This window comes from Megasphaera intestinihominis (assembly GCF_040096415.1).
Lineage (GTDB): Bacteria > Bacillota > Negativicutes > Veillonellales > Megasphaeraceae > Megasphaera > Megasphaera intestinihominis.
Map to the genome: position 1 here is coordinate 1 of NZ_JBBMEU010000009.1, position 48,562 is coordinate 48,562.

40 protein-coding genes are annotated in these 48,562 nt (G+C 55.7%); 6 read left to right on the forward strand and 34 right to left on the reverse strand.

Going from position 1 to position 48,562, the window contains the following annotated elements:
* A partial coding sequence (locus WMO23_RS02545) for a hypothetical protein (RefSeq protein WP_349173177.1) occupies positions 1-230 on the forward strand: 230 nt, incomplete at its 5' end.
* Between the two features lie 357 nt (positions 231-587).
* On the opposite strand, the gene gyrA is transcribed toward WMO23_RS02545, so the two are convergent.
* From gyrA to WMO23_RS02565, 4 genes are all read right to left on the reverse strand, one after another.
* Positions 588-3,095 carry a DNA gyrase subunit A gene (gene gyrA / locus WMO23_RS02550; protein ID WP_292108149.1) on the reverse strand — a complete coding sequence of 836 codons (2,508 nt, stop codon included), beginning with the start codon at positions 3,093-3,095 and terminating at the stop codon, positions 588-590.
* Between the two features lie 343 nt (positions 3,096-3,438).
* On the reverse strand, positions 3,439-4,764 hold the full coding sequence (locus tag WMO23_RS02555) for an acetyl-CoA hydrolase/transferase family protein (protein ID WP_239639856.1): 1,326 nt from the start codon (positions 4,762-4,764) through the stop codon (positions 3,439-3,441).
* 410 nt (positions 4,765-5,174) lie between these two features.
* Positions 5,175-7,241 carry an elongation factor G gene (gene fusA, locus WMO23_RS02560; protein WP_292260862.1) on the reverse strand — a complete coding sequence of 689 codons (2,067 nt, stop codon included), beginning with the start codon at positions 7,239-7,241 and terminating at the stop codon, positions 5,175-5,177.
* 94 nt (positions 7,242-7,335) lie between these two features.
* Positions 7,336-8,529, reverse strand: coding sequence for a M20 metallopeptidase family protein (locus WMO23_RS02565; protein ID WP_020311019.1), 1,194 nt, complete (start codon positions 8,527-8,529; stop codon positions 7,336-7,338).
* 175 nt (positions 8,530-8,704) lie between these two features.
* On the opposite strand from WMO23_RS02565, the gene WMO23_RS02570 reads away from it, so the two are divergent.
* On the forward strand, positions 8,705-10,072 hold the full coding sequence (locus WMO23_RS02570; RefSeq protein WP_020311020.1) for an aminopeptidase: 1,368 nt from the start codon (positions 8,705-8,707) through the stop codon (positions 10,070-10,072).
* A gap of 257 nt (positions 10,073-10,329) precedes the next feature.
* Here WMO23_RS02570 and rarD read toward each other — a convergent pair whose 3' ends face one another.
* The 10 genes from rarD to prdC form a co-directional block, all read right to left on the reverse strand.
* Positions 10,330-11,223, reverse strand: a complete 894-nt coding sequence (gene rarD / locus WMO23_RS02575; protein ID WP_020311021.1) for an EamA family transporter RarD — start codon at positions 11,221-11,223, stop codon at positions 10,330-10,332.
* A gap of 102 nt (positions 11,224-11,325) precedes the next feature.
* The gene (locus tag WMO23_RS02580) at positions 11,326-11,943 is read right to left on the reverse strand and encodes a cytidylate kinase-like family protein (RefSeq protein ID WP_020311022.1); all 618 of its coding nucleotides are present in this window, start codon (positions 11,941-11,943) and stop codon (positions 11,326-11,328) included.
* A 13-nt stretch (positions 11,944-11,956) separates the two neighbouring features.
* Positions 11,957-12,679: an amino acid ABC transporter ATP-binding protein gene (locus tag WMO23_RS02585; protein WP_020723895.1), complete on the reverse strand. Its 723-nt coding sequence runs from the start codon at positions 12,677-12,679 to the stop codon at positions 11,957-11,959.
* Positions 12,676-13,335: an amino acid ABC transporter permease gene (locus WMO23_RS02590; protein ID WP_020310844.1), complete on the reverse strand. Its 660-nt coding sequence runs from the start codon at positions 13,333-13,335 to the stop codon at positions 12,676-12,678. Before WMO23_RS02590 ends, WMO23_RS02585 begins: the two co-directional genes overlap by 4 nt.
* A 90-nt stretch (positions 13,336-13,425) precedes the next feature.
* The gene (locus WMO23_RS02595) at positions 13,426-14,208 is read right to left on the reverse strand and encodes an ABC transporter substrate-binding protein (protein ID WP_020310843.1); all 783 of its coding nucleotides are present in this window, start codon (positions 14,206-14,208) and stop codon (positions 13,426-13,428) included.
* Positions 14,209-14,277: 69 nt separating this feature from the next.
* A complete protein-coding gene (locus WMO23_RS02600) occupies positions 14,278-15,321 on the reverse strand; it encodes a proline racemase family protein (RefSeq protein ID WP_239639857.1) in 1,044 nt (347 codons plus the stop codon).
* A 183-nt stretch (positions 15,322-15,504) separates the two neighbouring features.
* Complete coding sequence (gene prdB, locus WMO23_RS02605) at positions 15,505-16,230, reverse strand: D-proline reductase (dithiol) protein PrdB (RefSeq protein WP_020310841.1); 726 nt, start codon at positions 16,228-16,230, stop codon at positions 15,505-15,507.
* 11 nt (positions 16,231-16,241) lie between these two features.
* Positions 16,242-16,664, reverse strand: a complete 423-nt coding sequence (locus WMO23_RS02610; protein WP_020310840.1) for a CBO2463/CBO2479 domain-containing protein — start codon at positions 16,662-16,664, stop codon at positions 16,242-16,244.
* A complete protein-coding gene (prdA, locus tag WMO23_RS02615) occupies positions 16,664-18,430 on the reverse strand; it encodes a D-proline reductase (dithiol) proprotein PrdA (RefSeq protein ID WP_349173182.1) in 1,767 nt (588 codons plus the stop codon). The genes WMO23_RS02610 and prdA overlap by 1 nt, the downstream gene beginning before the upstream one ends.
* A gap of 27 nt (positions 18,431-18,457) precedes the next feature.
* A complete protein-coding gene (gene prdC / locus WMO23_RS02620) occupies positions 18,458-19,750 on the reverse strand; it encodes a proline reductase-associated electron transfer protein PrdC (RefSeq protein WP_302681129.1) in 1,293 nt (430 codons plus the stop codon).
* A 242-nt stretch (positions 19,751-19,992) separates the two neighbouring features.
* Here prdC and WMO23_RS02625 point away from each other — a divergent pair, with 242 nt between their 5' ends.
* On the forward strand, positions 19,993-21,447 hold the full coding sequence (locus WMO23_RS02625; protein WP_349173184.1) for a transcriptional regulator: 1,455 nt from the start codon (positions 19,993-19,995) through the stop codon (positions 21,445-21,447).
* A gap of 133 nt (positions 21,448-21,580) precedes the next feature.
* On the opposite strand, the gene WMO23_RS02630 is transcribed toward WMO23_RS02625, so the two are convergent.
* Positions 21,581-22,927: an acetyl-CoA hydrolase/transferase family protein gene (locus WMO23_RS02630; protein ID WP_349173186.1), complete on the reverse strand. Its 1,347-nt coding sequence runs from the start codon at positions 22,925-22,927 to the stop codon at positions 21,581-21,583.
* 413 nt (positions 22,928-23,340) lie between these two features.
* Here WMO23_RS02630 and WMO23_RS02635 point away from each other — a divergent pair, with 413 nt between their 5' ends.
* Entirely contained in the window at positions 23,341-24,261 is a 921-nt protein-coding gene (locus WMO23_RS02635) for a DMT family transporter (RefSeq protein ID WP_349173188.1), read from the forward strand.
* 120 nt (positions 24,262-24,381) lie between these two features.
* On the opposite strand, the gene WMO23_RS02640 is transcribed toward WMO23_RS02635, so the two are convergent.
* From WMO23_RS02640 to iorA, 3 genes are read right to left on the reverse strand one after another with little or no spacing between them, the layout of a single operon-like run.
* A complete protein-coding gene (locus WMO23_RS02640) occupies positions 24,382-25,719 on the reverse strand; it encodes an acetyl-CoA hydrolase/transferase family protein (protein WP_349173190.1) in 1,338 nt (445 codons plus the stop codon).
* A gap of 11 nt (positions 25,720-25,730) precedes the next feature.
* On the reverse strand, positions 25,731-26,312 hold the full coding sequence (locus WMO23_RS02645) for an indolepyruvate oxidoreductase subunit beta (RefSeq protein WP_349173191.1): 582 nt from the start codon (positions 26,310-26,312) through the stop codon (positions 25,731-25,733).
* A 1-nt stretch (position 26,313) separates the two neighbouring features.
* Positions 26,314-28,095: an indolepyruvate ferredoxin oxidoreductase subunit alpha gene (gene iorA / locus WMO23_RS02650; protein WP_349173193.1), complete on the reverse strand. Its 1,782-nt coding sequence runs from the start codon at positions 28,093-28,095 to the stop codon at positions 26,314-26,316.
* 209 nt (positions 28,096-28,304) lie between these two features.
* On the opposite strand from iorA, the gene WMO23_RS02655 reads away from it, so the two are divergent.
* On the forward strand, positions 28,305-30,185 hold the full coding sequence (locus WMO23_RS02655; RefSeq protein WP_301877145.1) for a sigma-54 interaction domain-containing protein: 1,881 nt from the start codon (positions 28,305-28,307) through the stop codon (positions 30,183-30,185).
* 3 nt (positions 30,186-30,188) lie between these two features.
* Here WMO23_RS02655 and rpoN read toward each other — a convergent pair whose 3' ends face one another.
* The 15 genes from rpoN to WMO23_RS02730 form a co-directional block, all read right to left on the reverse strand.
* Positions 30,189-31,469, reverse strand: a complete 1,281-nt coding sequence (gene rpoN, locus WMO23_RS02660; protein ID WP_302681134.1) for an RNA polymerase factor sigma-54 — start codon at positions 31,467-31,469, stop codon at positions 30,189-30,191.
* 24 nt (positions 31,470-31,493) lie between these two features.
* Complete coding sequence (locus tag WMO23_RS02665; protein WP_292108427.1) at positions 31,494-32,822, reverse strand: aspartate ammonia-lyase; 1,329 nt, start codon at positions 32,820-32,822, stop codon at positions 31,494-31,496.
* Between the two features lie 80 nt (positions 32,823-32,902).
* Positions 32,903-34,099: a [FeFe] hydrogenase H-cluster maturation GTPase HydF gene (hydF, locus tag WMO23_RS02670; RefSeq protein ID WP_349173195.1), complete on the reverse strand. Its 1,197-nt coding sequence runs from the start codon at positions 34,097-34,099 to the stop codon at positions 32,903-32,905.
* A gap of 16 nt (positions 34,100-34,115) precedes the next feature.
* Positions 34,116-34,862 (reverse strand): nucleotide-binding protein, encoded by a 747-nt coding sequence (locus WMO23_RS02675; RefSeq protein ID WP_292298225.1) that lies wholly within the window; start codon positions 34,860-34,862, stop codon positions 34,116-34,118.
* A gap of 12 nt (positions 34,863-34,874) precedes the next feature.
* The gene (locus tag WMO23_RS02680; RefSeq protein ID WP_020310439.1) at positions 34,875-36,101 is read right to left on the reverse strand and encodes a nitrogenase component 1; all 1,227 of its coding nucleotides are present in this window, start codon (positions 36,099-36,101) and stop codon (positions 34,875-34,877) included.
* On the reverse strand, positions 36,098-37,453 hold the full coding sequence (locus WMO23_RS02685) for a nitrogenase component 1 (protein WP_349173198.1): 1,356 nt from the start codon (positions 37,451-37,453) through the stop codon (positions 36,098-36,100). The genes WMO23_RS02680 and WMO23_RS02685 overlap by 4 nt, the downstream gene beginning before the upstream one ends.
* A gap of 14 nt (positions 37,454-37,467) precedes the next feature.
* Positions 37,468-38,472, reverse strand: coding sequence for a hydrogenase expression/formation protein HypE (gene hypE, locus WMO23_RS02690; RefSeq protein ID WP_020310437.1), 1,005 nt, complete (start codon positions 38,470-38,472; stop codon positions 37,468-37,470).
* The gene (hypD, locus tag WMO23_RS02695; RefSeq protein WP_020310436.1) at positions 38,465-39,523 is read right to left on the reverse strand and encodes a hydrogenase formation protein HypD; all 1,059 of its coding nucleotides are present in this window, start codon (positions 39,521-39,523) and stop codon (positions 38,465-38,467) included. Before hypD ends, hypE begins: the two co-directional genes overlap by 8 nt.
* A complete protein-coding gene (locus WMO23_RS02700) occupies positions 39,523-39,732 on the reverse strand; it encodes a HypC/HybG/HupF family hydrogenase formation chaperone (RefSeq protein ID WP_020310435.1) in 210 nt (69 codons plus the stop codon). The genes hypD and WMO23_RS02700 overlap by 1 nt, the downstream gene beginning before the upstream one ends.
* A 252-nt stretch (positions 39,733-39,984) precedes the next feature.
* Complete coding sequence (hypF, locus tag WMO23_RS02705; protein ID WP_292298230.1) at positions 39,985-42,267, reverse strand: carbamoyltransferase HypF; 2,283 nt, start codon at positions 42,265-42,267, stop codon at positions 39,985-39,987.
* 1 nt (position 42,268) lies between these two features.
* Positions 42,269-43,303, reverse strand: a complete 1,035-nt coding sequence (locus WMO23_RS02710; protein ID WP_349173200.1) for a nitrogenase component 1 — start codon at positions 43,301-43,303, stop codon at positions 42,269-42,271.
* Positions 43,300-44,604 carry a nitrogenase component 1 gene (locus WMO23_RS02715; RefSeq protein ID WP_036201012.1) on the reverse strand — a complete coding sequence of 435 codons (1,305 nt, stop codon included), beginning with the start codon at positions 44,602-44,604 and terminating at the stop codon, positions 43,300-43,302. Before WMO23_RS02715 ends, WMO23_RS02710 begins: the two co-directional genes overlap by 4 nt.
* 2 nt (positions 44,605-44,606) lie before the next feature.
* Positions 44,607-45,362 carry a nucleotide-binding protein gene (locus WMO23_RS02720; protein WP_020310432.1) on the reverse strand — a complete coding sequence of 252 codons (756 nt, stop codon included), beginning with the start codon at positions 45,360-45,362 and terminating at the stop codon, positions 44,607-44,609.
* A gap of 9 nt (positions 45,363-45,371) precedes the next feature.
* Complete coding sequence (locus WMO23_RS02725; protein ID WP_020310431.1) at positions 45,372-45,623, reverse strand: TM1266 family iron-only hydrogenase system putative regulator; 252 nt, start codon at positions 45,621-45,623, stop codon at positions 45,372-45,374.
* A 323-nt stretch (positions 45,624-45,946) separates the two neighbouring features.
* The gene (locus tag WMO23_RS02730) at positions 45,947-47,203 is read right to left on the reverse strand and encodes a dicarboxylate/amino acid:cation symporter (RefSeq protein WP_020311924.1); all 1,257 of its coding nucleotides are present in this window, start codon (positions 47,201-47,203) and stop codon (positions 45,947-45,949) included.
* 174 nt (positions 47,204-47,377) lie between these two features.
* On the opposite strand from WMO23_RS02730, the gene WMO23_RS02735 reads away from it, so the two are divergent.
* Positions 47,378-47,584, forward strand: coding sequence for a zinc-ribbon domain-containing protein (locus WMO23_RS02735; protein ID WP_020311925.1), 207 nt, complete (start codon positions 47,378-47,380; stop codon positions 47,582-47,584).
* A gap of 3 nt (positions 47,585-47,587) precedes the next feature.
* Here WMO23_RS02735 and WMO23_RS02740 read toward each other — a convergent pair whose 3' ends face one another.
* Positions 47,588-47,836 (reverse strand): hypothetical protein, encoded by a 249-nt coding sequence (locus tag WMO23_RS02740; protein WP_020311926.1) that lies wholly within the window; start codon positions 47,834-47,836, stop codon positions 47,588-47,590.
* Positions 47,837-48,562 lie beyond the last annotated feature (726 nt).

The following is a 48,562-nucleotide window of genomic DNA, read 5'->3' on the forward strand; positions in this document are numbered from 1 at the left end:
TTCAAAGGTCATCGTTGTCATCACCGGGTGGCGACGACTTGTTTATTTTAACAAACTCAGAAGAGCTTGTCAAGGATGTTTTTGAACTTTTTTCAAAGTTCAATCACCCCGGCCTGCATGGCGCAGACCACGGCAGGATGAAACTCCTGCTGTGTCAGGGCCTTGCCCCGACAGCTTATTCAGTATACTACTGTGTAAAGAGATTGTCAAGGATTTTTTCAAATCCTTGACGCCGGCCGCCGGTCGCCGGTCGCAAACCCACGCCACATATGCCGATCAAGTATATCCCCCATTGTTCACAGCGGGCCGTCAAAGGCTCCCTTCATAGGGGAGCTGGCCGCCAAAGGCGGTCTGAGAGGTTAAAGGACGTCCCCTACGATGGCCCCGGTTAGGGCGTAAGCCGCCCCTGCGAAGGGGAGGGGGACCGCTTGCGGTGGAGGGGTTCTCCTCTACGAGCCGAGGGTTACTCGAAGCGATGTTGTCAGTCTGAGTCTGTCGCGGCGGAACGCCGCATCTGAATTCGAGGCGGCCTGCGGCCTGCGAACTGCGGTCGGCGCAAAAAAAAAGAGGCCCGCAGGCCTCTTTTTTTATTTAAACAATTTCGTCTGTTCTTTTTCTTCTTCGTCGTTACCTTCGATGGCAATGGTATCGAGTTCGTCGTTACCTTCGATGGCAATGGTATCGAGGGCGGCTACTTTGTCGTCGCCTTCCAGTTTCTGGATCTTGACGCCCGATGTGTTGCGGCCTTTCTTGATGCCAATGCTTTCGATATCCGTGCGGATGACGATGCCATTCGACGTGATGAGCATCAGTTCCTGCCCTTCATGGACGACTTCGACGCCGACGATGTCGCCGGTCTTCGGCGTAATCTTGAAGTTCTTGATGCCTTTGCCACCGCGGAGCTGGACTTTGTAGGCGTCGATGTTGTTGCGCTTGCCAAAGCCTTCTTCGCTGACAGTCAGGACCTGGCAGTCCGGTTCGAGGACGTCAGCCCCGATGACCATATCGCCTTCAGACAGTGTGATGCCGCGGACACCGCGGGTATTCCGGCCCATAGGACGGACATCGTTTTCATTGAAGCAGATGGCCATGCCCAGTTTCGTCGCCAAGATGATCGTCTGGTCGCCGTTGGTCAGGCGCACTTTGGCCAGGTGGTCGCCTTCCATAAGGGAAATAGCGATGAGGCCGTTGCGGCGGACGTTCTTGAATTCATGAAGAGGGGTCTTCTTTACCAGCCCTTTTTCGGTGACCATGAACAGGTTCATCGACGGGTCGACCTGGTCGAGGTCGATGAGGGCGTTGACTTTTTCGCCATTGGACAAGGGCAGGATATTGATGGCGGCAATGCCCTTGGAGTTACGGCTGTTGGCTTCCGGGATTTCGTAAGCCTTCAGGCGATAGACGCGGCCGAAGTTGGTGAAGAACAGGACTGTATTCCATGCCGACGTATAGAGCAGGTGGTTTACGGCGTCTTCGTCCTTCGTCCCCATGCCCTTGATACCGCGGCCGCCTTTATTCTGCGTATGGTATACATTGGCGTTGATACGCTTCATGTAGCCTCGGCGGGTCAAGGTGAGGACCATGCGTTCGTTGGGGATCATGTCTTCGATGGAGAAATCCGACGAGTCGGCTACGATCTGTGTGCGCCGTTCGTCGCCAAATTTCTTCTTGGCATCGAGGAGTTCCGTCTTTACGATTTCCATGACTTTATGTTCGTCAGCCAGGACGCTGCGCAGGTAAGCGATGCGTTTTTCCAATTCAGCATATTCTTCTTCGATTTTTTCTCGTTCCAGACCCGTCAGGCGGCGCAGGCGCATGTCGAGGATGGCGATGGCCTGTTTTTCGCTGAGGCCGAACTTGCTCATCAAGGATTGTTTGGCAATGTCGTCTGTCGCCGATTCGCGGATCGTCTTGATGACTTCGTCGATGTGGTCCAGGGCGATGAGCAGGCCTTCTAAGATGTGAGCCCGTGCCAGGGCCTTGTCGAGTTCAAACTTGCTGCGGCGGGTAATGACATCTTTCTGATGGTCGAGATAGTAGTTCAGGATCTGTTTGAGTGTCAGGACGCGCGGATGGCCGTTGACGAGGGCCAGCATGATGACGCCGAACGTTTCCTGGAGCTGCGTGTGTTTATACAATTTATTCAGGACGATATCGGGATTGACATCGGCCCGCAGTTCGACGACGATGCGCATACCCTTGCGGTCCGATTCATCGCGCAGGGCCGTGATGCCGTCGATTTCCTTGTTGCGGGACAAGTCGGCAATGGACTCGATGACCCGCGCTTTATTGACCTGATAGGGGATTTCCGTCACGACGATGCGGTGCTTCCCTTTATTCATCGGTTCGATAGTCGCACAGGACCGCATCTTGATACTGCCCCGGCCCGTCGAATAGGCTTTGATGATGCCATCGCGGCCCATGATTTTAGCACCCGTCGGGAAATCAGGGCCTTTGATTTTGGTCATGATTTCTTCCAGGCTGGCTTCAGGGTTATCGATGAGCAGGACACAGCCGTCGATGACTTCGCCTAAATTATGAGGCGGAATATTCGTCGCCATGCCGACGGCGATCCCAGCCGAGCCATTGACCAGGAGGTTCGGGATCTTCGACGGCAAGACCGTCGGTTCCTGCAGGGAGCCGTCGTAGTTGGGCATGAAATCGACCGTTTCCTTGTCGATATCTTCCAGCATTTCGCCGGTAATCTTCGCCATGCGGACTTCGGTATAACGCATAGCCGCAGCCGAGTCACCATCGACGGAACCGAAGTTGCCGTGACCATCGACTAAAGGATAGCGCGTCGAGAAATCCTGGGCCAGGCGGACGGTCGCATCATAGACGGAGCTGTCACCATGGGGGTGATATTTACCTAAAACTTCGCCGACAATACGGGCCGATTTCTTATAGGGCTTGTTCGGCGTCATGCCCGCTTCATGCATGGCATAGAGAATACGCCGATGGACCGGCTTTAGCCCATCGCGTACATCCGGCAGGGCACGAGTGATGATGACACTCATGGCATAGTCGATGTACGACGTCTGCATTTCGCTTTCCAGACAAACCGGCACAATTTTATCTACTTGTTGTTCGTCCACAAATTTCACCTCATATACAAACTGAAAATAACTGCCGGCCAGCAAAAGACCCGCAGTCCGAATCGTTGTCGTCTATATGGCAGCCCGTCAAATGAACAAATGGGCGCATACGATTATATTATAACAAATATTTCCATTTTTCTCTAGAGGCGCAAAAAAACTTGTTTCCGCCTGCCTTTTTAGGCTGAGGGAAACAAGTTTTTTAGTGGCTAGGGGTTAGGGGTTAGGGGTTAGGGGCTGGCAGTTCATCGTAATTACTTTTTAATTTTCGACCTACGATGAACGACCTACGACGAACGAGAGCATACCGTGGGAACACTTACCAGAATAATAGCGTATCCCTTTATTTCTTATTGCTGTATCTCCAGATCTTCATTTTTTCAGCTTCTTTGATCAGGTCTTCGCGGAAAGCCGGATGGGCGATGCTGATGAGGCGTTCGGCCCGTTCCCATGTCGAAGCGCCCATGAGGTTGACTATGCCGTATTCCGTGGCGACCCAGTTGACCTGGGACCGCGGGTCCGTGACCGTCGTGCCCGGGGCCAGCGTCGGGATGATGCGCGATTCATCGCGGCCGGTCTTCTTGTTGTGGAACGTCGACCGCAAAGCGATGATGCTCTTGCCGCCACGGGAGCGGTAAGCGCCGTCGGTGAAGTCCAACTGGCCGCCGCTGCCGCTTATCTGATGGGTACCGGCTGATTCGGACGATACCTGGCCGAAGAGGTCGATGTCGATGCAGTTATTGATGGAAATGAAATTATCCATCTGAGAAATGATGAAAGGATCATTGATGACGTCTACCGGATAAGCTGCCAGGAAGGGGTTGTCGTCCATCCAGTCATAGAGGTCCTGCGTCCCCAGGGCGAAGGCCCAGCTTATCTTATCGCGGCAGAAAGTCTTGCGGCGGTTCGTGAGCTGGCCGTGTTCATACATGAGTCGGAAGGCGTCGACGAGCATTTCCGTATGGACGCCCAGGTCTTTCAGGTCCGATTCGGCCAATAAGGCGCCGATCGTGTTGGGCAAACTGCCGATGCCGAGCTGCAGCGTCGCTCCGTCGGGAATCTGCTGGACGATGGTCTTGGCAATCTGGGCATCGATATCGTCGCCTGTCGTAAAGGGAATGGTCGCCAAAGGATGATTGCCGTATTCGACGATGCCGTCGATATCGCTGATATGGATACATTCGCCGCGGCCGCCGAGGACGCGGGGCATGGCTTCATTGACTTCGACGATGACTTTCTTCGCTTTCTTGGTAATGGCTTCCGTTGCCGAAACGGCCGGGCCGAAATTAAAGAAGCCGTGTTTATCCATGGGACCGACAGTAATCAGGGCTACGTCGACGTCGAGGAGGTCGCGGTACATGGACGGCTTGTTGCGGTAACACATGGGTATGAAATTCATCTGGCCAAGGGCGCACTTCTTCCGGTCATAGCCGCTCATATACCAGTTCATGGCCGTAAAGGCCTTGCGCTCCGGGTCCTGTTCAATAATCTGCCGCGGAGCCACGCTCAGGCACATGCGGACTTTGACATCTTGCAGTTCATCACGGCGCGCTGCCAGGGCCTGGTCGAGGAGGATCGGCTGGGTCGTGCCCATGCCGTAATCGACCCAATCTCCGGACTGGACCACTTTTACCGCTTCTTCCGGCGTCATTAATTTCTGTCTGTACATATCTGTCCATTGGGACATAAAAACCACCCTTTCATCTGTATGTATTTTCTTTAGTACGACGTTTTACGTTTGCTTATATTCTTATTATACGACGCTGAAGGCGCCCTGGCAAGGCGTTTAGGTAAACAGGTATATGCCGTTTTGGCATATGCCACGTGGGCGACCCGCCGGACCTTGGGTGGCATTCGCTCCGAGCTGGGAAATCACTCATAGTCTGGAACGGGCTTGCCACGTGCAAGCCCCTACATCCGTGACGCCTGGTGGTTCATCGCTCGTGATTCGTGGTTCGTAAAAAAAAGGGCTTGTCGCACATGCGACAAGCCCTTTTAAGTTGTTAGTGGTTAGCGGATGTTTAAAAACTTAAAGCCCATTTCTACAAACTAAAAACTACGAACGACTAGCCACTAGTCTTATTCACTTTGTCTTTTTTCGATGATTTCGTCCATGATTTTTTTCGGTACTTCTTCGTAGTCGAAGAATTCCATGTTGAACGTGCCTTTGCCCTGGGTCATGGAGCGCAGGACGGTGACGTAGTCTTTCATTTCTGCCAGCGGGACCTGGGCTTTGACGACGATGATGCCTTTGCGGTTGCGATGGTGTTCCATGCCGAGGATGCGGCCGCGGCGGCTGCTGAAGTCGCCCATGACATCGCCCATGTAATCTTCAGGGATGACGACGTCGACGTTGTAAATCGGTTCCAGGAGGATCGGCTTGGCTTCAGGTACGGCTTTCTTGAGGGCCTGAGCGGCAGCGACTTTGAAGGCCATTTCCGACGAATCGACAGGATGATAGGAACCATCGGTCAGGGTAACTTTGACGTTGATCATGGGGAAGCCGGCGATGAGGCCTTTTTCCAAGGTTTCACGGACGCCTTTTTCAACGGCCGGGATGTACTGTTTCGGTACGGCGCCGCCAAAGATCTTATCGACGAATTCAAAGGGTTCGCCTGTCGTCAGCGGCTCGATGTCCAGGAAGACGTGGCCGAACTGACCGTGGCCGCCGCTCTGTTTCTTGTGTTTGCCTTCGGCTGTCGCCTTGCTCTTGATGGTTTCACGATACGGGATGTAAACGTCTTCCTGTTTGGCTTTGACACCGTATTTCCGTTCGATTTTGGTCAGGATGTGGTCGAGGTGGACATCGCCCATGCAGCGGACGATGAGCTGCTTGCCTTCGGTGCTCTTTTCGACCTGGCACGTCGGGTCTTCTTCGCTGACCCGCAGGAGGGCGTTCATCAATTTTTCTTCTTCGCCCTTCTTTTCCGGGACCAGGGCTACCGTATGCAGCGGGTTCGGGAAGCGGATGGGGTCATAGACGACGGGGAAATCAGGAGCGGCAAAGGTATCGCCAGTCCGGGCATTCGGCAATTTCGGCAGGACGACGATGTCGCCGGCAATAGCCGCCGGGACGGGAATCTGTTCCTTGCCGACCAGGGTCAGGACTTTGCCCATCTTTTCTTCTTTATCCTGGGACATATTGTATAACTTGTCCCCTTCCTTGAGTTCGCCCGAGAAAATGCGGACATAACTCAGTTTGCCGGCAAAGGGATCGATGAGGGTCTTGAAGACGAAGGCCGTGAAAGGCTTGTTGGGATAGACCAGGACCGGTTCGCCTGTCTTCTTATCCGTGCCCATCATGACTTTCTGCGAAGCATCCGGCATGTAGGTGATGATACGGCGCAGGAGTTCTGCCGTACCGATATGGTTGATGGCACTGCCGCACATGAGCGGGCAGACGCGGCCCGTCAGCATGCCCTGGCGCAGGCCTTTGCGCAGTTCTTCGATGGTCAGTTCATCGCCGTTGAGGTATTTTTCCAGCAATTCGTCGTCGCCTTCGGCAGCGGCTTCCATGCACATTTCGCGGACTTCACGGGCTTTGGCCATGTATTCTGGCGGCACCTTGATTTCCGTGCATTCGCCGTTATTCCATTCCCAGGCTACCATCTTGCAGACGTCGATGATGCCCCGGAAATCCTTGCCTTCACCGATAGGGATCTGGAGGGGCATGATGGATTTGCCGAAGACGGCGCGCAATTTTTCCAGGCAGCCGAAGAAATCGGCGTGTTCCGCATCCATCTTGTTGACATAGACCATGCGCGGCAATTTCAATTCGACGCCGTAGTCCCAGGCCCGTTCCGTATCCATTTCGACGCCCGATTCGGCCGAAACGACGAGCAGGATGCCGTCACTGGCACGCAGGGCAGCGCGGACTTCGCCGCAGAATTCGGAATACCCCGGCGTATCGAGGAAGTTCAGCTTGTAGCCTTCCCATTCGCAGGGCGCAATGCCGAGCTGGATCGTAACGTTTCTCTTAATTTCTTCCGGTTCATAGTCCATAATATGCTTGTTGTCTTTACCGACGCCAACAGCATCGACAGCACCGCAGGCAAGCAGTAATGATTCAACAACAGCCGTTTTGCCGGCGCCATCATGCGAAAGTACAGCAACGTTGCGAATTTTATCACTTGTGTATTCTTTCATAAAACAATCGCCTCCTATGGAATCTCAGTTAATATTATATATTCGAGATGAAGGGGGCAGATTCCTTTTTTAAGTTGCATTTTTTCAAAAATAATTATGCTTTTTCTTTCATTTTGGCCAGGACCAGGGAAACCATCAGTTCGACGCCGACTGGCAGGCAGGCTTCATCGACGGCAAAATGGGTATTGTGCAGGGGATAAACCGTGTCGCCGGGCTTGGTCGCACCGAGCCAGAAGAAACCGCCATCGAATTTCTGGAGATAACCGGAAAAGTCTTCGGCCGTCATGGCCGGTTCGTCGACAGCTGCCAGAACGTCCGGGCCAAAGCAGTCTTTGGCTACGCCAGCGACGAAAGCCGCCTGCTGCGGCGTATTGCGGACAGCCGCATAGCCCCGTTCATAGTCGAGATGGCTGACCGTCCCGTACATGGCATCGATGCCTTTGAGCGTATCCTGGAGATGGGCTTCGACGGCATCCTGGGCCTCCGCATGGTACGTCCGGCAGGTCCCTTCGATTTCGACCGTATCGGCGACGACATTGTAGCGCGTGCCGCCAGTGATTTTGCCAAAAGTCAGGACAGCCGGATAGAGGGGATTGACGCGGCGGCTGATGATGGTCTGGGCCGCCGTCAGGAACTGGGCGGCTGCGACGATGGTGTCGACGCCTTTATGCGGCATGGCGGCATGGCTGGCCTTGCCGTTGAGGACGATGCGGATATGGTCCGAAGCGGCCATCATCGGCCCGGGCAGGACACCGATTTTGCCGCTGGGCAGTGTCGGCCAGACGTGAAGGCCGTAAACGGCATCGACACCGTCGAGGACGCCGGAGGCGACCAGGCCCTTGGCTCCGCCGACAGGCGATTTTTCTTCAGACGGCTGGCAGATGAAGACGACCGTGCCGGGGATATCGTCTTTCACCTGACTCAGGACCTCAGCGGCACCGAGGAGGATGCTCATGTGGCCGTCATGACCGCAGGCGTGCATCTTGCCGACGAAATTGGACGCAAAGGGCAAGCCTGTTTCTTCCGTCATGGGCAGAGCATCCATATCGGCCCGCAAGGCGATGACCGGCCCCGGCTTGCCGCCTTTGAGCGTCCCCAGGACCGCCGTCGTTCCGGCGACGTGCTCCTGTACATCGATGCCGAAAGACCGCAGCTTGGCTGCCATAAAGGCAGCCGTTTCCACTTCTTCGCCGGATAATTCCGGATTTTCATGGATATGACGGCGCATGGCACAAATATCAGGCACAGTCCGCTTCACTAAGTCTTTGATAGTCATTTTATCGATCATGGCAAACCCTCCCATGTATGAATTATTATTTATAAAGTATGATTAATAATACCACACAATATAAAGAAATACAACGGTTTCCCCTGTCTTTTTCAAGAACTAGTACAGCTCCCATAAGTGCGTTATAATAAGGATGCAGTGTCACACATCATCATTTACAGAGGAGGCTTATATCATGAAAGCATTTGATACAGAAAACAGCGTCTGGTCCCGCTTCTCACCGGAACAGCGCGGCCAGATGGAAGCGTACAGCGTCCATTACCGTCAGTTCCTGGACACAGCCCGGACAGAACGGCTGGCCAATAAAGAAATCATCCGCCAGGCTGAAAACGCCGGGTTCCATCCCCTGGCTGACTTCACCAGCCTGAAGGCCGGCGACAAGGTCTATTGGGACCAGAAAGGGAAATCGGTCATCTTAGCCGTCATCGGCTCGGCCCCCATCGAAAAAGGGCTGAAAATCGTCGGCTCCCATATCGACTGCCCGCGCCTGGATGTCAAGGCCATGCCTGTCGTCGAAAAGAATAAAATCGTCTATTTCAAGACCCATTACTATGGCGGCTTGCTGAAATATCAATGGGTCTGCCTGCCCCTGTCCCTGGTCGGCGTCGTCTATAAAGCCGATGGCAGCCGCGTCGACGTCTCTATCGGCGAAGACCCGGGCGATCCGGTCCTGTTCATCAATGACCTTCTGCCCCACCTGGGCAAGGACCAGGCCGCCAAAAAGCTCTCTGAAGCCATCAGCGGCGAAATGCTCATGCCCTTGGCCGGCACGAACGGCGAAGGAGAAAAGACGAAACCGGCTATCCTGACCTTGTTAAAGGAAAAATACGGTATTGAAGAAGAAGATTTCACCAGTGCAGAACTGGAAATCATCCCGGCCGTCAAGAGCCGCGACGTCGGCCTGGACCGGTCGATGATCATGTCCCACGGCCATGACGACCGCGTCTGCTCTTATGCCAACCTGGCCGCCATCCTCGATGCCGCACCGGGGGAAAAGACACAGGTCGCCCTCTTTGCCGATAAAGAAGAAATCGGTTCCGTCGGCAACACGGGCGTCCAATCGTCGTACTTCCCGGACTTTATCGCCGAACTCCTGTCCCTCCAGGGCCATGACCAAGAAATCTGGCTGCGCCGGACCCTGCGCAACAGCGAAGTCCTGTCGGCCGACGTCTGCGCCGCCTTTGACCCGGTCTTTGCCGACGCCTATGAAGAACAGAATTCGGCCAAGCTCGGCTACGGTATCTGCCTGTGCAAATACACCGGTGCCCGCGGCAAGGCCGGCAGCAACGATGCCAACGCCGAATTCATGGCCAAGATCCGCCGCATCTTCAACGAAAAAGAAGTTCCCTGGCAGGTCGGGGAACTGGGCAAGGTCGACCAGGGCGGCGGCGGTACCATCGCCTACATCATGGCCGACTGGGGCTGCGACGTCGTCGACTGCGGCGTAGCCATGCACAGCATGCACGCTCCCTTAGAAATCGTCGCCAAAGCCGATGCCTACAGCGGCTACCTGGCATACAAAGCATTTTTTGAAAGTAAGTGATACAAAAGGAGCTGTCGCATCGCGACAGCTCCTTTCAAGTTGTTAGTGGCTAGTTGTTAGTTGTTAGGGGTTAGGTGTTAGAGGATGGTGGCACAAACCTCGTACGACACCCTTTTTTCTGTAGGGGTCGCCACGTGGGCGACCCGCCGGGTATTTGAATCGTTCTCTTAGCAAACTAACCGGGAAATCGTACATATCCTGGAGCGGGCTCGCCACGTGCGAGCCCCTACAGCGTCATTCAGGAGCAAGGATCGTACCTAATGGTATCCGCTTTCCCGGAGCCCTTTGATAGTCTGGTAAAGGCCGTACATATACAGGGCGACGGCAACCCAAGCGAAGCAGAAGGTCAGGCGCAGGGGCGGCGTGATGGTTTCGCCGCTCAAGAGACCGATGACCAGAGTGATGCTCGGCGAGAGGTACATGAGCATACCGCCTGTCGTAATAGGGACGCCTTTGACGCCGGCCGAAAAGAGCATCATCGGAATGGCCGTGACGATGCCCGTCGCCGGCAGGAGCAGCCACTGCCAGCCCTGGAAAGTCCCGACAGCCCCCATGCCATGATATTCGCTGAAGGCGATGAACAGCAGGGACAGGGGCACCATGGAAAAGGATTCGATGAAGACCGAAACCTGGCTGTCCAGGCGGACTTTCTTTTTCAACATGCTGTATATCGCCCAACTCAGGCAGATGAAGAACGACAGCCAGGGGACGACGCCGTACAGGCAGAAGGCCAGGACCAGGCCGGTAGCGGCGACGACGACGGACAGTTTCTGGACCGGCCGCAGCCGTTCATGGAAGATCAGACCACCAAAGAAGACGAGGATGATGGGATTGATGAAATAGGCCAAGCTGGCCTGGAGGATGAAGCCCTGTGTCGTGGCGTAAATATAAGCCCCCCAATTCAGGGTGATAAAGATGCAGGCCCCGGCAATATAAGGCCATTGCCAGCGCTCCTGTCGGACCCCTTTCAGGTCGGGCAGGAGCTTTTTCTGCAATATCAGTAAAAAGCAGAAGACCGATGCCCAGACAATCCGCGAAGCCAGCGTATACAGCGGCGGCAGCTGCCGCAACAGCAGCCAGAAGGCCGGCAGTACGCCCCAGATGGCCTGACTCAGCACGAAATAGATATAACAGATTTTGCTCCCGCCCATAAGACATCTCCTTTGTCTGATACCTCTTAGTATTATCACTATCATGCAATAGGTAATCTCATTTGTCAATAACAAGACAGCATGTCCCTGGCGGGAGCCTTTTCATACTTCTTCGATATGATGGGAACCGTATTTTTTGAGTACCAGTTCGGTCAGATACTGGGCCGTCGCTTCGACGCCGAGGAAGCTGCTGTTGATGAGCAGATCCGTATGGTGGAAGTCGCCTGGCAGATAGCCGGCGTAGCGCACCTGGTAGGCATCGCGGGCCCGGTCGACGTTGCGTATCATTTCCTTGGCCGTCCGTTCGTCCATCTTGAGGCGTTCGACGCAGTTCTTGAGGCGTTCTTTATAGGGCGCATAGATAAAGATGCGCAGCAAGTGCTTGGAACATTTCAGGATGGAATCGGAACAGCGGCCGACGATGATGCACGACTTGGCATCGGCCAGGTCCAGGATGATTTTCTTTTCCACCTGGAAGAGTTCGTCCTGTTTCCGCGATTCGTCGTGCCCCAGTGGGAAGCACATGCGCCAGAAGCGGTTCGGCCTGGCAGATTCCTCCAGGTCGCTGGCAATAGACAAGGACATATTCATCTTCTTCGCTGCAGCTTCGATGAGGTCGCGGTCATAAAATTCGACGTTCAGGGCTTCGGCCATTTCTTTGGCAATGGGCCGGCCCATACTGCCGAACTGGCGGTTGATGGTAATGATGAATTTTTCCATCGTACTCCCTCCCTTACGATAAGAAGCGGCTCAGGAAATTGCGGGCCCGTTCCGTCTTGGGGTGGCTGAAGAATTCAGCCGGCGTCGTATCTTCCTGGACGATGCTGTCGGCCATGAAGACGATGCGGTCTGATACGTCGCGGGCAAAGGCCATTTCATGGGTCACGATGACCATGGACATGCCGTTATGGGCCAAGTCGCGCATGACGTCAAGGACGCCGCCGACGAGTTCCGGGTCCAGGGCCGACGTCGGTTCGTCGAAGAGGATCATCTTGGGATTCATGGCCAGGGCGCGGGCAATGGCAACGCGCTGCTGCTGGCCGCCGGAGAGCATATCCGGCATCTTTTCGGCCTTATCGGCCATGTCGACCTTTTTTAGTATTTCCATGGCAATATCGTGGGCATCGGCTTTCTTCATGTGCTTGACGCTTTGCAGGGCCAGCATGACGTTGCCGACGACGTTGCGCAGGGGAAATAAGTTAAAGTGCTGGAAGACCATGGTCACTTCTTCGCGCATCTTGCGGATATCGTAGCCCGGCTGGAGGATGCTCTGACCGTTGTACTTGATGTCGCCGCCTGTCGGCGATTCCAGCAGGTTCAGGCAGCGCAGGAAGGTGCTCTTGCCGGCGCCGGACGGCCCGAGGATGCAGGTGACTTCATCGTCCAGGGACAGGCTGATGTCATTCAGGACCAGGTTATCACCATACTGTTTCTTTAAATGTTCAATTCGCATCATTTTATATCAGCTCCCATCTTCTGTTCACAAATATTGACGGCTACGGTCAGCAGCGAAATCAGGACTAAGTAGAATACGGCCAGGACGGTATAGCTTTCGACGAATTCAAAGTTCGACGAAGCGTACTGGCCAGCCTGATAGGTCATTTCGGCGACGCCGATGACCGTCAAAATGGACGTATCCTTTACGGTAATGATGAACTGGTTGCCCAGGGCCGGCAGCATGGTCCGGAAGGCCATGGGCAGGATGAGCTTCATGACGATCTGCAGCTTCGTCATCCCCAGGGACATGCCCGCCTCCCACTGACCTTTAGGCACTTCCAGGATGGCACCGCGGACGATTTCCGATATATACGCCCCGGCATTGAGGGAAACGCAGAGGATGCCTGCCGCTTCATGAGATAAATGGATGCCAAAGAGTTTTGGCATGACGAAATAGATGTACAAGGCCTGGACCAGGATCGGCGTACTGCGGATGATCCAGACGTAGAAAGCGCTGATGCTCTTGAGGATGCGTATATTGCGGGCCCGGGAAAACCCCGTAGCCAGCCCGATGAAATAGCCGATGATGATACTCGTCACGGAAATGACGACAGTCCAGAACAGGCCTTTCGTAACAACACCGACGATGATGTCCAAGTGTTCCCAGTTAAACATAAGATTCCCCCCTTAATAAAAGACCCCTTATAGCAAGAAGTCCGGCAAAAGTACGACTCTTGCCGGGCCACTGCTGACTGGCTGCTGCCGTTAGACATTCAGCCATTTATCTTCTAACTTCTTGATTGTCCCGTCTTCCTGCAATTCTTTCAGGGCCTTATCGAATTCAGCTTTATACGGGCTGTCCTTAGGCAGGGCGAAGCCATCGGGAATCTTGGCCGTTTCATCGCCCAAGAGGGCCAGACCGCTTTCAGGATGCTTCTTCAAATAATAGACGGCATTCGGTTTATCCTGCATGAGGGCGTCGGCCTTGCCCTGTTCGACTTCCATGAAGGCTGCTGAAATAGCCGGGAAGACGACGATTTCCGAATCCTTACAGTGTTCCGTTACGTATTTGTGGGCAGCTGTCCCCTTTTCGACGGCGATTTTCTTGCCTTTCAACTGATCTACAGACGTAAGGTTTTCATCTTTGCGGACGACGAACTGCAAACCTGCGTTTTCATAGGGTTCGGTGAAGTCCATCTTCTTCTTGCGGTCTTCGGTAATGCAGACCTGGCCCATGCCGATATCGTACTCACCGTTGGCGACGGCCATGAACATGTTGTCATATTCCGTCGGCGTGACTTTATAGGTAAAGCCCAGTTTCTTGGACATGGCATCGAGCAGGTCCAGGTCGAAGCCGACGAGCTTACTGTTTTCATCTTTGAAAGCAAAGGGCGCATAGATCCCGGTCGCTACTTTCAGCTCTTTCCCTTTCAGGCTGGCCTTATCGCTGCTGCCGCTACCTCCGCCGCAGCCAGCTAAGACAGATATGGATACGACGGCACTCAGGCCGGCTAAGATTGCTTTTTTTACCTTACTGTTCATCATCATAATCAGGCACCCCTCTTCACATGTATGACTGGAATCTATCATTCAGGTCTCATGACCGGAACTGTATATTCAGGCTTGAATCTGGAAGCCGTGGCGGAACGGGTCCGTCTCATCGAGGACCAGGCAGTTGATGCCGGTAATATAGGCACTGCCTGTAATCTGCGGGATAGCAGCGGCCATGCCGCCGACTTCGGCATCATCTACGATGCGGGCTTTGAACAAGGTTCCCATGATACTTTCATAAACGAATAGTTCATTTTTCTTCAATTTCCCCCGCAAGTACAGCGACGCCACTTTGGCACTCGTGCCGGTCCCGCAGGGGCTGCGGTCGATCTGGTAGTTGCCGAAGACGACGGCGTTCTTCATGGTCGCTTCGGGCCGATCGGCCTGACCATAAAATTCGACTAAATCGACGCTGTGGATGTCCAGTTCCGGATGGGCTACGACTTCCTGATTGTTGACGGCCCGGAGGATGTTCATGCCCGTGTCGATGATAGTCCGGATATTTTCAGGCTCTAAGCGCATCCCCAAAGCATCGGTGTCGACGAGGGCGAAGAAACTGCCGCCAAAGGCGATGTCCAGGGCAACGTGGCCTAAGCCGTCGACAGGGACCGTGACCCCTGTCCGGTACAAGAAGCAGGGCACGTTGGTAATGGTCACTTCTACGGCCCGGCCTGCTTCGACTTTGACGTGGCCCTTGATGAGGCCTGACGGCGCATCGAGGCAGATGTCCGTATAGGGTTCATGGACGGGTATCATCTGTTCATTGACCAGCACCGTCGCCACGCCGATGGAACCGTGGCCGCACATATTCAGGTAGCCGCCGCTGTCCATGAAGACAACGCCGACATCAGCTTCTTCGTGGACCGGCGTCATGAGGATGGCGCCGAACATATTCGTATGGCCCCGCGGCTCCAGCAAGATGGCCTTGCGATAGGCATCGTAGTGCTTGGCGATGTACTGCTTCTTTTCCATCATCGTCCTGCCTGGCGCGTGAGGAAATCCATTGACGACGATACGCGTCGGTTCTCCCATGGTATGCGAATCGATGACCAGGAATTGTTCTTCTCCCCTCAGTTTTTCCATCAGGCGCTCCTGATTAGCATGCCACATCGAATCTCCCCTTTCATTCCTTAAAACGAGCAATGGCGTTCATCTCTCACGGAGATAAACGCCATCGTTTATTTTAAGTTTATATTCTTATTTGTTTAATATCTTTAATAACAAATTTATTATACTATCATTTTAGCACATATGCAACGTTTAACCTTATTATATTTTTATTACGTGCCGTTATTACACATTGTGGCGGTATTCATAGGGGAGGACTTTCAGGCCGTTATAGCTCGGGCAGTCGCGGACCCATTCCAGGGATTCCTTGAGGATAGCCGTCTGCATGGGGATATTGTTCGGTTCGCCGGCATTGGAGCCGATAGGGACGTGCGGCGCTGTGATGCGCGGTGCCCCCTGCTGGCGGGCGATGGGAGGCAGGGCGGCGATGACGCAGCAGCTCATGCCTTCGGCTTCGCAGCAGCGGGTGACGATCGTCGCCGAACGGTGGCAGGTCCCGCAGCCGCCCGTGCAGAGAACGATGTCGACGCCCTGGGCTTTGAGCTTCTTGGCAATTTCCGGCCCCGTTTCATTGCGGAATTTTTCGACGTTGCCGCCGCCGCCCATGAAAGTATACGTTTCTTCCGGCAGGGAGCCGATGAAGCCTTCTGCAACCAGTTCGTGCAGGCGGTCGATGGGGAACATGGCATTGACGTCTTTGTTGATATCCGAGTTGTCGAAGCCTCCGTGGGTGACCATCAGGTTCGACGATGGCGTGTCGAAGGGGATGACGCGGTACGAGAAATCCCCGGACGTATTGAACGGCGTCTGGTCTTTTTTATGGATGCCGCCAGCCGTGATGAAGGCGACTTTACATTCACTCAGTGGTTTCTTTAATTCAGTAAATACCGGTTTCGGTGTAACGGGAACGAAGATTTCCGAGCGCATCCCTTCTACAGTCGTTAAGTTCATAACTACCCCTCCTATAGTTCATCTACAGCCGCCATGGGGCTGATGTAAAATTCAGTATATTCTCCCTCTTTCAGGGCGACATCGGTAAAGACCCAGCGCCGCGGTACGGCAATGGTAGCCAGGCCGCCGAGACAGTCGGCTTTGATGGCCGTATCGTTGACTTCGCTGAGGACACCGCCGGCCAGGACCGGCGTGAATTCCCGGTCTTTTTCGAGCGGCCCATAATCGTAATCGAGCGGGGTCTCTACGATCTGCATGTAACTAAAATAGAATCGGAATTTCCGGCCTTCCCGGGGCTGGTGGAGGAACAAAGACGGTACAGCGTGGATCACGCCCAGTCTCCCTCTCAGGTTGAGAGCCACGTCGTCCGCAGCGGTCTTGGTGACCGTCCCTTCCATGAGTACCGGGTTGAGCTGATAATCGAGTTTGGCCATCAGTGGAGCGTCCCTTTATCGAGGAGGACCGTTTCAGGGAGACCGAGGAGTTTATTGTTGGCGTTGATGACGGCGTTGTCCCATTTCTTCGGTGCAGCCGCAATGGGGACGCCGGCCATCTTATTCTTGAGCATCTGGATAGCGCGGGCTGCGACTTCTTTAGTGACGCACGAGCAGCCGGCCACGTCGTTTTCAAAGCCGCCATGGTCCATATTTTCTTCGACCATGGCATCGGCATAGGGATTGCCGACGACGAGCTGGCCCTGGTAGGCACAGAAGGAAACGCCGACGACGGGGATGCCCCGCTTGCCAGCCTGGCCGATGTGCTGGATGAAGTCGATGTGGTTATTACCAAAGCCTTCGGTCGTGATGATGCAGCCATCGATGTCGAGGCTTTCCAGGAGCGAGCCTAGGCGGTCGGAAACCCAGAGTTTTTCGTCATTGACCTGCGGCGAGCCGACGAAGACGACGCCGATGAGGTCCAGTTCATCGTCATTGGCCAGGCCTTCGACCAAGGGTTCACGGATGTAATGACGGGTCATTTCTTTCGTAGCCGGCCCGATGCAGGTCAGGGCATGGATGGAACCGTCGCGGACCTGGTTCGGTGTCAGTACAATCGGTACGTTGCCGAGGTCGACGTTCTTCTGGCCGCCCATGACGCCGCACGGTTCGTTCGGGCAGAGGACGTTGTCGTGCATAGCCCCCTGACCCATGATTTCCTTGACCAGGACGACGCGGGGATTGCCTTTGCGGCGCAGGTCTTCGCAGACTTCTTCGCGGACGACTTCGCCGTCGTATTTCTTCAATTCATTGCGGACGGCCTGGATGATGTAGTCTTCACATTTATGAGCGGCAAAAGGTCCCGGACGGGTCATGCCCGTGAGGCGTTTGATGACGGCATGGCAGCGGATGATGATGTCGCCTTCATCGGCGCAGCCCGGATGGCCGAAATACATCTTTTCATCGAGAAAGCCTTCAGACGAACCGAATTCATGGATCTGGACGCCGTCTTCGTCGACGCCGGTGAGCATGAATACGACACCGTCGGCGACTTTGGTGACCCCTTCACCGAGTTCGCCTTCGACTTTCGTCGCAATGGGCGCTACGTCCATGATGGTATCGGTGTAGACGTGGCGTTTATCGGGATAAATGACGTCGAGGCTCATGCTGACGCAGAGCGGGTCCTCTTTGACGGCCTTTTCGACGATGGACCCGTCGATGAAGATCTTCCCGTCTTCAATGGCCGTCTTGTCGCTGATTTCGACATCGGTGATTTTGATGTGTTTCTTGATGAGCTTGCGGATGACCTTCTTTTCGCCCGTCTTTTCCGTCGGCCCTGCCGGCAGCGGGCCAGCGGCACCCAGGATGGTACCGGCCGGGATATCCAGGCTCAGGCCTTCCAGTTTATCTATCTTCAAGTGAATCGTTCCCGACGGTGCGGCTGTCGGGGCGGCCGGTGCAGCTGGCGAGGCTTTGACCGGTTCTGCCGGTGCTTCGGCCGGGACGGACTTGGCATTGACTTTATCCAGGACATCTTTAGTAATCGGCGTCAAGGCTTCGACATCCTGCAAGAGCGTGCTGCCCAGGACTTCTTCGATGGTCAGGCCATCGTCACTGAGCGTGAGCAGGCCGGCATCGACCATGTCATCGAACAGCGTCGGGTCTTCCAGGTCATCGGCTCCGATGACCGTCCCCTTGGCCCGGCGGCAGCAGAAAACGGCAGAATCTGTAAGGTGTTTCTGTAAGGTATCTTTGGTAATAGACATACAATCACTCCCCCTGTGTAGTATGAGTTACGCCTTGATGCGGCGGATTAATTTATGATGGACTGCCCGCAGGGCGCCATCGGTACAATGGTAGACCGGCAGATGAAGCTGCGGCGCACAGGCCATGACCGTGTTGGTGCAGTCTGTGCAGTTACTGATGAGTAGGGCCTGGGCCCCTTCTTTCTTCAGCGTCATGACCCGCTGGACCTGTCCCGGACAGTGGCCGGGATTGTCGCATTTGCGGACGCCCGGTTTGACTTCATGGGCCTGCTTGCAAAAGGCTACGCCGGCTACGGCCGACCCCATGGAAGCCGCTATTTCCCGGAGGCGCTTTTCATCGGCGCCGCAGGCACAAACGAGAAGGCCGATTTTTTCAGGCCCTGGCAGGAACGTTTCTGCCGCGATGATGCCGCCTGTCGTCTTGACGATGGGTGCGTCCAGGCTCGTCCGCCTGCCCATGAAAGGCCCGCCCATGATGAGCTCGCCATATTCTTTGCCCAGGCCGCCGGCCTTTTCCAGGACATCGCTGACGGCCATGCCCAAGGGCAGGTCGTGGAAGACCTGGACTTCCGGACCGTTCAGCTTGCCAGCTACGGTCACGTCTTTATCGATGAGCGGTTTCTTGTCATCGACGGCTTCGGCCACGCGCTGGAGCGTTTCCACGTTGATGATGACGGCGCCGGCTTTCGACGGCAGACTGCCCGCATCGAGGAGCGTCCCCAGGACTTCCCGGACGACAGCCCGTTCTTCACCGACAGGATAGACATTGGGCAGAAAATGAAGGGCCAGGCGGTCGTCAGCGGCGATGGCCTGCTGTAAGGCTCGGACGGCGTCGCCGTGGATGGCCTTGATGGCAATGACGCCTTTATCGGCATGGACGAGGTCCATGGCCAGCTGCAGGCCCCGTATCATCGGGCGGCAGTCCCGCTCAATGGCCTTGATATTATGGGTCAGGACGGGTTCACATTCCGAAGCATTGGCAATGACGACGCCGCCGTTCAAAAAGGGAACGGCCAGTTTCTGATACGTCGGGAATCCGGCGCCGCCTAAGCCGACGATCCCGGCCTGGCGGATATAATCCAATGGAGTCTGTGCCGTAAGAGGCACGTACTCTTTCGGCTGGACGTCGTCAGCTCGAACGATGACGGCATCATCCGTCACTTCCAGGACCGTCCCGGATACACTCGTATATACCGGGCTTCCTAATCCTTCCCCAGCCTCAGCGATGCACTGGCCGCGCTGTACCCTGTCTCCAGGCTGGACCACCGGGACCGATGGAGCGCCGATATGCTGTGAAAGAGGAAAAACAAAGGGTCTCACGTCCGTCCACCTCCTATAATCATGATGTCTAAATTCTTGCTCCGCTTGATGTCCTCAAGCATGGCCTTAGTATAGTCCCAGCCTATCTTGAAAAAAACAGGAAAATTTGAAATTTTCATGAATTCATCATTTATTCCTTAAATTTATTTGTTCTTTATGGCATCGTTTTGTGTTAAAATAAGATAAATAGCCGTCTGAGGGGATATATTAAAAGATGGCTGCCATATAGAGGGGGAATGTGCATGATTGTAGAAACCTACCCGATTGCTTTGAAAAAATTCATGAAATTCACGAAAATGAAGTCCGTGACCCTGGCCGAATACATCGGTTACGACGTATCGTATATCAGCAAGTGGATCAACGGGGCCAAGCTGCCATCGTCACGGGCCATTGAACGCGTCAATGAAGATGCGGCTGCACTCTTTGCCGAAACGATTGAAAAACTCGATCACCGCCAAGACTGCTGCCGCTATTTTTCGTTTCCCGCCGATACGCCCGACCTGGTCTTTGCCATCAGCGACTATCTGAGCCGGGCTTACCGCACGTCGCTCCAGAGCGGGCGCACGGAAAAGGCCAAAAAGTCCTGGCCCGTCCGCATCATCACGAGCCATCAGAAGGTAGCCCACTTTTTAAAAGACTTATTCCGAAAAAAACTCCCGACCCTGACGGGCAAGGAGGAACTCGTCATCTACGGGGATTTCTTCGATTTTTACGACGACGGCTTCTGGTCCTACCTCGACGTGCCGTCCCATTATAAACGCCTGCGCATCCGCGTCGGCCTGGATAAAGAGAAGATACGCCGCCATCCGGAATACGTAGCCCGGCTCTACGCCGTCCTCAACCGCTTCATGGATGCGGAATTCACCTTTTACGACTTCTCCGCCTTGAGCGATGCCAATCTGATCATCCTCAAGGACCAGTTCGTCATCCAGTATTCACTCCAGAGCCATCGGGGCATGATGATGTGTTCCTACATCGACGACCCGGCCGTCGTCCACGACATTTACGAGCGCTTCGGCGTCCACCATACGCCGAAACTCCTAACTCACATCCAGAGTCCCTGGAACGACGACTACGGCTACCGCACGTCCTTCTATGAAACGTCGCGGTTCTGCTTTTTCCTGACCAACGGCATCGAATACCTCCTGCCCCAGGAAGTCTTCGACCGGCTCATCGCCGAATCGCCGGCTGACCGGGCCGGCAATATCGAACGCCTGCGCATTACCTGGGAAGAAATCATCGCCAAGGCCCGCGTATCGCTCATCGTACCGACGCCGTCCTTCATGCGCTATCTGGAAACGGGCCACATTGACCTGACCGACGTCCAGTACACCTTGACGCCAGGCGAACGAATAGACCACTTGAAGACCATCGCCCGGACTCTGACCCAGAGCCAGGGCATCACCTTGGGGACCATGCACTTGTCGCCGGCCTTCCTGGCCTATAAAGAAGCGAACCTGTCCTTCTATTCCAACTACCGCATGAGCTTCTTCAAAAAGAACACCCTGGCCATGAACAGCCGGACCGACCCGTTCTACATCATCGTCGATAAGGACCTGGACGCCATGGTCCTGGACTTCTTCGACAACATGACGAAATCCACCTACTGCCATCCGTGCAGTGGCCAGGAGCTGGAAGGAAAAATCAAGGTCTACCAACACATGCTGGAAAAAATCACCAGCTTGGCTGGGACATAGAAAAAAGGCTTGTCGCCGTGCGACAAGCCTTTTTAAGTTGTAGGGGTCGCCACGTGGGCGACCCGCCGGGGATTCGGTAACTATCCTGGACGGGCTTGCCACGTGCAAGCCCCTACGGACTACAAACTATTTTTTACATGGAAATCTTGCTGGTCTTAGTCCAGATACCCATCTTTTCTGCGTCTTTGATGAGTTCTTCACGGAAGTCCGGATGAGCGATGTTGATCAGGGCTTCGGCGCGTTCCCACGTCGATTTGCCTTTCAGCAAGGCTGTACCGTATTCGGTGACGATGTAGTGGACAGCCGAACGCGGCGTCGTGATGACCGTACCAGCCGGGAGGGTCGGTTTGATCAGGGATTCGACATGGCCGTCCTTGAATTTACGCGTCGAATGGACGCAGATGAAGCTCTTGCCGCCGTTGGATGCGAATGCGCCCTGGGCGAAGTCGAGCTGGCCGCCGGTGCCGCTGATCTGCTGATAGCCAGCCGTTTCCGCGTTGACCTGGCCATAGAGGTCGAGGTCGATGCAGCCGTTGATGGAGATGAATTTATCGATGCTGGCGACAACGCCGACGTTGTTGACGTAGCTTACCGGAGCGTTGAAGACGATCTGGTTGTCGTTGATGAAATCATAGAGGCGCTGTGTGCCGCCGGCAAAAGCATAGATGATCTTGCCTTTATCGCGGTTCTTGTTGCCCGTAATCTTGCCGGCTTCATAGAGGTCGACATAGGAATCGACGAGCATTTCCGTATGACCGCTCAAATCTTTGACATCCGATTCAGCCAGTTTGCGGCCGACAGCCGACGGGATACCGCCGATGCCGAGCTGGAGCGTACTGCCGTCTTCGATCAGGGGGATGATGTAATCGGCGATCTTGTCATCGACTTCCGTACCGGCGCGGTTGGGGATCTGCGGCATGGGATGGTTCGAGCCTTCGACGACATAGTCGACGTCGCAGAGGTTCAGTTCCGTTTCATAGCCCAGAGCTTTCGGCATGTTCTGGTTGACTTCGAGGATGATCGTCTTAGCAGCACGGATCAAACCGCGAAGGTCCGATGCCTGAGGCCCGAGGTTGAAGTTGCCCCACTGGTCCATAGGATGAACCTGGATGATGAGTTTATCGATGTTTTCCCAATACTTCGGCAATTCGTTGAAGAGAATAGGAATGAACCAGCAGCGGCCGGCTTTGGACATCTTGCGTTCAAACCCGTTCATATGAGCCGTTGCGAAGCGGATCTGTTCGTTCGAGTCACTGTTGAGATAAGCCGCATAGGGTTCATCTTTGACGACGGTCGTGGCAACGATTTCGACGCCATGCAGGTCTTTCGCCCGTTTACCGATTTCGATGTCGATATCATACGGAGCAGCGCAGCCGAGGCCGTAGGAAACGCGGTCGCCATCTTTGACGAGAGCCGCAGCCTGTTCAGCCGTGATCAATTTCTTCTTATACTCTTCAGGAATTTGTGAAAGTTTGTACATTCTAAAGTCTCCTCCTTCATGACTTTGCAATAGTAGTATGAGATAACCTTATATATAGTATAAAACTTTCCCGCGGCGACTGCAATCATATTTTGTGAAAAATATTACAAAATATGCTATTATACCAGAATAGTCCGTGATGAAATCTCCCTAACGGGCCGCCTTTTAGGGGGACAGCCCTTACGCACAAGGCCACAGGCCGTGTATTTACGACCGGCCACTTGCCACCTGCGGCCTGCATTTATTTTTTCATCGTTATTCTTTTCGTCGGCCTTGACATCCGCCGTGTTGACGGCTTCTTTGAATTCCCGCAGGCTCTTTCCCAGGGCAATCTATTTTTGTTTACATTTTCTTCAAGGCAGTATAAAATGAAAATATTCTGGTTATTTTTCGTTTAGAGAAAGGATTATGCTATGTATCATTCACAAGCTAAAGGCACGATACTGCTGCTCATTACGGCCCTCATCTGGGGCGCTGCCTTCGTCGCCCAGAGCGTTGGCATGGACTATATCGGCCCGTTTACCTTCAGCGCCGCCCGCGATGTCATCGCCATCATCGTCCTGATTCCCGTCATCCTGCTGTTTGCCGATAAAGGGACAGACGGGACCTATCCGCCGATTTTGCAACAGCTGAAACCGGACCGCATCACCCTCATCGGCGGTGCCTGGTGCGGCCTGGTCCTGGGCGCCGCCGATACGCTGCAGCAGGTCGGCATCTCCATGACGACGGCTGGGAAAGCCGGTTTCATCACGGCTTTGTATATCATTCTCGTCCCCTTCATGGGCCATTTCATGGGCCGCAAAGTCCCGCGGATCATCGTAATCTGCGTCGCCTTGGCTATTGCCGGATTTTATCTCTTATGCATCAACGGCGATTTCCAGGTCTCTTTCGGCGACTTCCTGGTCCTCTGCTGTGCCGTCTTCTTCGCCCTGCACATCCTGGTCATCGACCATTTCCTCTTGAAAAAGGCCAACAGCATCAAATTATCCTGGGTCCAGTTCGCCACGGCCTTCCTCTTTTCCGGCACCTTGACAGTCCTCTTCGAACAGCCCGACTGGTCCGCCCTGTGGGCCGCCAAATGGCCCCTGCTCTACGCCGGCGGCCTGTCCAGCGGTGTCGCCTACACCCTGCAGATCGTCGGCCAGAAATATACCGAACCGACGACGGCGACCCTCATCATGAGCCTGGAATCGGTCTTCGCCGCCCTGGCAGGCTGGCTCATCCTGGGAGAAGTCATGACGGCCAAAGAACTGACCGGCTGCATCCTCGTCTTCGCCGCCGTCATCTTAGCACAGATTCCCCTGCCACATCTCTCTTTCCGTCAAAAGAATTAAATTATATTTGAAAATATTATATTTCAAAATATAATATTTTGAAGTATAATATTTTTCTTCTAAATTCTCAAAAAAAAGCTGCCTATGTCGATTGACATAAGCAGCAGCGAAAAAAATTCATTAAATTTTGTTGCTCCGCCGCCAGATGCGCTGGGCTTCGGCGGCTTTGATCAAGTCTTCACGCATATCGGGATGGGCAATGTTTATCAGGGCTTCTGCCCGCTGCCACGTGGCCAGGCCGGACAGGTTGGCTACGCCGTATTCCGTGACCATGTATGGCGCCTGGGTCCGCGGCGTCGTGATGATATCGCCGGCAGTGAACTTGGGGAGGATGTTGGAATGGCGGACTCCCTTTTTATCGACCCGGCTCGACGGCATGGCCAGGAAGGCTTTGCCGTGGTCGGCGGCATAGGCACCGGTCACGAAGTCCAACTGGCCGCCAGTCCCGCTGATGTGCCGCGTACCGGCCGATTCGGAGCAGACCTGGCCGTAAAGGTCGGCGGCGATACAGCTGTTGATGGAAATGAAATCGTCGAGCTGGCGGATGGTTTCCGGATTGTTGACGTAATGCATAGGCGCCGACAGGACATCCTGATTGTGGTCCAAAAATTCATAGAGTTCTTTCGAGCCCATACAAATGGAGAAGACGCCTTTCCCCCGCTGGAAAGGCTTTTTGTCGTTGGTAATCTTGCCCGCCTTGTACAGATCGAGATAGCCGTCGCTCATGAGCTCTGTATGCATGCCTAAGTCCTTCAAGTCCGATTCGGCAATGAGGATACCCAGGGCATTGGGCATGCCGCCGATACCGAGCTGCAGGGTAATGCCGTCGTGCAGGTAGGGGAAAATATTCTCGGCGATCTGCTTGTCGATGGCACTCGGTTCCCGATTCGGCGCCAGGCTGACCGCTTCCTGGCTTTCGACGATGGCCTGGACTTTCGAAACGTGGATGTGGTCGCTGCCCATGCCAAAGACGACGGGCATGTTGGGATTGACTTCGACGATGATCGTTTCCGCCGCGTCGAGCATTTCCTGGGTACAACCATTGGTCAGGCCAAAGGAGAAGTTTCCGTGCTTGTCCATGGGAGCTACGGTGATCATGGCGACGTCGACCGGCGCAAAGCCCCGCCTATAGTAGGAGCCGCAGTCGCGGAACAGCATCGGTTCGTGATAAGCCCGGCCGGCATCGAGGTACTTCCGGTCGATGCCGGAACAATGCCAGAGATTATACGTAAAGGTCCTATTTTCCGGGTCGGCTTCCAAAATAGCGACGGCATGGCAGGAAATGGCATTGCGGACCTTAATATCCTTCAAGTCACTATGGCGCCGGGCCAGGGCCTTGTCCAGGGCCGTCGGATAAGCACAGCTCATGCCGTAATCGACCCAGTCGCCATCCTTGACGACCTGCACGGCTTGGTCGGCCGTACAGCATTTCGATTTATATTCCTGATATACGTCCATGACCGGTCACCTCACTGTCTGGCCGCAGCCATACCGGCATCAAAGGCTTTTAAGTTGATGTCGACAAAGGCTGGTTTCACCGTTTTGGCAATGATTCCTTTCCAGTCGATATCATGGAGGCCCAGGGCTTCGATGAGGGCGCCCAGGAGGACGACGTTGGCACTCTTGGGATTGCCCAGGTCGGTGGCGATCTTCGTCGCATCGAGGTCCCGGACGGGGACGTGTTTCTTCAGTTCTTCAAGGATGCCCTGGGGATACTGGCAGGCGCCGGAAAGGACGGGCAGGGACGGGATCTGTGTCGTATTGACGACCATCTTGCCGTCTTTCTTGAGGAAGCGAGCATAGCGGGCCGCTTCCATTTCTTCAAAGGAGACGAGGATATCTGCTGAGCCTTCGCCGATGATGGGCGAATAAACTTTTTTGCCGAAACGGACCTGCGTGCTGACGCTGCCGCCGCGCTGGCTCATGCCGTGGACTTCGGACATCTTGACATCGTACCCGTGTTCGATGAGGCCGATGGTGAGGATCTTACTGGCTAATATCGTACCCTGGCCGCCGACACCGACGAAGAGTACACTCTTGACATCTGACATATTATTTATCCCCCTTTCTGGAAATGGCCTGAACCGGGCAGACCTGCATACAGACCGTACAGCCGACGCAGTCAGACTGGGCAATACTGGATTTCTTGTTTTCACTGTCATAGCGCAGGGCCGGGCAGCCAGTAGAAAGGCATTTCTTACAGCCAATGCATGTATCCCTATCGACGACGCACGGCGTCTTGTCGAGGTTGAACTGGGCTTTATCTTCTTTCGAGAACTTCTTGAGGACGCAGGGCCATTTGGTGATGATGACCGACGGTTCCTCTTCGATGGCAAAGGCCCAGTCCAGCGTCTCTTTCATGGCCTTCAGGTCCAGGGGATTGACGGTGCGGACGTGCTTGATGCCCAAAGCTTTGACGACGGCTTCGACGTCGATGAGTGTCGCCGGTTCGCCTTTGATATTGTAACCCGTCCCGGGGTTGTCCTGATGGCCGGTCATGCCGGTAATGCGGTTGTCCAGGATGACGCAGATGGCATTGGAACCGTTGTAGGCCACTTCGGTCAGGGAGTTGATGCCCGTATGGAAGAACGTCGAATCGCCCATGCAGGCGACAACCCGCTTCTTCTGATCACTGAGCTGGAGGCCATGGCTGAAGCCGTGAGCAACGGAGAAAGCACTGCCCATACAGACGGCCAGGTCCTTGGCGTTGAGCGGCGCCGACCCGCCTAAGGCATAGCAGCCGATGTCGCCGATCATGACCGTATCTTTCCGCTTGCCCAGTTCATAGAAGAAACCGCGGTGCGGACAGCCGGCACAGAGGGCAGGCGGTCTGGGAACGAAACAGGAATCGGGGACGTCCACACCGTGCTGCTGTTTCTTGAGGACACCGGCCGATACGATATTGGGGTTCAGCTCATCGATTTTTGGGATGACATCCTTGCCGTGGCAGGGAATCCCGGCCTGGCGTATCTGTTCTTCCATGAAGGGATCCAGTTCTTCGATGACGTAGAGTTCGTCGACCTTATCGGCAAAAGCTTTGATTTTCTGCATCGGCAGGGGATAGGTAAAGCCCAGCTTCAGATATGAAGTCTGGTCGCCCAAGACTTCTTTGGCATACATATAGGCTGCCCCAGCGGCGACGATGCCGATTTTCGTATCATGCATCTCTACTTCATTGAAGGGACAGATTTCGGAATAACCCTTCAATTTTTCTTCCCGTTCTTCGACGACATAGCGGCGTTTCTTGGAAATGGCCGGTACGGCATCCATTTTTTCCCGCTGTTTCTGATAGAGGACAGGCGGCACTTCCTGGCGGTCCTGTTCTTCGACGAGACTCTTGGAATGGCAGACGCGGGTCGTCATGCGTATCATGACCGGGACGCCATAGGTTTCGCTGACTTTATAGGCTTCTTTGGTCATGTCGATACATTCCTGCGAATCCGACGGCTCGAACATGGCGATTTTGGCAAACTTGGCATAATTGCGGTTATCCTGTTCATTCTGGGATGAATGCATCCCCGGGTCGTCAGCTGAAACGAAGGCAAAGCCGCCGTTGATGCCTAAATAAGCAAAGGTGAACAGCGGGTCGGCTGCGACGTTGACGCCGACCATCTTCATGGCTGCAAAAGAGCGGACGCCGGACATAGAGGCGCCGATGGCCGCTTCCATGGCCACTTTTTCATTTGGTGCCCATTCGGCATACATATCATCATATTTCGCGACATTTTCCAAAATTTCCGTACTCGGTGTTCCCGGATAAGCCGAAGCAAAGGACACGCCGGCTTCATACAAGCCTCTGGCGATGGCTTCATCACCGGTCAATAACTTTTTCATACTCCATACCTCCTCCATCGTTCGATCGGTTCATTATCTATTCACTAATCTATATGTAATATCCATGCCAATTCATTCCATGAGGTATATAAGCCATTTTCCCGAAGAGGGCCTTCGACGATAGGCTCATTAGGTAAAATACTTTTTACCTTCTTTACATTTATTTCGTATTTCTTTATGATGGAAAGAGAAACGGAGGAGGAAAGAAAATGGATACCATCGCTTTTTTGATTGCTGACGAGTTGATGCAGCAGTCTGTCTATACGATACTGCACATTTATAAAGATAAACTGGAAGCCCATGACATCACGACGACAGTCACGATCATCGACTTCCCCCATCTCATCGACCAGGCCCGCGGCCTGATACGCCAGGGCGCCAAAGTCATCATCACCAACAGCGGTTCCCACCAGATACTGACCAAGGCCATCGACAACGTGCCGATTCTCTGCCTTTTCAGTTCGACCAACGACGCCTTATATACACTGCGCTCTATTGCTCCGAAATACAAGCAGATCCACTTGCTGCTCAATGAGAACTTCATGTTCAACAAAGATGCCTGTCCGGAAGAGCTTCGCAAAAAAATCGTCTTCTATCCCCGCTACAGCCTGGATAAGACGCACTTAGAGCTGTTAGCGCGGGTCCGTCAGCTTCCGGTCACGCCGGATACGGCCATCGTCGGCTGTCCCCTGCTGCCCCAGATTGCCTATCCCAGTCCCATGCCGATTTATTCCATCAGGCCCAGCGAATCGACGATGCTCTCCGTCCTGCTCTACGCCCAGGAGCTCCTGGTCTTTCAAAGGAAGGACAATAAGCAGCTGTCCATGATGTCGTCCATCTTATCCCACGTCACAGACGGCATCATCCTCTATGCCAAGGGCGGCGCCATTTCCCACATCAATGAACGGGCTGCGTCCTTCCTGGGGATTCCGGTGACGACGAAGAACATGCGCGACATCTTTCCCGACTGGACCGAAGGGTCGAGCCCATCTTTCCACGAGACGATTCTCCAGCGGCCGCCGTATACGCTCATCGCCAATTCTGACTTTTTCCTCATGGACAGTAGGTCCCAATACATCCTGACTATCCGCGACGTGACGGAACTGCAGCGCCTGGAAAAGAATATCCGCTACAAACTCTCCAAGACGGGACTGACGGCGACGCACCATTTCGAGGACATCAAGACCGTCGACGAAGGCATGAAGCACGTCATCCGCCAGGCCGAAGTCATGGCCCGGTACAACGCGCCCATCCTCATCCAGGGCGAGAGCGGCACGGGGAAGGAACTCTTTGCCCAGAGCATCCACAATGCCAGCGACCGCCGTCACGGTCCTTTCGTGGCCATCAACTGCGCCGCCCTGCCGACAGACCTCCTGGAAAGCGAGCTCTTCGGCTATGTCGGCGGGTCCTTTACGGGCGCCCGCAAAGAAGGCAAGGCCGGCCTCTTTGAAATGGCCCACAACGGGACGATATTCCTCGATGAAATCAACAGCATGGCGCCGAGCATCCAGTCGAAGCTCCTGCGCGTCCTGGAAACGAAGCAGGTCATGCGCCTCGGTTCGGACTACGTCATCCCCCTGGATATCCGCATCATCTCGGCCAGCAATGCCGACATCATCGCCGCTGTCCAGGCCGGCAGCTTCCGGCGCGACCTGTTCTTCCGCATCAACCCCCTGCGCCTGAGCCTGCCGCCGCTGAACGAACGGCCTGACGACATCCTCTACCTCTTCGCTTACTTCCTGGAAAATTTCACCCATCGCCGGCAGCCCCTCAAGGCGTCATTAAAAAAAGCCCTCATCCAGCATGACTGGTGGGGCAATATCCGCGAGCTGCACAGCGTCGCCTTGCGCTATTATATTTTTGGCGATACTCTGGACGATGACTACGATACCTTATTCGATATCCCGGACGAGGCCCAAAAGAACGCCCTGCTGGATACGGCGTCCCTCCAGCTGAACATGAAGAGCCTGGAAAAGACGATCCAGCAGATTCTCATTGAAGAACTGCAAGAAAAAGGCTATAGCCAGAAGGATATAGCCAAATTGCTCAACGTATCGCGGCAGACGATTTTCAATAAGATGAGGCCTTAGCCTTTACGGCCTCCAGCGGCGCCGGATGCGGCTGTTGGGGATGTTCAATTTTTGCCGGAACTTGGTCACCGTCCGTCGGGCTACGGAAATCTGGGCGGAGGCAAAATATTCGGCCAGGTCCTGGTCCGAATAGGGGTGGTCCTTATCTTCGCTTTCGACGAGATCCGCGATTTTCCGCATGATAGCTTTATCGGATACGCTGGCCCCATCTTCTTTATCGACGGCATAGGCCGTAGCCAAAAAGGACTGCAGTGGATATACCTGGCCTTCAAAGAGGACGTAGCGGTGGCGGCAGACGCGGCTGACCGTAGCCGTGCTGAGTTTCGTCTCCTCGGCGATGTCTTTCTGCCGCAAGGGCTGCAAGGGCTTATGGTACAAGAAATAGTCTTTCTGGTGGCTCATCAGGCAGGTCACGACTTGTTCGATGGAATGATGGCGATAGGCCAGGGCCGAGGCCAGGTCATTGAAATCACGGCGGGCTTTGCGGATATAGACCAGGGTCTCCTTGTCGCCCTGGGCGGCGTACTGGTCATACAAGTCATCGCGAAAATAGACATCCGGTATCTCTTCCAACGAGCGCAGGGCCAGCTGGCCTTTCTCGTCGCAATAAATCTCCACGTCCGGCCGGATATAGACTTCTTCCTGGGTAATCTGGCCGGCCGGCTGGAGGGACAGGGTCTTGAGGAAATCGCGGATAGCCTGCAGGCCCGCTTCAGACAGGGCCAGGGAAGCCTGGATTTTCTGCCATTTCCCCTGGAGGAAGTCTTCATAATGCTGCGCCAGCAGGGCTTCCGTCTTGGCAGGGGCCTTGCGGCTGCGCCGGGTCTGGATGAGCAGGGCTTCGCGCAGATCCCTGGCGGCAATGCCCGGCGGGTCAAAGGACTGGACGAGTTCCAGCCCTTTTTTCATGTCTTCCGGAGTGAGATGATAAGCCGTGCCCAGGGAAGCCAGGTCGCCCTGGAAAAAGCCCTTATCGTCGAGGGAGCCGATGACCAGGCCTGCCGCCATCAGCTGCGGCCTGGGCAGGGACTGGACGCGGAGCTGGGCCATGAGCCGGGCTTCCAGGGAATCACTGCGGCTGCGGAGATTGTCGATGGCCTTATCGCCCTTATCGCCGGCCGGCCGGACATCGTGATAGCGGATATCCAGCAAGGGATTGTCCGTCACCTGTTCCTGCAAAAAATCGGCCAGATTCTGGGCGTGGAGGGCCAGCATATGGATGGTCAGGCGCTGGACCTGCAATATTTTCGCTTTCTGTTCGAGTTTCAACGATAAGTTCGACATGACACGCCTCTTTCACGTAAAGAATTATTTTTTCACCATAGCCTCTAAGATACGATGGGCTTCGTCCGGTTCGTGGTCTTTGATGATGCGGCTCACCGTATCATATCCCAGGGCCCCGATATAGGCTGCACCAAAGGCAGCCGAAGCCTGGAGGTGCTGCCGGCACGAGTCTTCCCGGACTTCCAGTCCTTCGACACAGGCCGTCTGGAAGATGCGCACTGACCGGATGAGGAGCTGCAGGCTTTCCAGCAGGCAGTCGGCGATGAGCGGTTCAAAGGCATTGAGTTCAAATTCGCCGTGAGCGGCGGCCATGGCAATGGCGCTGTCGTCAGCCATGACTTTCATGGCGCACTGCATGACCATTTCCGGGATGACCGGATTGACCTTGCCCGGCATGATGGAACTGCCCTGCTGACGGGCAGGCAGGCGGATTTCGCCGATGCCGCCATGAGGGCCGGAATTCATGAGGCGCAAGTCGTTGGCGATTTTCATGAGATTGACGGCCAAGGCCTTGAGTAGGCCCGACACTTCGACGAAGACGTCGTTGTTCTGGGTCAGGTCGACGGGATATTCTGCCGCGGCCAGGCCGATGCCCGTCAGCTGGCGCAGCTGTTCGATGACTTCGTAGCGGTACTGCCGCGACGCCGTATCGGCCGTGCCGATAGCCGTGCCGCCGAGGTTGACCATGCGCAGGCGTTCCTCGATTTTATAGAGGCGCCAGCGGTCACGGGACAGGGCCTGGGCATAGGCGCCGAACTCTTCGCCTGCCGTCATGGGGACGGCATCCATGAGCTCTGTCCGGCCCAGTTTATATGTCTTCTCATAGGCCTGTTCTTTGTGCTGGAAGGCTTCCTGCAAGTCGGCACAGGCCTTGCTCAGCTCCCGCAGCTGGCGGATGGCGGCAATGCGCAGGGCCGTCGGATAGACGTCGTTCGTCGACTGGCCGCGGTTGACGTCATCCAGGGGATGGATGACGTCGTATTGGCCCGGCTTTTTCCCCAATATGACCAAGGCGGCGTTGGCGATGACTTCGTTGACGTTCATGTTCGTCGACGTACCGGCGCCGCCCTGCAGGGCCTCGGTCACAAAAGCGTCGTCGTACTGACCGGCCAGGATGGCATCACAGGCAGCGGCAATGGCCTGGTAAATCCCGTCTTCGCGCACACCCAGGCGGGCGTAGGTCAGGGCGGCGGCCTTCTTGACCGTCACCATGGCATAGATGAGCGGCATAGCCGTCCGCTTGTGGCCTAAGGGGAAATTTTCCAAAGCCCTGGCCGTGTTGATACCGTACATCGCATTTTCCGGCAAATCCACTTCACCTAGTACATCGCGTTCGATACGCGTGTGTTCCATCCGAATCCCTCCCAAAGTAATCGCCCCTACAAACTACAAACTACAAACTACAAACTACAAACTACAAACTACAAACTATTTTACACCAGCGACTGCAAATACGGGAAGACGCTGAGGCTGCGTTTCAAGATGCCCTGCATATAGGCGATGGCGATGCCGTAATTGGTAATCGGCACCTGCTGGTCGGCAGCGCATTTCATGCGGTACTGGACTTCCCGCCCGTTGAGCATACAGCCGCCGCAGTGGATGACCAGGGCATAGCCCGATAAATCGTCGGGGAAATCGCGGCCGCTGGCGGTTTCGATGCGGATATCCTTCTGCGTATAGTTGCGCAGCCAGCGGGGAATCTTGACCGTGCCGATGTCGTCGCATTGGCGGTGGTGCGTACAGCCTTCAGCAATGAGGACCGTATCGCCGTCGTGCAGTTTTTCGATGGCCGTGACGCCGCGGACGGCCGTTTCCAGCAGGCCCTTGTGCCGGGCCATGAGGATGGAGAACGACGTCAGGCGCACATCCAGCGGCGTGTCGGCCGAGACTTTGGCAAAGACCTGGCTGTCCGTAATGACCAAGGCCGGTTTCTGGCCCAGGCAGTCCAAGGTATGGCGCAGTTCATATTCTTTGACGACGATGGCGGCGCTGTCGTTGTCGATGATTTCACGGATTGTCTGCTGCTGGGGCAGGATGAGGCGCCCTTTCGGCGCGGCCGTGTCGATGGGAACGACGAGGACGACGAAGTCGCCGCCCTGGATGAGGTCGCTGACGATGGGCGCGGCTGTCTCAACGGGCTTCAGGCGGGCCAGGCGTTCTTTCAGTTCATGGATGCCCTCCCCTTTCAGGGCACTGACGTAGATTTCATGGTCCTGCGCCTGTCCGGGCTGCTCCAGCAGATCGGCTTTATTATAGACGACGAGATAAGGCAGGTTCTTTTCCCGGATGAGATTCAGGACTTCGTCATCGGCCGGCGTCCGCCCTTCGGCAGCGTCGATGATGACGACGGCTATATCCGTCTTGTTGAGGACCTGTTTTGTCCGCCGCACCCGTTCTTCACCCAGGGCGCCGACGTCGTCGAAACCCGGCGTATCGATGATGACGACTGGCCCTAAGGGCAGGAGTTCCATGGCTTTATAGACCGGGTCCGTCGTCGTCCCTTTCGTCGCCGACACGATGGACAGGTCCTGGCCGGTCACGGCGTTGACGACGCTCGATTTGCCGGCATTGCGGCGGCCAAAGAAGCCGATATGGACCCGTTCGCCTGACGGCGTATCATTCATCCCCATAGATATCGCTCCTTTCCTAAACCTGGAGCAGCTTTTGAGCTAACTCCCGATAAATCTGGCTGACCGGCAGGTCCGGGTCGCCTTCGACGACGGTCATGCCTTTATTTTCATAATACTGGATTTCCTTGCTTCTGGGAATATCGGCTACGATGGGCAGGCCGTGTTCATCGGCAAAGGCCTTGACCAGTTCGTATTCATCATCGACATTGCGCCGGTTGAGGATGATGCCCTTGACCTGGGCATAGCCGCGGCTCTTGAAGTTTTCGACGGCCTTGATGATATTAGCCGCTGCGTAGAGGGCCATCTTTTCGCCGGACGTGACGATGAAGATTTCATCGGCATAGCCATCGCGGATGGGCGCAGAGAAGCCGCCGCAGACGACGTCGCCCAAGACGTCATATAAGACGACGTCAGGCTGGAGCTTCTGGAAGACTTCCTGTTCGTCCATGAGGTCGAAAGTGGCGATGATGCCCCGGCCGGCACAGCCCAGGCCCGGCGTAGGGCCGCCCGTTTCGATGCAGAAGACGCCGCCGAAGCCTTCCCGGCCGATATGGTCGAAATCCGGTCCTTCTGTATGTTCTCGATAGTAGTCCATGACCGGCGTGACGGGATGGCCGTGCAGGAGGTTCAGCGTCGAATCGGCCTTAGGGTCACAGCCGACTTGGACGACTTTTTTCCCCATCATGGCCAGGGCGGCCGACACGTTGGCTGCCGTCGTCGACTTGCCGATGCCGCCTTTCCCATAAATTGCAAATTTTCTCATAAGACTTCCTCCTCACGTCAATTTATTTTTCAGCCATGCCGAAAAGGACGGCCCGACGAAGATGGGCATATCGGCGTGATAATGCCGTCCCGAATAGGCTTCATGGGGCATGGAAATGAATTTTTCTTTTTCATCCGGCAGCAGCCGGGCGTAAATCGGGTCGGCAATGACCCGGCGGGCTTTGCGGCATTCCTGACGGATGACATCTTCGACGCTGGCCACTTCGACCTGTTCCAGGAGCCACCGCGGCGCATCGGCAAGGGGGCAGAGCATGCGGACGTCGGAAATGCCCATTTCCTGCTGGAGCATAGCCTTCATCGACAAGAGGTAGACCGGTTCGCCGATGACCAGGACGTCACAGGGCGTATCGGCGTAGACCGGCTCCGTCTTCCAGGCGTTGAGGTCGGCCAGGGCATACTGGGCTTTGATGTACTTTTCCTGTCCCGTAAAGCCTGTGAGATACGACGAATCGCAGTTCCGCAAGGCTTCCAGCCAGTCAGCCGTCCCCTTTTCACCCATGGGGATGCCGACGACATAAGGGATGCCGTAGGTATCGCGCATGTACTGGGCCAGGTAGAAGGCCGTCGACGACAGGACAGCGTTGACGTCGGCATTGGCCGCTTCGGCCAACGTGTCCAGGGTATCGCCCATGGACCACGAACTCTGCAGGGTAAAGCCGGCATCGGTGACGATTTGCTTGAGCGTCGTCGCATTGCCGACGACGGAAAAGTCCAGCGGCGTCAGGCCCAGGAGATTGACCCGTTTCGCCGGTTTCTGCGGCTTGCGATGAGGCGCCTTCAAAAAGGTCTTGGCCAGCCAGATATAGGCGCCGCCGGCACCGGGCAGGTAACTGTGGATACCGTCGGTCCGGAAGCCCAGCGTCGGCAGGCCCGTCCGGGCCGCTACCAGGCGCTCGATGGCCTTGAAGTCCGTGCCGATGGCATTCGGCATGGGACTGCCGCCGATGGCGACAAAGCGGGGATGGGCCGCTTCTACGGCTTCGGCGATATTGTCGATGAGGCGCTGGTCATTGCCCTGGATGGTATCGATTTCATTGATGCCCGATACGTAGACCATGCTCGGCGTATCGTACCACCGCGGTTCATCGTGCGTATCGTATGTCGAATTACAGCCGTCAGCATCGTGCATGACGATGAGGCCGCCTAATTCAAAGAGCGACGATGCAATGCCGAACATGTCGACGGCATACGTCGATAAGACGCGTTGTGCTTGTTTCAACCATGACACCCCCATGCTTTTATTTGAATGATATCCCGCATCTTGGGATTTTCGGCGGCATTGGCCTGGCCGATCAAATCTAAAATCTTCAACAGGCCCGTATAGCCATAGAAACCGCCGTTTTCAACGAGATTGACGAAATACTTCGTATCCGTGAAATAGGCCGCCATCTGGCCGATGGCCAGGACTTTCCCGTACTTCTTACTGTCGTCACGCGGCAGGAGGCGGCGCTTGAAATGCGACGTCGAACGCAGGGACAGGTCCGGATACTGTTCCCGCAGGAACTGGAACGTTTCCTTTTCATCAGGCGACATTTCGTCGAGATAAATGGCGTAGACGTTGAAACCGTGGGTCAAGAGGAACGCAGCCAGTTCCAAGGGCCGCGGCGTCGCCGTATAGTCGATGGCGATGTGCGTATCACCGACTTGTTCCCGCAGGGTTTGGACTTTTTCTTCGATAGCCTGTTCATAGGCGTCGCAATCGGGCATGGTCAGGCCCAGGGCATCCGCCGCCTTTTGCAGGTTGCGGCGCATCCGGCCGTACTCATAGGCATAGGGCAGGTACAGGGCCTGCTGGTCCAGGCGCTTGCCCATATCCTGAGCTGCCGGACCGGCATTTTCCAGGAAGTAAATGTTGGCCACCGATTCACCCATGGCCTTATATTCTTCATAAGTCTGGCAGGCAGCGAAATCGTGGATAGCATAGCCTCCCTGGCGGAGCATAGCCGTCAATTCATTGTCTTCGTCGACGGGATAGTAATTGACGACATAATTGACGGCCTTCTGTTTCGGCAGGGGCTGGACAGCCCGCACGAGCTGGCGCCGGCCGAGGATGTCCGGCGTATAGCGCCGCTGCAGGGTCGGAATCATATAGCCGTCGATGAAATCGATGTCGGGATATTTCTGGCGCAGCGTCCCGTAGACGACGCGCAGGTCGATATTGAGGAAGTGCTGCATACAGCTGGTAAAGCCTTCGATGCACTTCGGCCGCTCGGGCATATCGTCGATGATATGGGAAATGCCGTCGATCATCATTTCTTCCAGGTTGCCCTTTATCAGGTTCTCGTTCGTCAAGGTGACGGTAGAGAAGCGGCCGGCCCCGTCCGGGACTTCATCAGCCGACAAGACGACGCCGTGAAGGCAGCAGGCGCAGCAAACGTAGACTTCGTGGCAGCCAGGGATGAGCATGGGCGAATGGGCAATGGTCCAATGGCCCCGGGCTGGCGAAGCATATTTCAGGCCGATGTGGAAGGGCTTGGGAAACGACGCCTGGCTGATGGCGACTTCGGCGCCGTCTGGTGTGACGTGATACCGCGGCACCTGGGGTGGATGAATTTCATTTTCGTAAATCATGCTCTCCCTCCTCCTTAGCAGATGCGCGGCAGCAGTTCACCGCCTGGCGGCGGCAGCAGCGTTTCCGCGCCGATTTCCGTACGCATGATGACCCGGCCGGGCTGGTCGGCTGTAACTTCGCCGATGATGGCCGCATCTTTCGAATATTTGCCCTGGCGCAGGGTGGCGACAATATCGCCGGCTACGGCTTTGGGCGCAAAGATGACCAGCCGGCCTTCGCAGGCCAGGTAAAGCGGTTCCAGGCCGAGCATGCCGCAGACGCCGCGGACGGCCGGGTCGACCGGGATGGCCTGGCTGTCCAAGTGGATGCCGACGTGGCTCTGGCCGGCGATTTCATAGAGGACCGTACCGACACCGCCGCGGGTCGCATCACGGATGACGTGGATGTCCTTGGTCGTATCCAGCATGGCTTCGACAGTCCCCCATAAAGGCGCGCAGTCGCTGGTCACATCGGCATCGATGCCGAACTGGTTGCGGGCCAGGAGGATCGTGCAGCCATGGCGGCCGACGTCGCCGCTGACGATGACAGCATCGCCGGGACGGGCCAGGGTCCCCGACGTATGGACGCCGTCTACGATCTGGCCGATACCCGTCGTCGTAATGAACAGGTGGTCGACCTGGCCTTTCCCGGCTACTTTCGTATCGCCGGCGACGATGCGCACACCGGCTTCAGCCGCCGTCTTGGCCATAGCCGCCGCATATTCTTCGACTTTAGCCAGGGGGAAGCCTTCTTCGATGACGAAGGCACACGACAGATATAAGGGCTTGGCACCCATGCAGGACAGGTCGTTGACGGTCCCGCAGATGCTCAGTTTGCCGATATTGCCGCCAGGAAATTCCGGCGGCGAGACGATGAAGCCGTCTGTCGTAAAAGCCAGGTTAGTCCCGCCGATGGGCAGGACAGCGGCGTCGTCCCCGGTGAACTGGGGATTGGAAAAATGAGCTTTAAAGACACGGTCGATGAGTTCGGCAGTCTGTTTGCCGCCGGCGCCGTGGGCTAAGGTAATGACATCACTCATGTAAATTGCCTCCATATAAATAATAAGCCGAGCAGGCCCCTTCGTGGGAAACCATGCAGGCCCCTACGGGATGTTCCGGCGTGCAGACCTTGCCAAAGAGCGGGCACTGGGGCGGCGTGCATTTCCCCTGCAGGATATCGCCGCAACGGCAGGCCGGATTGGCGCGCCCTTCCATAGCCGGCACGCCGTATTTCTTGCGGGCGTCACAGACTGCAAAGGCAGGCCGCAGCTGCAGGCCCGACTGGGGGATGACGCCTAAGCCGCGCCATTCCGAATCGCACGGTTCCATGACTTCTTTTATCAGGGCCTGAGCGGCCGGGCTGCCTTCAGCCTTGACGACACGGGGATAGCAGTTCTTGAAGAAGGGCTTCCCCTGAGGGAATTTGACCAGGATGACGGCAAAGGCCGTGAGCAGTTCTTTGGCCGTAAAGCCGGCGACGACGCCGGATACGCCTTCTTTCAGCATGGCTTCGCCAGAGCGGGTCCCCATGACGGCGTCGACGTGGCCGGGATAGAGGAAAGCGTCGGCGCTGTCCTTCATGGCTTCATAGGCCATAGGCATGGTCTTGTTAGCCGTGAGCAGGGAAAAATTCGTCATCCCGTCGGCGACGGCCTGCTTGACAGCCAGGCACGACGGCGGTGTCGTCGTTTCAAAGCCGACAGACAGGAAGACGACGTCTTCGTCCGGATGCGCCTTGGCATAATCATAGGCGTCGAGGGGCGAATAGACGATTTCCACATGACCTCCCTGACTGCGGGCATCGGCCAGGCTCATCGTACTGCCCGGTACGCGCACGAGGTCGCCAAAGGTGCAGATCGTAACGCCTTTTTCCAGGGCCAGCCAGATGGCCTGGTCGATATAACCGACAGGCGTGACGCAGACCGGGCAGCCCGGCCCGGAGATGACGTCGACCTGGGGCGGCAGGATCTGGCGGATGCCCTGGCGGAAGATTTCATGCGTATGGGTCCCGCATACTTCCATAATGCGGATTTTCGGCCCGTCATAACTGCGGATAATATCCAGGGCCGTCCGCTTCTTTGCTTCTGCCATCAGTTCAGGTCCTCCAGGATATCGTCTGTTTCGTCGGCATCATTATCGGTAATCTTGGCGATAGCCATGCCGGCGTGGACCATGACGTAATCGCCAGGATCGAGTTCGTCGATAAGAGCTGCCGATACTTCCCGTTTAGCACCGGAAGCATCGACGAGAGCCATTCCATTCTGTATTTTCATAACACGTGCCGGTAACCCTACACACATGATAATTCCTCCTTTATGTATAATCAATTAATTTCGTTCATCGAACAACGGGCAACCTCTCAGACCGCCTGCGGCGGCCAGCTCCCCTATCAGGGGAGCCTTGCGGGCCTACGAATACATGCACGACGTGTACACCATCAGTCCGGACGGGCAACCTCTCAGACCGCCTACGGCGGCCAGCTCCCCTATCAGGGGAGCCTTGCGACCTGCGACCTGCGACCTGCGGCCTGCGGGCCGCCTTCCAGGCGGCCCCTACGCATACGCGGCGTAAACGGCCTGTCCTAAGGCGATGCCGCCGTCGTTGGGCGGGACCGTGCTGTGCTTGAGGACGGTGAAGCCCAGGTGCTGCAGGGTCTGGTCGCAAAGGCGCAGGAGCAGGCGGTTCTGGAAGACGCCGCCGCTCAGGGCCACGGCGTGCAGTCCCGTTTCTTCCTGCACGGCCAGGCAGGCCCCGGCAATCATGGCGGCCAGGCCCCGATGAAATGCATAGGCCAGGCAGCCGGCCGCTTCTCCGGCCAGGCGGCCTTCCAGTATCTGCCGGACCAGGACACCCGTCGGCAGGAGCAGCCGCTCTTGGCCATGGATGGGCGCCATGGGCGTCACATCCGGTGCGGGACGGTCTTTTTCCCAGGCCTCAGCGGCAAACTGGAGGGCCATCGACGCCTGGCCTTCAAAGGTCGAAGCCCGGCAAATCCCCAAGATAGCGCTGATGCCGTCGAAGAGGCGGCCGGCACTGGTCGACAAGACGCTGTTGATCTGCTGGTCAGCCAGGAAGAACTGGGCCTGCCGTTCGGCTTCACTGCAAAGGTGCAGGGCTTCGATCATGGACGCCGCCTGGCTCCGGTCCTTCTGCAAGCTGTCGATGAGGCTGACGGCAATGCGCCAGCCCTCGCGGGCCGATGCGTCGCCGCCGCGCTGCCAGAAAGGCTGGATTGACGCAGACCGCTGAAAGCCATGGACGTCACTGACCAGGACTTCGCCGCCCCAAATCGTCCCGTCTGTCCCGTAGCCGGTACCGTCAAAGGCGATGCCGATGACCGGTTCTTCCCAGTCGTTTTCAGCCATGCAGGACAGGATATGGGCATAGTGATGCTGGACGGCGACGACGGGCAGGCCCAGTTCATGGGCTACGGCCGTCGTGTTATAGCGCGGGTGCAGGTCGCAGGCGACGACAGACGGCTTGGCTTCGAGGAGCGTCGTCATGCGCCGGATGGACTGGCGCAGGGCTTCGACAGTCCGTATATCGGCCATGTCGCCGATGTACGGCGAAGGATAGAACAGGTGATTGCGGCCGATGCAGAAACAGTTCTTCAATTCTCCACCCATAGCCAGGACATCCTTGCCGCTTCCCTTTCCATAGAAGAAAGGCAGCGGCGCATAGCCCCGGGAGCGGCGTATCATATAGGGCTTGCCGTCATACCAGTCCATGACCGAATCATCGGCCCGCAGGCGGATGCGGCGGTTGTGGCTCAGGATGAGGTCGCAGAGGCCGGACAGTTCCTGCCGCGCTTCGTCGTCATCGTGACAGATAGGCGCGCCGGACTCATTGGCGCTGGTCATGACCAGTGCATCCGGTACGGCGAGGCCGTCGTCATAAGTAAAGAGCAGCAGATGGAGCGGCGTATAGGGCAGCATGACGCCGACAGACGGATTGCCCGGTGCAATGGACGGCGCCAGGGTCTGACTGCCTTTCTTGGGCAGTAAGATAATCGGCTTCTGATGGCCGTCGAGGACGTTTTCCGCCCCATCGGGAATGATGCACTGCCGGCGCACGGCGTCGAGGTCCTTCATCATGACGGCAAAAGGCTTTACAGGCCGCCGCTTGCGCTGACGCAGGGTCTGGACAGCCTGTTCATTGCGGGCATCACAGCAGAGGTGGAAGCCGCCGATGCCCTTGACGGCGATGATTTTTCCATCAATAATCGCCTGTCTGGCCGCAATGATGGCCTGACGGCGCCGTTCGGGCCGGTCCAGGAGATAGACTTCCGGACCGCAGTCGTTGCAGCAGACCGGCTGGGCATCGTAACGCCGCGTTTCGGCGTGGGTATATTCATACTCACACTGGGGACACATGGGGAACTCGCCCATACTCGTCCGTTCGCGGTCGTAAGGCATGGCATCGAGGATGGTCAGCCGCGGGCCACAGGCCGTGCAGTTGATGAAGGGGTGGAGATAGCGGCGGTTGGTCTTATCGAAGAGCTCCGCTTTGCAGGCATCGCAGATGGCAATGTCCGGCGACACGAAGATATCGCCTTTTTCCCTGGCGCTCTCGACGATGGAAAAATCCTCGTACGGCGGCCGGTCTTCCGTCGTCGTGACGACTTTCAGGATAGCCGACCGTTCAGGCGCCTTGCCTTCCAAATCATCGTGGAAGGCCATCAGCGCCGCCGGGGAACCTTGGGCCAGGATTTCCACATAAGAGCCCTTATTGCAGACCGTCCCGTGAATGGCATGAGCCGCTGCGATGCGGCTGACAAAGGGCCGAAAGCCGACGCCCTGGACGATGCCAAAGACACAAATCCGTTCCGTATGCATCTTATCCCCTCCCGGACACGGCGAAATGCGGGAAATCGACGTATTGGCCGTGGAAGTTCGGCAGGGCCCGGCGGAAATAGGCATCGCCGAGGATGATGTCGAACTGGTCGTTGTCGGCCAGGCGGCGCAGGTCGTCTTCTTCACGGAGCCGGACACAGTCCGTCCCCTGCGGCTCAGGGAGCCCCATGAACCACGAAGCCGTCGTCACGTAAGCGGCACCGGCTTCTTCGGCCATGGCGGCCATAGCCGAGGCAGCGACAGCCTGATGGATGATGAGGACGTTCTTGCCAGAAAAGAGGTTGTCGTCAAAATCGACGACGGCATCGAGGCCGAAGTAATGGAGCTCATAAGGTGTCCCGAAGGTCTTCTGCAGATATTGAGCGGCCTTCAGGCCGGCCGGTGAGAGGACCAGATTGAGGGAGGCCTTGCCGGCCTTGCGGTAATCGTCGATTTCATCGAACAAGAGAATCTGCTGCCAGCCGTCTTCGACCAGGGACTGGCTGATCCATTCGATATCGCCAGGGTGCATCAGTTCCAGGGGAACAGCGCCGAGGACGCCGACTGTATCGGCTTCGGCCTGCTGCGACGGGTCGGCCAGGACCGGGAATAAGGCGTCGTAGGCCTTTTCGATGCCCTTGTCGTAGTAATCCATGCCCGTCGTATCGACTGTGACGACTGGGATGGACAGCTTCTTTTCAGCCATGTGCTTCAAGGCCTTATAGTCCGTGCCGATGACCGACGGGACCGGCGTCCCGACGATAGCGGCAAAGTCGGCATCAATCGTTTCGGCAGCCTGGCAGAGTTTATCGACCAGGCGGTCGTCGCGGCCGAGGATGGCGTCCATATCGCGCAGGCCGGCACTGAAGACGGCACTCTTTTTCCCACTGAACCAGCGCGGTTCATCGAAACCGCAGATGTTGCCGGCACAGCCGCCGGCATCGCAAATGACGACGATGCCGTTCAGTCCGTAGAGGACGACCGCCGCGCCGGAGTCGTCCGGTGCAAAGGGTGAAATATATTTCCATAAACCTTTCATGGATGTTTCCTTTCCAACAAGGCCTGCTCCAGCCGCTGTAACAGTGAAATGACTCCGGCATAACCGAAGGGCTGGATATCTTCATCCCACGAGAGATGGGCGGCCTGTTCATGATAATATGCGGCATCTTTGCCGATGGTGACGTCGACAGGATGGTCCTGTCCCCGGTAATAGAGCATGGACGGCGACAAATTGGAGTATACCTGCGTATCCGGGCTCAGCTGGGCCAGGTGGCGCAGGTAGACGAAATCGTCCGGCCCCAGGTTGGCGTAGATTTCGCGGATGACGAAACCGTAGCGGGTCAGGGCCAGGGCCATTTCAAAGGCGTTGCCGTTCTGCATCTCGCCGATGGCCACGGTCGTGCCGCTGCATTTTTCCCGCACAGCCCGAACGACGGCCTGGGCCCGTTCATGCCAGGCACTGTCATCGATGGTCGTCCCCAGTACCTGAGCCAGGGCCTGATACTGTTTGTGGATCTGGGCGACCTGGTAGAGACGGGTCAGCTCGATGCTGGGAATACCCAGGCGCTTTTCCATATCCTGGGCAGCCAGGCGCGCTTCCGGATTGAGGATGATGTTGACGTTGGCCTGGGACATGGCCTTATAGGCGGCAAAGTCGGGACAGCGGGAAATCTCATTGATCTGATTAAAGCCGACGCCTCTCAGGATGTCGTACAACTCGCAGTCGTCCTGCAAGGGCGCGAAATAGCCCAGGAGATTGACCGTCCGGCGGCGGCGCGGCTGTTTTTCCAGCAGCGAATAAATGGCCCGGCGGACGTCGACCATCGGCGGCTTGCGGCCTTCCCGGGTCAGAGCGTACATGTAGCAGGGCACGACGGGCAGGCCCGCTTCCTTTTCGGCTTTGCGGCAGACCCGTTCCATATCGGTCCCCAGAAGGGCGTCGACACAGGTCATGCAGATCATGACGACTGACGGCTTTTCAGCCAGGCTGTCGACGACTTCACAGACGGCCTGGGGGATTTTCTTCAGATGGCGGCCCGTGACGATGTCCGTTTCATCCATGATATAGAAGAAGAAACGGTCGCTGTACCCGCCCATTTCGCTGAGGATCGTCGTATTGCGGCCACAGCAGCCCGGTCCGACCAGGAGCATGACCGATCCGGGAATGGACAGGCCTGCCCGTTTGACGCCGAAGCCCTGGGCCCCAGGCGAGTTGAAGGCCAGGGCAGCCGGAGAATTATAGATGAGGTGCGTCGACGTGACGAGTTCAGCCGGGATATCATCGCGGCCGCGCGTCACCAGGTCCTGCACGGTGATAGCATAAGGTTTTCGTTCTGTCATAATCATTCCTTGTCTTGTAATAATTTTTGGGCCAAATCGAGGAAGATATGGCTGATAGGCAGGTCCGGATCGCCTTCGATGACGGTCTGGCCCAGATCTTCATAGCGGTTGATGTCGTCGCTGCGGGGAATGTCGCCGACGATGGAAAGGTGAGCCTTTTCGGCAAAGGCCCGGACCTTCGCTTCTTCGTCGGGGACGTTGCGGCGGTTGAGGAGGATACCCCGGACCTTGGCATAGCTGCGGTCGGCAAAATTGGCCACAGCCGTATTGATGTTGTTGGCTGCGTAGAGAGCCATTTTTTCGCCCGATGTGACGATGAGGACCTGTTCCGCATAGCCTTCGCGGATAGGCGCTGCAAAGCCACCGCAGACGACGTCGCCCAGGACATCGTACAGGACGACGTCGGGCTCATATTTTTCAAAGAGGCCTAAATCTTCCAACAAAGAAAAAGTGGCGATAATGCCCCGGCCGGCACAGCCCAGGCCCGGCGTAGGACCGCCCGTTTCGATACAGAGGACACCGCCATAGCCGATGCGGGAAATATCCTCGATGGATTCTGGATCTTCGTCGTGTTCCCGCAGATAATTCATGACCGGCTGGACGGGATGGCCGCCGAGCAGATTGAACGTCGAATCGGCCTTAGGGTCACAGCCGATCTGGATGACTTTCTTGCCTAAATAGGCGAAGGCAGCGGCCAGATTACTGGTCATCGTCGATTTCCCGATGCCGCCTTTGCCGTAAATCGCAATTTTCAGCATACGCGCCTCCTACTGCGGCATAGGCGGGTAAATCGTCTTGGTGCTGACTTCCGGGAGCATCCCTAATTTCCCCGACAAAGCGCTGATGACGTCTTGCGGCGCATCGACGATGAGGCTGATGACGTTGATATCCTTATCCTTATAAGGGACCCCCATGCGGCCGACGACATACTGGCCATATTCATGCAGGATCTCATTTAATTTAGTCGATTCCTGGCGATTCCCTACGATAATACCGATTAAAGCGACTCTCGTTTCCATATTCGTACCTCCTAAAGAAAAAAGGGGCTGTCGCACGTGCGACGCCCCTTTTTGAGTTTTAAGTTTCCAGTTTGTAGTTTTTAGTGAAGGTCTTTGAATTGAAAGCCCTCATCTACAAACTATAATCAAAAGGGACCACGCATGATGGCAGAAGCCTCCGTGCGACAGTCCCTTCGGATAATTGTGCTTTCGCCTCATCTGCGCAGTCAAGTCTTTGCAGAGGAGCACGGTTGCTTCATAGATGAAGTTTTCCGTCAGGCAATCCTTACGGAGCACTTATTTACCCTATTATTATAACAGATTTAGTCTACTTTGGCGAATACTCACCTATTTTTTCCGCCCAAAAAAGCGCGGTACTTTTCATTGAACGTGGCCTTGTTCAATTCCTTTTCCCAGCAGGCGACGACGACCGTAGCCATGCAGTTGCCACAGACGTTGCAGATCGTGCGGATCATGTCGAGGAGGCGGTCGATGCCCAGGAGGATGGCGACGCCTTCTGTAGGCAGATTGAAGGCCGCTGCCGTCGCAGCGACGACGATGATGCCCGCACCGGGAACACCGGCAATGCCCTTGGTCGACAGCATGAGCGTGACCATGACCAGTAGCTGCTGCTCAATGGGCATCTGGATACCGTAGAGCTGGGCAATGAACAAGATACCGGCTGAACTGTACAGCGTCGAGCCGTCGAGGTTGAAGGAATAACCCGTCGGCATGACAAAGGTGACAATCGTCTTGGGAACGCCCAATTCTTCCAGGCGCTTCATGGCGCCGGGCAGGGCGGCTTCACTGCTGGCCGTCGAGAAAGCCAGGAAGAGGATGTCCTTCAAGGCCCGGATGACGTGGAAGAAATTGATGCCCGTAAAAAGGCTGGCAATGAGGGCGACGACACAGATGAACAGCGCCGTAGCACCGGCGACGGACAAGATGAGCTTGCCCAAGGGGATGAGCATGGCAATGCCATAGCTGCCGACGGTATAGGCAATCATGGCAAAGACACCGATAGGCGCAAAGTGCATGACATAGCCCGTTACTTTGAACATGGCTTCAGCCACGCTCTGGCAGATATCGACAATGGTTTCACCTTTGCCGCCGATATGGGCGACAGCGACGCCAAAGAAGCAGGCAAAAAAGATGATCTGCAGCATATCCTGCCGGGCCATGGCATCGACGATGTTGGTCGGGATGATGTGGACGGCATAGTCGACGAGGTCGACACTGTGCTGGCTGGCAGCTGCGGCATTGGAAGCATTCGCTGCCGAAGCCGATAAAGTGACGCCCACACCGGGTTCTGCAATATTCATGAACAACAGGCCGATGGCCAGGGCGATGGTCGTAGCGAACTCGAACCAAATGATGGCCTTGCCGCCTAAGCGGCCGAGCTTTTTAAAATCGCCCGTACCGGCAATACCCATGACCAGGGTACTGAAAATAAGGGGCACGACAATCATCTTGATCATGCGCAGGAAGGCATCACCGAAGGGTTTCAGCTTATCGCCGAAATCGGGGAACAAATAACCGACCAGGGCACCGAGGGCCAGGCCGATTAAAATTTGGGAACTCAAGCCAATTTTTTTCTTCAAGGCTGTATCTCCTTTTCTCTGGTAATAAAAAACAGCAGATAAATAAAATTGTATGCTATTTTCGCCAAATACACAAGGTTTTATATGTATATTTTCCTCACAAAAAGATAACTTCTTGACACAGCGGGTACAGCCTTCTATAGTATACATAAAAGAAGAACAGGAGTTGAGCTTATGATTTGTCCCAAATGTGGTACGGAACTGCGCGACGGCGTCCTCATGTGCCCGATTTGCGGCACTAAACAGGAAGTACCACCGCCAGTCCCGCCCAAAAATATACAAAATAACCCGAAAATCTTTACTAAGACTCGGGTTATTAGTGTCATCATCATTGCAGCCTTTATCATTATCGGCTTATGCAAGGTGTTCTTATTCAAATGATTGTTAGATGCGGGAAATGACAGCATCATCGTCAATGAAAATGCCGTTGTTTCCCATATCACCGGAAAAACGGTCTGTTTCCACTGAGGCCTGGATTCCCATGAGGGTATTGCGGAAATGGAGCGTCCCTCGACTATAACGGTCTCCATCAGCGCCATTAAAACCGTCGATATCGGCGCGGTCCAATAACATCTGGCGCGTATCTTCCGATAAGTCGCCCCATCTCATTCCCAACAAGGTCCGTGAAAGCATAACCATCCATCCTTTCGTTTAAATTTGACAAAGAGTAAAAAAAGAGCAAGGGCAGAATGTGTACTCGTAAGACATCTTTGTCCTTGCTTTTATTCTTTGTATCCATTATATATTTCACAATAAGAAAAGTCAATCCGTTATGTGAAAAAATGTACTATTCCCCGGTCGCAGTTCGCAAAACCATGCCTCATGGATGTTATGTATATCACCATGAAAAAAGCTGTGGCTCGTTGTTCGTGGTTCGTGGCTCGTAAAAGCTCACCATCATTCTGAATAGGCTGTGGTCAAATATCACAGCGGGCCGCCCAAGACTCCCTTTATAGGGGAGCTGACCGCCAAAGGCGGTCTGAGAGGTTGAAGATCGGCCCCTACGATGCGGCCATAAGGCCGCAAAAACGAGCCACGAACCATTAACAACGAACAGCAAAAAAGCACTGGCGGTTGTCCCACCTCTCCTGCCGAATCCAGGGTATCTCTGTCTGACCGCATACTTTCACTCCATCAGGTCACGAGATTCGGCATAAGCGACTCACACGGTTTTGCGCGTCGCAGAGCTCCTTCAAAACCGGTTCCCTGCTTATCCCAGGGAACCCTGGTCGGATAGGAAGCCGCCTCGTCCCACATCGCTTGTCATGTATGATGGGTACCCCCATTATTCCGAACGGGCGCCCCACGTGGGCGCCCTTGCTAGCTGCTAACTGCTGACGGCTAACAACAAAAAAAGCA

Coding starts and splice junctions, on each gene's coding strand:
- WMO23_RS02555 (WP_239639856.1), bottom strand. CDS start 4,764: ATGTACAGACAGAAATTAATGACGCCGGAAGAAGCGGTAAAAGTGGTC.
- fusA (WP_292260862.1), bottom strand. CDS start 7,241: ATGAAAGAATACACAAGTGATAAAATTCGCAACGTTGCTGTACTTTCG.
- WMO23_RS02565 (WP_020311019.1), bottom strand. CDS start 8,529: ATGATCGATAAAATGACTATCAAAGACTTAGTGAAGCGGACTGTGCCT.
- WMO23_RS02570 (WP_020311020.1), top strand. CDS start 8,705: ATGAAAGCATTTGATACAGAAAACAGCGTCTGGTCCCGCTTCTCACCG.
- rarD (WP_020311021.1), bottom strand. CDS start 11,223: ATGGGCGGGAGCAAAATCTGTTATATCTATTTCGTGCTGAGTCAGGCC.
- WMO23_RS02580 (WP_020311022.1), bottom strand. CDS start 11,943: ATGGAAAAATTCATCATTACCATCAACCGCCAGTTCGGCAGTATGGGC.
- WMO23_RS02585 (WP_020723895.1), bottom strand. CDS start 12,679: ATGATGCGAATTGAACATTTAAAGAAACAGTATGGTGATAACCTGGTC.
- WMO23_RS02590 (WP_020310844.1), bottom strand. CDS start 13,335: ATGTTTAACTGGGAACACTTGGACATCATCGTCGGTGTTGTTACGAAA.
- WMO23_RS02595 (WP_020310843.1), bottom strand. CDS start 14,208: ATGATGATGAACAGTAAGGTAAAAAAAGCAATCTTAGCCGGCCTGAGT.
- WMO23_RS02600 (WP_239639857.1), bottom strand. CDS start 15,321: ATGTGGCATGCTAATCAGGAGCGCCTGATGGAAAAACTGAGGGGAGAA.
- prdB (WP_020310841.1), bottom strand. CDS start 16,230: ATGAACTTAACGACTGTAGAAGGGATGCGCTCGGAAATCTTCGTTCCC.
- WMO23_RS02610 (WP_020310840.1), bottom strand. CDS start 16,664: ATGGCCAAACTCGATTATCAGCTCAACCCGGTACTCATGGAAGGGACG.
- prdA (WP_349173182.1), bottom strand. CDS start 18,430: ATGTCTATTACCAAAGATACCTTACAGAAACACCTTACAGATTCTGCC.
- WMO23_RS02625 (WP_349173184.1), top strand. CDS start 19,993: ATGATTGTAGAAACCTACCCGATTGCTTTGAAAAAATTCATGAAATTC.
- WMO23_RS02630 (WP_349173186.1), bottom strand. CDS start 22,927: ATGTACAAACTTTCACAAATTCCTGAAGAGTATAAGAAGAAATTGATC.
- WMO23_RS02635 (WP_349173188.1), top strand. CDS start 23,341: ATGTATCATTCACAAGCTAAAGGCACGATACTGCTGCTCATTACGGCC.
- WMO23_RS02640 (WP_349173190.1), bottom strand. CDS start 25,719: ATGGACGTATATCAGGAATATAAATCGAAATGCTGTACGGCCGACCAA.
- WMO23_RS02645 (WP_349173191.1), bottom strand. CDS start 26,312: ATGTCAGATGTCAAGAGTGTACTCTTCGTCGGTGTCGGCGGCCAGGGT.
- iorA (WP_349173193.1), bottom strand. CDS start 28,095: ATGAAAAAGTTATTGACCGGTGATGAAGCCATCGCCAGAGGCTTGTAT.
- WMO23_RS02655 (WP_301877145.1), top strand. CDS start 28,305: ATGGATACCATCGCTTTTTTGATTGCTGACGAGTTGATGCAGCAGTCT.
- rpoN (WP_302681134.1), bottom strand. CDS start 31,469: ATGTCGAACTTATCGTTGAAACTCGAACAGAAAGCGAAAATATTGCAG.
- WMO23_RS02665 (WP_292108427.1), bottom strand. CDS start 32,822: ATGGAACACACGCGTATCGAACGCGATGTACTAGGTGAAGTGGATTTG.
- hydF (WP_349173195.1), bottom strand. CDS start 34,099: ATGGGGATGAATGATACGCCGTCAGGCGAACGGGTCCATATCGGCTTC.
- WMO23_RS02675 (WP_292298225.1), bottom strand. CDS start 34,862: ATGAGAAAATTTGCAATTTATGGGAAAGGCGGCATCGGCAAGTCGACG.
- WMO23_RS02685 (WP_349173198.1), bottom strand. CDS start 37,453: ATGATTTACGAAAATGAAATTCATCCACCCCAGGTGCCGCGGTATCAC.
- hypE (WP_020310437.1), bottom strand. CDS start 38,472: ATGAGTGATGTCATTACCTTAGCCCACGGCGCCGGCGGCAAACAGACT.
- hypD (WP_020310436.1), bottom strand. CDS start 39,523: ATGGCAGAAGCAAAGAAGCGGACGGCCCTGGATATTATCCGCAGTTAT.
- WMO23_RS02700 (WP_020310435.1), bottom strand. CDS start 39,732: ATGTGTGTAGGGTTACCGGCACGTGTTATGAAAATACAGAATGGAATG.
- hypF (WP_292298230.1), bottom strand. CDS start 42,267: ATGCATACGGAACGGATTTGTGTCTTTGGCATCGTCCAGGGCGTCGGC.
- WMO23_RS02710 (WP_349173200.1), bottom strand. CDS start 43,303: ATGAAAGGTTTATGGAAATATATTTCACCCTTTGCACCGGACGACTCC.
- WMO23_RS02715 (WP_036201012.1), bottom strand. CDS start 44,604: ATGACAGAACGAAAACCTTATGCTATCACCGTGCAGGACCTGGTGACG.
- WMO23_RS02720 (WP_020310432.1), bottom strand. CDS start 45,362: ATGCTGAAAATTGCGATTTACGGCAAAGGCGGCATCGGGAAATCGACG.
- WMO23_RS02725 (WP_020310431.1), bottom strand. CDS start 45,623: ATGGAAACGAGAGTCGCTTTAATCGGTATTATCGTAGGGAATCGCCAG.
- WMO23_RS02735 (WP_020311925.1), top strand. CDS start 47,378: ATGATTTGTCCCAAATGTGGTACGGAACTGCGCGACGGCGTCCTCATG.
- WMO23_RS02740 (WP_020311926.1), bottom strand. CDS start 47,836: ATGCTTTCACGGACCTTGTTGGGAATGAGATGGGGCGACTTATCGGAA.